The following is a 57,671-nucleotide window of genomic DNA, read 5'->3' as shown; positions in this document are numbered from 1 at the left end:
CGACCGGGCGGTCCTTGAATACGCCGCGCGTATTGCCTTCGCGCACGAATTTGGCAAGGTCGGCACCGAACAGCACGTTGAAGATCGCGTCTGGTTTGGCATCATCGATCGCCTGAACCACGGCGCCGGCATCCACTCCGCCCAGCGGCGGCGCCTGCTCGGTGACAAATTCCACGTCGGGTTGCTTGGCCTTCATCAGCTCCTTGAAGGCGGCGACAGCGGCCTGACCATATTCGAAATTCGGATAAACCAGCGCCCAGCGCTTTTTCTTGGCCGCGAGCGCGCTCGGCATCAGCATCGCGACCTGCATATAGGTCGTGGCGCGCAGGCGGAACGTGTACTTATTGCCGTTCTGCCAGGTTATCTTGTCGGTGAGCGGCTCCGCGGCGAGGAAGAACACGTGCTTTTTGCCGGCGAACTCCGTTACGGCAAGGCCGATGTTCGACAGGAACGTTCCGGCCAGGATATTGACGCCTTCACGTGTCACGAGCTCATCGGCGACGCGCACGGCGTCACCCGGATTGGATCCGTCGTCACGGGAAACCACCTCGAGCTTCTTGCCGAGAACGCCACCGCCCGCATTGATCTCCTCGATCGCCATCTCCCATCCCTTCTTGTAGGGGTCAAGGAATGCGGTCTGGGACTTGTAGCTGTTGAGTTCTCCGATCTTGATGGTTTCTTGCGCGGAAGCTGCATGGCCGATCGAAAGCGCCAGCGTGGCAGCGATGGCGATGGTACCAAGATGACGAGCCGTCATGTTCGAACTCCATTTGATGATGGCAGATTGGCTTTCAATACGAGAGTCGTTTGTGCGCTTCGACCGCGCTGGCCGCGGCACGATCCCCTGCCCGGCAGCTGGAACCGTTCGCTCTTCAAAGGGATCCGCCGAAGCGAACTTTAGCGATCACGAGACCGATCCATCAACGCCTTGTCCTGACCACCGTCGATTTCAATCATCGTCCCATTGGCCATCTGCACCAGCGGTGACGCCAGCATGACGACCAAATTGGCGACTTCCTCAACCTCCGCTATCCGGCCGAGAGGAATCGAGCTGGGCGCGAGCTTGTCGGCCGCCTCATATGAAATCTTCATGTCGCGAGACATGGCATTGACGAGGCCGGACCAGCGTTCGGTTCGGACCGGACCCGGATTGACCGCACAGAAGCTGATGTTGTGACGGCCGTACTGCCCGGCCAGTGAGACCGTGAGGTTCTGGCCAGCGGCGTTTGCAGCTCCCGGCGCAATTTCCCAATAGGACGGCTTAACGCCATCATTGCCGATCAGGTTTACGACACGCCCGCCGCCTTGCTTCACCATGATCGGCAATGCATAGCGCAGGCAACGCACATAACCCATGAACTTGAGCTGCATCGCCTGAGCCCAATCGTCTTCGGTCAGCGTTTCAATGACGCCGCCGGGTGCAGAGCCCGCATTGTTGATCATCAAATCGATGCGACCGAGAGATTTGTGAGCCTGCTCCACGAAATTCCTGGCATCGGCGTCCTTGGTCAGGTCCGCAGCAATCGCGACAACCTTCCGGCCGGTGGCAGACTTGATCTCGTCCGCGGTCTTCTGCAACGGTTCCGCCCGGCGAGCGCAGATGGCAACATCGACACCCTCCTTGGCCAGCGTCATGGCGATGCCCTTCCCGATGCCTTCGCTGCCGCCGGTTACGAGCGCCGTCTTCCCTTTGAGTTGCAGATCCATGTGGACTCCTCCTGTCAGATTTCAGTGTTCGGCATATTCAGAAACTGCGTGAAAACATGAACACGCAGTGAAGCGCGACATAGCAGCCGGGTCGTTGCGGCCACCAGGATCGCCGGCAGCCACTTTGCAACGGCGCCCTTCACATCGATTGCGATATTATCGGGCCGGGCCATCTGTTCAGATCGGCTTCTTGTGAGCGAGCCAGCGGCCGGCTTCCGCCGCCGCGAACAGCTCCGCCAGAGCAGCATTGAATATCGCAGGCTCCTCACTGGTGACGGTATGACCGGTCCGCGGGATTACCATCAAGGCCGCGGTTGGCACCGTGCGTTTCAGAAACAGGCTGCCTTCGAGACAGGGTTCGTCCTCGTCCCCGACGATCACCAGCAGCGGCGGTGTAAACCGCCTGAGCTCAGTCTCCATCTCCCACAGCGTCGGCCGCTTCAATTGAAGGCTCATCATGGTGTGGGCATGGCCCAGGGCCGAGTGCTCGGAAAGCATCTTCGCGAATTCAGCCCAGCCCCGCGGATCCTTGTTTTTCTGTGCCTGACGCATCGGTGCGTCGGCATACTTCGCCGCGGCGGACGCAATACCTTCCTCGGCAAACATCCTGCCGGTCTCGGCCGCCAGTGCTTTCATCGCTTCGGACTGTTTCGGATCGGGAAGCGAGCCCCAGCCGCATCCGGCGGCGACCACAGACAGGCAGCGCCGCGGAACGTGCATTCCGACATGCAGTGCCGTGTACGCCCCCATCGAATGGCCGACGATATGGGCCGCTTCGATCCGAAGTGCGTCGAGCACCGCTATGATGTCGTCTCGCGCGATGTTCTGGCCGTAGCTCGCCGGATCGTCGGGAATATCGGATGGCGGGTAACCGCGCTGGCTCAGCGTGACGCATCGGTGGGAGCGGGAGAAATACCGCAGTTGCGGCTCCCAGGTCCGATAATCGCCGGCGTATTCGTGAATGAACACGACCGGGCTCCCGGTCCCGACCTCTTCGTAATAGAGACGCGTCCCGTCTGGCCCGGCAATATGCGGCATCTTTCGTCCTTAATGCTCGGCGGATGAAATGCTAGTGACGTTGGACCGGCGCTGCAAGCGAATTACCTTTTTCATCATTGCTCCATTTGTCTACGAACGAGCGGCTCGGGTCGCGATGCAATGACTGTGCCTCTCTGCTCAAGTTCGTAAGCCACCCGCAGCGCTATATCTTCCCGCCACGGCGCTGCAATGATCTGCACGCCGATCGGAAGCGGAGAGAGAGGCACGGGTACTGCAACCACGGGCAGCCCAATGAATGAGATCGGCTGCGTCAGAATCCCGATGTTTGCCCTCGACACCTCAAAGCCGTCGACCAGGGCCGTGGCCTGTCCGATTTTCGGGGCGACGAATGGCGTTGCCGGCGCCAGCAGCACATCGATATTTCCGAAGATCTCTCGAAATTCGCGCTGGTACCAGCGACGGAATTTATGGGCCCGATCGACCATTGCAGCCGGGATCATGGCGCCGGCAAGCAACCGATTGCGAATGGCCGGATCGAAGTCATTGGGACGTCGGCGCAGACGATCGAGATGAAGCGATGCGCCTTCGCAGGAGGTGATGACGTAGGCCGCGGCCCGCGCCCGCGCGGTTTCGGGAATATCGACGACAAGAGACGTTCCCAACGCGCTCGCCACCCGCGCAACCGCCTCGCCTGCTTCGCGAGTAATGTTTTCCCGAAAATAACCGCCCGCAATCACGATCCTTAAGCCGTCAATGCCTTCGGCAAGCGTTGCGTTGACCGGATCTGCCGGACGTCTCGTGCACGCAGGGTCGTCATCATCGCTTCCTTGCATAGCATCGTAGGCCAAGGCCAGATCCCGGACATTGCGCGCCAATGGCCCAACATGATCCAGACTTGCAACGAAAGGGAACGACCGGGCGCGCGAGAGGCGGCCATAGGTCGGTTTCAGACCAAAGACGCCGCAAAACGAGGCTGGCACCCGGATCGAACCATTGGTGTCGGAACCTAGCGCAAGCGGCACCAGACCGCCTCCGACGGCGGCGGCTGACCCTCCCGATGATCCCCCGGTGATGCGCGTTGTATCGTGCGGATTCCGTGACGGCCCTTCGTGAATATTCTCGCCAGTAAAATCACAGGCGTATTCGCCCATATTGAGCGCCCCGACCAGAATTCCGCCTGCTGCTTCGAGCCGCTCGATCATGGCCGCGTCACGCCGCGACGGCTCGAGATCGCAGTTGATGCTGGAGCCCGCACGCGTGCTGATGCCCTTTACGTCGAACAGATTTTTTACAGCAAACGGAACGCCCGCCAGCGGACCGACATTGCTGCCGGCGGCGATCGCGGCGTCGATTGCCTGTGCCTGCTTGTGCGCGCGAGCGACGAGGACATCGGTAAAGGCGTTCAGATCCGTGTCATATCTGGCGATGCGATCCAGCGCCAATTCAACCACGCCTCGCGCAGACGTTTCTCCACGGGAGACCGCTTGAGCGATCTTGGACGCAGATTGCCAGGCGCCCTCCATGTTCATCGGATCACGCCGCAAACATGGCGGCGGCCACCGCCTCGTCGGGAAGCGGGAAGCCGTCGACCAGGGCAGCGAACTTGAACACTGCCTCAAGGGCCGCGCGGACTTCCGCGGCATCTTCCAGCTTCAGGTTCAGCATCTTTGAGGCTGCCTCGACATAGTCTTCGAGCGGATCAGGCATTGTACTCCCAACCTTTCAGCCAGCGTGAAGGAGGCGTGCACGGCCAATGACTGCAAACATCAGGCCACCTCCTGTCCTGGGTCTTTTGCTTTGCTGTCGCGAGACAGAAGCGCGCGGATCTGCTGCGGAAGCACCGGAAGACGCGTAATCGTACCGGGCCGCCGCAGCGCATCGTCGATGGCGGCTGCAATAGCGGCGCCCACCGCGTTAGTCCCGCCTTCACCCGCGCCTTTCAGTCCCATCGGATTGAGTGGACTGGGTGCATCTTCCGTCACCAGGGTATCGACATGAGGGATCTCTCGTGCGGTCGGCATCAGATAGTCCGCAAACGTCACGGACAGGGGCTCGCCGCGATCGTCATAAAGAAAGTCCTCGTACAGCGCGCCGCCGATTCCCTGCGCGACTCCGCCGACGATCTGCCCTTCCACCAGGGTTGGGTTGACGGCCTTGCCGACGTCGTAGGCGACGAGGTAACGCTCCACGTTAATCGCCCCCGTATCGGGTGAAATGCCGACCACGGCGATATGAACACCATACGGATAGGTCATGTGGTCGGAATGAAATACGCCCTCCGCTGTGAGGCCCGGCTCTCGGTCGTCAGAAAATGGCCCGCCGGGAGCCAGCGCGGTCGCGATGTCCGAAAGCTTGATGCAAGGACCATCCCTTCGCTCGGCGTCAACGATCACGCCGTCAATGATGTCGAGGGTCGCCACAGACGTCTGCATCAGCTCCGCCGCCATCGCCAACGTCTTCTCGCGCAGCTTGGTGGAAGCCAGCCGCGTCGCTTCGCCGGTCATGACGGTGACCCGCGACGCGAATGCGCCCATCCCGCGTTCGATCCGGTTGGTCTGGCCATGAATCACGCGGATGTCCTCGTACTCGACGCCGAGGGTGTCTGCACATATCTGCGCCACCACCGTCTCGACGCCTTGTCCGACAGACGCGGCTCCGGTCACGACCTCGACTCCGCCTTCGGCATCGATGGCGATGCGAACCGTGTCGGACGGGCCGAGACCGCTTTTTTCGACGAACATGGCGAGTCCGGCGCCCACCAGTTCGCCGGCCTGTCGGCGCTTCCTGATTTGCTCCTGCAGCGCATCCCAGTTCGCCGCCGCAAGCGCCTTGTCCAGCAGGCCCGCATAGTCGCCGGAATCAAGAATGACTTCGGTCCCTAGCGTGTCGAGCTTTCGCGCGAAGGGCATTTCATCCCTTCCGATCAAATTTCTCCGCCGAATCTCGACCGAATCGACGCCGACTTTCGCTGCGACCGCCTCGATCAGGCGTTCACGCACGAACGTGCTTTCGTAACGTCCGGGAGCGCGGTAGGTGCCGCCGGGGGTCTTGTTGGTGAGCCGAATGTGTCCGCGCGCCCGATAGGCTGGAATGCGGTAGGGGCCCGGCAGCATCGCAGCCGTGAGATCAGGGACGGTTGCTCCGTGGGTGCGCATATACCCGCCCTGGTCGTGGAAATATTCGTCATCGATCGCGAGGATGACACCGTCACGCGCGACGGCCGCTCGAATATGATGGGTCTGCTGCCGGGAATGGTTTGCTGCGATCAGATGCTCGCGCCTGTCTTCGATCCATTTGACCGGCCGGCCAAGGCGCATCGCGGCCAGACAGACCAGAACATCCTCCGGATAAAGCTCGCCGCGTATGCCGAAACCGCCGCCGACATGGCCCTCAAAAAGATGCACGGAAGCTGACGGCCGGCCGAGCATGAGAGCGATCTGGTCGCGATTCCAGTGTGGCACTTTGGCGGCGCCGTGCATTTCAAGGATATCGTGAACCGGATCGTAGCGTCCGATCGCTCCCCTCGTCTCGATCGGAACGCCGGAATGCCGCCCGATAGAAAGAGTCAGGTCGACCGTCGCATAGGCGTCGCGGAACGCAGCTTCGACGTCGCCATACTCCTTGTGGATGACGGCCGGCTCGGTCGGCAAACCAGGTGAGAACTCGCCCAGAGCTCCGTCCGCGTGCATGACAACCGGCAATTCCTCGATGTCGCTAATGACAGCTTCCGCGCCATCTTCCGCGAGATAGGGATCGTCGGCAAATACCACGGCAATGGGATCGCCCACGTAGCGAACCCGATCCTTTGCCAGAATGGTCTGCCGATAGGCCGAAAGTCCCGTGAGCTTCGTCATACGGAAGTCGATCGGCGGAATCTCGGCCACATCGGCGAACGTCCACGCCGCGCGCACACCCGGAATTGCCAGCGCTGCGCTGGTATCAACCGAAAGCAGCTTGCCATGCGCCAGCGGCGAACGCACGACACGCATGTGCAACTGGTTTGAAAAATTGATATCAGCCGCGAACACGGCGCGACCTCTCAGCAACGGTCTGTCTTCCTTGCGAAGAACCGAGCGACCAACGTTTTTTGTTCTGATCGCAGTCATGCAACAACAAGGCTCACAACATGAACACAGTCAACGATCGCTTGAACGGCCGCTTCAGAGGGCCCGCATGTCCTTTGCGGCCGCCCGGACCGCCTTGATGATGTTCTGGTAGCCCGTGCAGCGGCACAAATTCGAGGACAGGACATCAACCAGGTCTTCGTCGCTGATATCCGGTTCGCGCTCCAGCACGCCGACCGCCAGCATCAGAAAGCCCGGCGTGCAAAATCCGCACTGCAGACCATGGTGTTCCATGAACGCACGCTGCATCGGATGCATCTCGTCGCCATCGGCAAGGCCTTCGATCGTGCGTATGTTCTTGCCTGCGGCCTGCACCGCAAACATCAGGCACGAGCGCACCGGTTCGTTGCCGACGATCACGGTGCAGGCGCCGCAGACACCGTGCTCACAGCCGATGTGGGTGCCGGTCTGGCCGCACTCCTCCCTGATCGCGTCCGCTAGGGTGCGGCGCGCCTCAACGCAAATGCAATGATCCCGCCCGTTGATGTTCAGCGTGATTTCTGTCTTGCTCATGTCATCATCCCGCTGCTGCGCAAGGCCGCGCGTATGCGTTGCGGCGTTGCCGGCATTTCGTTGATGGAAACCTTGAACGGCGACAGCGCGTCATTGACGGCATTTATGACGGCCGCCGGAGCCCCGATCGCGCCGCCCTCTCCGAGCCCCTTTGCTTTGGTGAGCGTCCTGCCGGTAAGGGTTTGCAGATGATACAACTCGATCACCGGAATCTCGCGCGCCGTCGGCGGCAGGAAGTCGGCCAACGTGCCGGTCAGGATATTTCCGGTGTCGTCGTAGATGATCTCTTCCAGGAGTGCGTTGCCGATGCCCTGCGCGATCCCGCCAACGACCTGACCATCGGCGATCATTGGGTTGATGATCAGGCCGGCGTCTTCGGCGACCAGGAATTTTTCAATTTCGACGTGCCCCGTTTCGACATCGACCTTCACGATCGCCACATGGCAGGCGTTGGAGAATGTGCCCGGAGGATCATAGGTGCCGCTCTCCGTGAGCCCGGGCTCGACCTCACCTTTGAAACGATACGTTTCGTGATACGCCGCGCGAGCCAGGCTTGCGATTGTGACGGAGCGGTCAGTCCCGATCACATGCGCGGAGCCGGATTTCAAAACGATATCGTCCGGCGCAGCCTCCAGCATGTGGGTCGCCAGCTTGATGAGCTTGGCGCGCACCTTGCCCGCGGCGAGCAGGCTTGCGCCGCCCGAAATCACCATCGATCGGCTGGCGAACGTCCCCCAACCATAGGGAGATAGATCCGTATCGCTGTGCACGACATTGATGAATTCAGGGTCGATGCCGATTTCGTCGGCGATGATTTGGGCAAGCGTGGTCCGAAGTCCCTGGCCATGCGGCGAGGCGCCGATCCGGGCTTCAACGAATCCGGATGGATCCACGGTCAGGTGCACCGTCTCCCAGCCGGGCGTTATTTCCATGCCACGGGCTGCAAACGCCGGACTTCCATAGCCGGTCCGCTCCGAGAACGTGGAAAATCCGATGCCGAGAAATTTTCCCTTTGAACGTGCTGCCTTTTGTCGCTTGCGGAATCCGGGCAAATCGATTTTCTCGATCGCCAGTTCCATCGTCTCTTTGTACGTTCCTTCGTCGTAGACGAGTCCCGTCGCGCCGGTATAGGGGAATTTGTCAATTAGATTCCGGCGACGAATTTCAGTCGGTTCGATCCCGAATGCCAAGGCCGCTTGATCCATCAGCCGTTCGAGCACCAGCGTGATCGTCGGCCTCGACACGCCGCGATAGGGAGCCATCGGACAAGTATGGGTGGTGACGCCGCGCGAGACGCAGTTGTAAGAGCGGACGTCATACGGCCCCGGCAACTCCGCCATCGACATCAGCGGCTCGACACCGCAGGTGGTCGGGAAGCATGAATAGGCACCGATGTTCGCGATGTTCTCCGCTGAGATCGCAATCAACTTGGCATTTTCATCGAAGGCGCCTTCGACGGAGATGTGCTGGTCGCGGCTGTGAAAGCTCGCGATCAGATTTTCGCGCCGGTCCTCGGTCCAGGCGACCGAGCTGCGCACGCGAAATGCCAGCCACACAAGCAGAACATATTCCGGGGCGAGTGACATCTTTTGCCCGAAGCCGCCGCCGACATCAGGGGCGATGACGCGAAGTTTCGATTCGGGAAATCCGATGATGTCGGCGATGGCGGTGCGCGTCAAATGCGGCATCTGGGTCGTGCAGGTCAGCGTGACCCGTCCTGTCGCCGCATCGTACGACGCATGGCCCGCGCGGGCTTCCATCGGCATCGCGTTTTGGCGGTGCGAGCGGGCATCGACACGTATTAGTTTATGCGCAAGGTCCCAGGTTTGATCGAACTCTGGCGTCTTGATCCGACCCTCGACGATGACGTTGCTGCTCGTTTCAGCATGTACCCGGACGGCGCCTTCGGCGAGCGCCACGGTCGCATCGATCAGTGCTTCCGTCGCGGAAATCTCGACCTCCACCTGATCGGCGAGATCCTCCGCCTCATCCTTGCTCGGGGCAAACACCGCTGCGACAGCTTCTCCGGTAAATTTAACAACGCCGTCGGCGAGGATCGGCTGCCCGATCGGGACATAGTTGAATTTATGCAGCATCGGGCGGATGGGCTTTAAAGCCTTGAGGTCGGCTGCAACGATCATGTTCGCACCCAGCGGCGCGCTGATCCGCACGATGCGTCCAGCGGCTACCGGGCTTCTGACGAAACGCACCCAGTAAGCCGCGGGCAGATCCGCGGTAAAGCGTCCATGTCCCGTAACAAGCGCCGGATCTTCCACCCGGCGAATCGAGCGGCCAACCCATGCTGTTCCAGAACCGGCCGTCGGACTCGTCATTGCGCCGCTCGCTCCAGCGCGCGCCGGGTTACGGCCCGCACCAGGTCTCGACGATATTCACCGGTGGTCTGGATATCTTCCAGTGGCTCGATGGCATTTGCAGCGGCGTCTGCGGCGGCACGAAAAACCGCAGCGCCTGGACTTTTGCCGCTTAGTTCATTCTCCGCTTCGGGGATGCGGCGGGCCCGCTCCTCCGCGCCGCCGATGCCGAGATGAACGTCAGTCATGACGCCGTCGATCAGCCGGTACGTCGCAAGCGCCGCGGCCATGGCGAAATCACCTGCGCGCCGACTGAATTCATAGAAGCCGTATGTCGACCCGTCCGGCAGAAGCGGCAATCGGACTTCCGCCAGCAACTCGTTCTCCGCAAGGGCCGTCGACATGATCCCTTGAAGAAACTCGTCGGCGGCAATTGTTCTTTCGCCCGCCACGCTCTTTGCAACGAGCGTGGCGTCGAGGGTCGCCGCCGTCAGGCACCATTCAGAAGAAGGATCCGCATGCGCCAGACTGCCGCAAAACGTGCCGCGCATACGGATCGGATAATGCGCGATGTGGCGAGAGACGAACGACAGAAGCCTGCCTGTTACGCCGCCGAATGCGGGCTTGTGAAACGCCGCGTGGCGCACGCAAGCTCCGATCGACAGGATGTTCCCCTCCACCTCAAGCCGATCGAGGCCCTCGACACCGTTGATGTCGATCAGGTGCAATGGCCGCGCCATCCGGAATGCCATGATCGGAACGAGGCTCTGTCCGCCGGCGAGGATACGTCCGTCAAGCGGCGCGAATTCGTCCAGAGCGTCCACCACCTCCTGGACTGTTCGTGGCGCGTGTCTGGCAAAGGACGCGGGTTTCATCGGAACAGAAGTCCTAAACTGAAGGAAGCTGAAGTTCGCTTGTATACTAACGATCGCTCAGAACTAAAGTCAATCTGGGTAAGGAGCCTCCGCATGAACTAAGGATGCCCATTCACCTGCCTGATTTTGTTGCTGTCAAGCGTGCTCAAGCGTTCCTCACCGGCCTTGGATGTCCGAGAAATCTGTCTTCGGTCGTGGCGCCGACGGAGCATTTGAAATGATGGATCGCCTCGTTCAGCATGGCATCCGTTTGCTCGCCGATACGCAGCTGTTCATCGACGACCTGCATCTCGCTTTCCGGCACAAACAGGCTTTGCACAATGTGCCGCGCGCCCATGGATTGGAGGACCGGTCGCAGACTGTAATCGAGCGCAAGCAGATGGGCTACGGAGCCACCGGTGGCGACCGGCAAGACGGCTTTTCCCGCAAGCGCGAATTGCGGCAGCAAATCGAGAAAGATCTTCAGCAGACCCGAATAAGATGCCTTGAAAATGGGCGTTGTGATCACGACGCCATCAGCCTGCTCGATCGCCGTCACGGTTCGCGCGACGCTGACATGCGACGACTTGGCGGAAATCAGCGCCTCCGGGTCCATGTCCCGGAGGCGAATGTGGCGAGTCATCAGGGTCGGCTCGCTTATGCGCTGCAACACGTAATCCGCCACCCTCGCCGTCTTGGACGTGGGCGAGGGACTGCTCGATATCGCAAGGACGAGTTGTTTTGACATTTAAGCCTTGAACGACGTTTGCGGAAAAGTCCGCGTTGATCGCAGGTTCAGGAGGCGACCGCCTGGCCTATGGCGTCTGTGGCCATGCCGGCGGTCGGATGGGACGGCCGCGGCAGCCCGAGATGGTCGCGCAAGGTGTGTCCGGTATATTCGGTGCGGAATAGCCCGCGCTTCTGCAGGATCGGGACGACCTGGTCGACAAAGTCGTTGAAAGCGCCGGGGAACCAGGGTGGCATGATGTTGAAACCATCGGCAGCGCCGGCGACGAACCATTCCTCCAGTCCGTCGGCGATCTGTTCCGGTGTACCGAGCAGCAAGCGATGACCCATTGCACTTGCGGCATAGTCGCGCAGCTCGCGCAAGGTCATGTTATGTTTTTTCGCGAGCGCCGAGAGCGTCACCGCGTGGCCTTGCATGACCGTGGATTGAGGAAGCGTCGGAACGGGCCCGTCGAGGGGATATGGCGACAGATCCTGGCCAAGGCGCTCTGAAAGTACCTTCAGTGCGGAGACCGGATCTGAAAATTCGCCCAACGCCGCCAGCTTGGCTTTCGCGTCGGCCTCGGACGAGCCGATAATAGGACAGACCCCAGGCATGATCTTCATGGAGGCGGGATCGCGACCTGCCTTTGCAGCTCGAGCCCGCAAATCATCGGCGAATGCCTTTGCCACTCCGACGTCCTGCTGAACCGCGAAGATGACTTCTCCAATCGAGGACGCGAGGTCACGGCCGGCTTCGGATGCGCCCGCCTGGATGATTACGGGATAGCCTTGCGGCGGCCGTGAAATATTGAGGGGACCCTTGACCGAAAAGTATTCTCCCTTGTGGTTGAGCTCGTGCATTTTGGAGAGATCCGCGAACTGTCCAGTGGCCTTGTTCATCACAATGGCCCCGTCCTCCCAACTGTCCCAAAGGCCCTTGACCACTTTGACGAACTCGGTCGCTATCGCATAGCGAAGGTCGTGCGGCGGATGGTTGGCGTGGCCGAAATTTCCGGCAGCTTCCGGAAATGCCCCTGTCACGACATTCCAGGCCGCGCGCCCGCCGCTGAGGTGGTCAATCGATGCGAACATACGCGCCAGATTGTAAGGATCGCTGTAGGTCGATGAAGCGGTTGCGGCGAGCCCAATATGCGATGTCCGCATCGCGAGTGCGGCGAGAAGTGTCAGGGGTTCCAACCGAACCATTACGGAGGGATGAACTTTCGGTCCTGTGTTGAGCGCGTCCGCAAAAAAGATGAGATCAAATTTGCCGCGCTCCGCGGTCTGCGCGATCTGCTCGATCAACTGGAAATTTTCCGCGCCGGCTTGCGCTTCTTTCAATCTCCAGCCGGCAACGTGGTGACCGGTACCGAGCGTGAAGACACCGAGATGCATCTGTGATGTTTTGGCCATCTGAAATCCTCAAGACAGGTTTGTCGGACTGAAGGTCTCGTGAGCTGCCTGCGCCGATAGCAGCGATCTCATGCGGTTGACCGCACTGTCCGGCGTGGTCAGAACGCGTTTTCGGGTGGCACGACCAATAGCCGGCGACGCGCGGGCGAGACTGAATTGCGCAAGCGCGATCACGTCGCAGCCATTCAATTCAGCAGCCGCCGCGACTGCCAAGGCATCATGTTGCTCGACATCGCCGGCGTTCATCGCTTCCAACGCCCCTTCCGCAAGCTTTGGGACAACTTTGATGGAAGGCCGAACGGCAACGAACTCGTCGGGCATCGAGGCGAGTGTGGGAGCAAAGGTTGCGAGGAGGCCGATCCGAGAACCGGACGCGATTGCGTCGTCGATCATCGCTTCATTCGGCTTCAAGACAGGCAACGGCGAGAGGGCTGCCTTGCAGGCATCAATGCAAGGCCCAAAAGCCGAGCACGTAAACAGAATTCCGTCTGCGCCGCTCTGCACCGCGTACCGCGCCAGGACGAGAAAACGATACGTCATCGCCGGCGTCAAAGCCCCCGCGCGCGCCAGGTCGGCGGAAAGACTGTCATCCAGGATGTTCTGAACGGTTGCCGTGGGCCACAAGCGGTGAAACGCTTCCTCAGCGGGTTCGACCGAATGGCGTAGGGCATGGATCAAAGCGATACGCATCCTTTACCCCTTGATTTGGCTCGGCTAGGGAGCCTGTTTTGAGTATTACTACATATATTTTGAATGTAGTCAAATTTTGCGGCGTTCGGCGCCTCTCGCAGCCTGCTCCGGTTCGCTCGCCAAAGTGTCAGCCGCCCGAATGGCGCGAATAGTCGGGCGGGAGCAAAACTAGCCCGACAGCGAGTGCGAACGCTCTGCCTCCACGGCTTTGGCGAAGGTCGCGAAGAACTGGTCCGCCAGTTTCTTCGCGCTGCCGCTGATGAGCCGTTGTCCAAGTTGTGCGAGCTTGCCGCCGATCTGCACTTCCACATCATAAGCAAGCGAGGTGCCGCCATCCTTATCGGCCAGCTTCACCGAAGCTCCGCCCTTGGCAAAGCCGGCGATTCCGCCCTCACCCTCGCCGGTGATCCGATAGCCATTCGGCGGATCCAAATCGCTCAAGGCGACGCGACCGCTGAAGCGGGCAGAAATGGGACCGACCTTCACTTTCGCCACAGCCCGAAATCCATTGTCTTCCGTCGCCTCCAACTCTTCACATCCGGGAATGCAGGCTTTCAGGACTTCCGGATCATTGAGCTTGGCCCACACCACGTCTCGCGGCGCGTTAAGCTGGATCTCTCCGTTCATGGTCATTGCCATATCTTGGTTCCCGTTTGGTCTCGCAGCGGCGAAGTGAATGCTCGCGCGGCTCGCCGCGCCTTCCGTTCAGCTTTACGATCGCGGAAATAAAAGTATTTGCTCGCTCTTCCAGGTGGCGTTGACCGCGGAACCGGGCTGCATCGCGCCCATCTGTTCGTCGTTCGGTTCGATGGCGATCAAATCGACTCCCGACTGGAGCTCGATGACGTAGCGCGACGTATTGCCGTGATAGGTCACCTGCTTCACATTGCCCTTGACCGACGGGCTCTCCGACGTTTCGTCAATCGATACCGCGACCTTTTCCGGACGTACTGCCAACGTCACGTTTTCACCGGCGTTGAATTTCTGTTTTGATTCGACAGAAAAGAATGCGCCGAACACTTCAATACGCGACAGAGCTCCGCGGACATCGACGACCTTTGCCGGGAGGAAATTGGTAATTCCCATGAAATCGGCCACGAATTTGGTTCGCGGCGCACGATATATCTGATCGGGGGTTCCGAACTGCTCGACAATACCCCTGTTCATCACGGCAACGACATCGCTCAATGTCATTGCTTCCTCCTGGTCATGGGTGACGAACAGCGAGGTCATGCGGAGTTCACGGGTCAGCGCATGCAATTCCATTTGCATCGCCTCGCGCAATTTGCGGTCCAGCGCGCCGAAGGGCTCGTCAAGAATCAAGATGCCTGGCTTGATGGCCATCGCCCTGGCAAGCGCAACGCGCTGCTGCTGGCCGCCGGACATCTGCGCGGGGTAGCGATGCGCGAGATGATCCAGCCGCACGATCTCCAGGATCCGCTTGACCTGTTTGGCGCTTTCTTCGGCAGGCACTCTCTTCATCTTGAGGCCGAACGCCACGTTCTCCGCCACCGTCATGTGCGGGAACAGCGCCAGACTTTGAAATACCATGCCGATATTGCGCTTGGCCGCCGCCAGGTTCGTCACATCGCGCCCGTCGAACTCGACCTGGCCAGAACTGGGCTTCAGCAATCCTGCGACGATCCTCAACGTGCTGCTCTTGCCGCAGCCGCTCGGTCCGAGAAGTGTCACGAACTGGCCGGACTCGATCGTAAGATTGACGTTGTCGACCGCCAGAAAATCCCCATAACGGCCGACGATGTTTTTCAGATCTACTCGAGCCATTTCATTGTCCCGTAAACAGGCGTTTGAGGCCGAACCATCGCTCCAATACGATTGTCAGGCCGAATATCAGCCCGATCAGCATTGAAGAAATCGCCGCGACGGAGGGGTCGAAACTGTATTGCAGGTAGGCCATGATGGAGATGGGCAGCGTCGTCGTGCGCGTATCGACCAGAAACAGCGACACGTTGACGTCATCGAACGACAGGATGAAACCAAAGAGCATTCCGGCGACGACGCCCGGCCGGATCAAGGGCAAAATGATATGAAAGAACGCTTCCCGCGAAGTAGCGCCCAGCGTCTCTGCGGCCTCCTGCAATGAATCGTCGATCTGCGAAAGGCTAGCGATCGTCGTGCGCATCACATATGGCAGCACGATCAGCGAGTGGCCGATGAGCAGCCGTACCGGGGCCTGGCGTACGTCAATTGCGGCAAGCGCAACAAGCAGCGAGACGCCTGTTACGAGACCCGGTACGATAATCGGAGTAACGAACAAGGCTTCAAGCGCGGCTTTGCCGCGCAGCCGGCTCTTCCACAACCCTACTGCGCCCATCACGGCGATGGGTGTTGCCACCATGGTGGCGACTGCGGCCAGTATGGCGCTCACCAGCATACTGTTGACGAAACCGGAATTGCCGAGCGCAGCCGCATACCAGCGAAAAGACCATGCGGTCGGCGGAAAACTTTGCACCGCCTCGTTATTGAACGAGACGATGACGATGCAGACGAGCGGAGCCAGCAAAAATATGTACAGCGCCCACGTCAGACCGCGAAACGAATAGCGTTGAAGCGCGTCGATCATCGCCGGCCCATCCATTGCCGCGTCCGGCGGCCGAATTCCAGCAGGACGAGTCCCACGATTGCAAACGAAGTGGCCAGCAGCATCGCCACCAGCACCGAGCCGAACTGCCAGTTAAATGTCACGACGAACTGTTGATAGATCAACGTCGTGATCATTCCGGACCGGGTTCCACCCATCAGCGCGGGCGTGATGTAGGACGACATCGAGAGGCTGAACACGATGGTTATGCCGGCGACAATTCCGGGACTGACCATCGGTAGAAGGATCCGAAGCACGATCGTCAATCTTCCTGCGCCCAGCGTACCCGCGGCCTGCGGCACGGCCGGATCAATTCGCTCCAGAGCCGTGAGAATCGGGAGAACCATCAACGGTAGAAAAACATGCACCAGGCCCACGACGACCGCGCCGTCGTTGAACATCAGGTGCAACGGTTGCCGGATGAGTCCCGCGCTGAGCAGTGCCGAATTGATCAAGCCGGTGTCGCCGAGGACGAGCATCCAGCCGAATGTACGTGTGACGATGCTGACCAGAAGGGGAGAAAGCACGATGATAATAATGACGCCCCGGCGCGTTGCGGGGGCCTGCCAGATCGACAGAGCCAGTACCATTCCAAGGATCACGCACAGGACCGTCGTGATGCCGGCGATGTAGACGGTTTTGCCCAGCACCCACCAATAGAAGGGAGACGTCACAAAGCGGGTGAAATTCACAAGCGTCAGGTGGCTGCTCAATTCCACAACGCCTGGCCGCGATGGGTTGAATCCCATAGCCAGGACGTAACCGAGGGGAACGATCAAGCAGGCACAGACGGCGATGCACGCCGGCGCCAGCAGCAATGCCGAGGAGTTGAAACGTCCTTGCCTCAAAGGCAGCGAAATAGCCTGCTCAGTCATGTCCACGGATATGATTTCAACTCGTTGGTCGGCGTGCAAGTTGCGTGCCCCGGACGCGCGGCATCAGTGCTATCCGACCAAATCCGGATCAGATCTTCGGAAGGACGCACCAGGCCGAAATAGAGCCCGAGCGTTTCCAGAGTTGCGTCGTGCAGGTCCCGCAAATGATCCTTCACTGCAACGCAGTCGCCGGCCACCACGAGATAGAAATCCCGCATCACCGCTTCCCGGGCCGTACTCTCAACGCAGCAATTGGTGGTCACGCCCGCAAGGATGAGGCTTCTTATGCCGCGTGCGCGGAGCAACAGGTCGAGTCCGGTATCTGCGAAAGCACTAAAGCGGTGCTTGGCCACGACGGCTTCGCCCGGCAAAGGCTCGATCCCCTCGACGAACGCTGCGCCCCAACTCCCGTGCGCACAGATTTCGGTATCACCAGCGGGAAAGCGCTTGCTGGCGGACAGATCGGCGGCAGACGCAGTCCAAACCGCAGGCTCCCGACCTCCCGCGGCGGGAAACCGGTAGGGAGATCCGACATGCCGGTAAAGCTCTCCATATTCGGCGCGAACGTGGACGACGAATAAACCGGCCTTCCTTGCCGCGTCCAACAGAAGCTTGGTCCGGTTGACCGCCGCTCCGATCATTTTCATGGATTGGCCGGTACGGCCGGTCGCCCCTTCCGGCGCACAAAAATCATTTTGCACGTCGATCAGCACCAGCGCGGCCGCGCCCGGGGCGATTCGATCGGAAAGCGAAGACAAAAGCTCCGGGCGTTCGATGGCGCGATTGTCAGAGAGCGCCGCGAGCTCCTCATCGTTCGCACGCATCAATCCATAGCCGCGCGCACGCGTGAATTCAGTCACGCTTTTAATAAAGTCCGCAGGCGCGTCGCCGGCAATGACGATGTTACTTACCGAGTTGGATCGCAGAACAATGTCGATATTCGCGACCAGGAACAGTCCGGCCGGATCGGACCGCACGCAAACAGTGCGCCCTCGCCCGCCGGGCCACAGCGCGCAGCCGGTGTTGCTGCCGACCACATCGGTTGAAGTCCAGGGATTCTCCTGATGTTCCAGGAGTTCCACTTCAACGACAAGTCTCCCGGCGGTCTGCGCAGCGATCGCGGCCTGCGCGACGCCTTCCGTGGAAGGGCCGACAACGATGATCGCGGTGTCGTGCCCGCCATTTGAATGAACACTCGACGGCAACCGGATCTCCATCTCGGCTTAGGTCCCCGCCATCGTCGCGGCCGGATATGGCCCGGAACGAAGGCGGTGACGTGTGAAATTCAGAGACATGCTCGATGATTCCACTTCACTCGATCATCTAGAACGCAACTTCCTGATTCCAGCGATCCGCGAGATCCGACATCTGCGGAATGATCTTGGCCCAGTTGAAAAGCTTGAGATGTCCGTGATCCGGAACACGCTGACGCGTACGCTCATTGATCACGGCCGTGACATTGGTCGGGGCGGCAACCACGCCGTTACAGAAGTTTTCCTGGATCGGCCTGCTCAAAGCGAAGTTGATAAACTTCCAGCACAAGGCCGCGTTCTTCGCATTCTTGGCAACGTGATATGACGCGGCGCCAACCATTGCACCTTCCGACGGAAAGATGAATTTGACCGGCTTTCCGGCGTCGATAAGACCATAGGCGGGAATGTTGGTGGTCATTCCGCAGACCCAGGCTTCGCCGCTTCCGAGAAGATTCGAGATGTCGCCGCCGCCCTTGAAAAACTGGCGGACGTGAGGCTTGAGCTCTTTCAATGCCTTGAATGCCGGATCCAGATTGTCCTCGCTGCCGCCGTTCAGCAGCGCGGAAATGACAATTAATTCCCAGGATCCCCATTGTCCGATGTCGGGAACGGTTACCTTGCCCTTGTAGGCCGGATTCCACAGGTCCTTCCATGACGTCGGCGGCGTCGGCACGAGATCTTCACGATAGGCAATGCCGTACCCTACGTAGTCCAGCGCCACTGCCTGCTTGTTGTACTGATCGAACCAGACAGGATCGACATCCCTGAGATTGGGGATGTCAGCAACACTGAGCGGCATGCCAATGTCCTCCAAAACGGCCTTCATGCTGTCGGGGTAAGGCAGCATCAGAAGATCGATTTCGGGAGAGCTGCGATTGACCAAAGCATTGGTCAGCCATTCGCTGGTCGAGCCGAGCTTTGCGAGAACCTTGGCGCCTGTCTCTTTTTCGAAAGGCTCTATGACGTTTTTTCGATACTCTCGCTCATAGGCGCCTCCGAAGACTGTCGTTGCGAGGCCTCCCTGCTGGGCTAGCGCGGGGACTCCGAGACCAAGCGTAATTGCGAGACCACCCGTCGCCTTGATGAGCTTGCGGCGGTTGATGCCCTCGATTGCCGGAACGTCTTTCATGTGTAGCCTCCTCAAAATTGGATCTCGCTAAGGCGCCGCGTGAAGGGACATTGCATTTTTGTGTCGTTGAGCCTGCGTAACTTAATTTTGAATAATACTCAATATCCGAAATGCCGCAGCGAGGGAAAATGCTTCAACGGGTCGCTTGGATGAAATCCTCGCCGAGCAACGCGAATAGGAAAACTTGCAAAAAAGCCGCTCAAAGAGAGCGGCTTTAGTGCAGCGAGCAAGACGATGTCCGGCTGTATACTTTTTAATCACACTCAAGAGATGACGCTGCGCGTGTCCCTGCCGCTGATCCGTCAGCGGCCGTCCGGTCCGCCCATGGTGTGGCTCGACGCAAAATGCCGCGGCCCCAGCACTGCTTTCGCAACATCGCCGACCGCTTCGGTCGCCTCGTCCATTCCCTGGAAACAAACAATCCGGCACGGGCAGGCCTCAAGCCCTTCGTAACGCCAGGGGAAGGCGCCAATGACAGCCCGCTTGTTGAGCATCAATTCGATGTCGCCGCCGACATTTTCGGCATGGATGAGGCCTTCCTGAAACGCGTAGCTGTGGAACGGAAAGACGTTTTCCTCGATGTGTCGGCCGGATTTCTTGTGAACGTAATTATAGTCGCCGAAGAATTCCGCGCAGCTCTTGCCGACTTTGGCTTCGAAACGCTTGGCCAGATCGGGTCGCATGTCCCGGATCGACGTATTCATGGAATGATCGCCCGAACCGCAGTCGATACCGAACCACTTGATCTTCTTTTTGAGCATCCACTCCAGTAATTCGATTTTGCCGCCGGGATGCATGCAGAAATAGCGCACCAGATCCTGCTGCGGCTGCCCTTCCCAGTAGCGGTGCCAACCGGTGTGAATAATAAGGATGTCGCCTTCCTTCACCTCGACGGGCGCGCTCTCGATCATTTCCGGTGTGATCACGGCCCAATCGTCCATGTGCTTGGATACATCGACGACGGCTCCGGGGCCGACCAGAAAATCGAGCGGATAGGATGCCATGTCGCCCATGCCGTCAGTACCGTGCATGGCGCCGTCGATATGCGTGCCGACATGAAGCGCGGTGTCGATCCGTTGCGCCACAATCATCTTAGTCTGCAGGTTTTGCGCGTAGTACATCTTGTTGCCGGCATAACCGACCCACCCCGGCGTATGCACATTCATGAGATGCGATAGATCGACGATTTTCATTGTTTGATCCTTTTCGTCAGTTGCGGTGCGGGAAGGACGGCGGCAGATTGCCGGACGATCATGCTTGTCGACGAACCCCTGCCACGTTCGGCGGAACGAGCACTGTTTTGATCTCAGGGTGCTGTTGCGAGCGAAATGGCTCAGCTCACTTTGCTTAAGTCACTGGGGCGCCACCGCGTCCTTTGGTATGGCGCCTACGGCCTTAAGCATCGGAACATCGGCAGGACTCGGACCACCGACACTGACAATGCCAACGCCCCGGTCGGCGGCAACGGCGTGCTTGACCCCAATGGGTACGTGAACGACGCAGCCGGAGTGGAAGGGCAGCTTGATGTCGTTGGTATAGTCGTAGATCGTGCCCTCGCCCTCGAGGATGAAGATCGTGTCTTCTGACAGCGTGTGAATATGGGGAACGTTGGCCTCGCCAGGTTCGAGCCGGACGTAGTTCATGTTTGCGCGCCACGCGCCGACGCCGGGCCATACGACAAAACGGGCGTCCTTGGATATGAGCGGCAAACACAGAGAGGGTTTGTCACGATGAAAAACGCGGATAGCCATGGACCGTGCAACCTTGTTTGAGAGCGGGAAGACTTCCGTTGAAGTTGAAACGACCGATCCTTGAGGAAGCCGCGGCGAGACTTGAAAATCAGATATCTGGATAGAGACTGAAGTCGGCTGGACACGGCCCGCCCAGAAGCTTGAGGCCGCTGTCGCTTGCCGCCACGAACTGATAGGTGTCGCCGGCATCGATGTGGATCATCGACCCCTCTTCGAGGGGACTTTGTTCGCCGGAGACGAGGTCGGCGACGGTCCCGGACCCCCGAATAACGTAATAAACGCTGTCGCCGGCGTGGCTTAACGAAACGGTCCTTGCCCCGCTCTCCAGGTTCAACAGGTGGAGCGTCCGGTAGGTGCCTCCGTTGCCCGGCCACAACACCGCCTTGGCGTTGCCGGCTCCCTCTACTAACGGTATATCCGGGCACCCTGCAGCGCTGTCGATGACACGCACCGTTGGCGAGTCGGCAAAAGTCATTGGCCACCTTTTTACCTGCATCTAATTTTTTTTACTTATATCAAAAAAACAGTCGTAGCAAGGCGTCCAGTTGGATAAAATGCTCTGACCGAACGAGCTCCTCAATGAGGGATGAGAATACCGAAATGGAAGAAGCAGACGCAGCCCTGGCCGCAACAACGGATCAGTCCGGCGAGATAACGGATGCGACGGCGTCAGCTATCGCCGCGATCGGCGTGCGAATCAGAGGAGCACGCCAGGCACGATCCATGACGTTGCAGGCGTTGGCGGACGCGACGGGGCTTAGCCCATCGATGCTCAGTCTGGTGGAACGCGGACGCGCTTCACCTTCAATCGGTTCACTCATCGTCATTTCCGCCGCGCTGGGCGTCACGATGTCCGAGATCATTGTCGACGAACCGGTGGAGGATGAAAAACTGGTGGTGCGATCGCACGAGCAGCAGATCGTTGAAACAGCCCAGCACGTCATCCGGCGATTGATCCGCGATGATAGAACCAGAGGGGTCTCGATCGCTCTGAATCAATACGAACCACACACCGGTAGTGCTGATCGCCCCCTTATGCATACGGGTTACGAATATGGTTACGTGCTTGAAGGCACCCTGACCGTCGAGGTTAACGGCGTTTCACATGAGATCCGGAGCGGGGATCTCATCGCGTATGATTCACACAAACCTCACCGCATGTGGAATCATGGTGAGGGACTCGTACGCACGCTCTGGTTCAATATCAATCATGACTAGTCTGCGCTCGCGGTGTCACCAATGCGAAGCTCGGTCGCTGACCATCCGGCTTCCATGTCGCTTATGGGCGGCGTCACCGCATTCGACGCCCGCGAGCCCGGCTTTGCGTTCAGCCTACATGACGTCGCCATGGTTGCAGTTCGCCAATGACAAAGATGGCCTAGGCTAACAGCCCCGGCGCGATGCAGACGGCACAAGTGGGCCCACTGCAACGATCGCTGATTTGCGCTGTAGGCAGCTCGTGCACCAGGGTCTGGCAGCGCGAGGAATGAGTCAGCCGCTCGGGGTCGCTACCGCTTGTTATCCGGCCAGCCTCGCCGCCTTTTTGACGTTCTTGGGACATACCCCTTCCGAGGATATCGGTTAGAAAAAGGGACAGCATTTGTTCAACATAATTGGCGTGGCCCTGTTGCGACGAGGAGCCGCTGCGGCATGGAACTAGTGTCGAAACCTGTGTCGTTACAGAAACTGTGGCGCCGTCTGGTCGCTATTAGTGCGATCTGCGTGTCGATCGGTGGTGCGCATGCTCAGAATCTCGATCAGGGAAAATCCGGCGCCAGGCTCTTTGCGGATGGCTGCACGACATGTCATCACAGTGCACGAGGCCTCAGTAAGGCCCGTTTCAGACTCACGCTCTTCTTGTTCTTGCAGGACCACTACGCTACCAATTCGAGCTCGGCCTGGGCGCTTACCTCCTATCTAGAGTCCGTTGATGGAGCGCAGCACAGCCGATCGCGAGACGCCGCGGCGAAGCCGTCGGCTCCTGCGACCCGCACATTGCGGCCCTCAATCCGACCACCCGCATCGGTGCCGGAACATTAGGTCCGCGCGGTGTTCCATCGCGGTCCCTCACTTATGTCAATGGAAGGCAGTTCAGGCAGGGAATGCCGGGGCTCTAGCTTCATCGCGCTGCAAAACTGGCGGGGGAAACCGGCCGATCGCCTTGCGGCGGGTTCCGCGGCGTAAACGCTTCGCCGCCAAGTTCTTACATATATTTCGCTTCATTCAGGATCGATCGCAGACGCTGCGCCAATTCTGCGCGACGGAAAGGTTTGTCGATGATTGGAAATTCATCCACCGCTTGATGTCGCTCCAACACGTCTCCCGCGTAGCCGGAGGTGAGCAAGACCTTGATGCCCTTGTTCAGCCGCCTCGCTTCGCGGGCGAGCTCAACGCCGCTCACTCCGTTTGGCATCACTATGTCGCTAAACAGCAGTTCGAATTCTTCGCCACTCCTGAGCAGCTGGATAGCCTCTGCACCGTTCGCAGCGGACCGAACCCGATAGCCGAATTCCGATAGCATGGTCGACGTGACATCGAGGATATCCTCATTGTCCTCGACCAAGAGGATCCGCTCCGAGCCTGCCGGTATGGCCTGTGATTGAATTGCTTCCACTTCAGCGTCAGGTTTTTGCGTGGCTTTAGGAAGGTACAGAACAATCGTGGTCCCCGCCCCGGAAGCGCTTTCGACAGCAACATGCCCCCCGGATTGCCGGACAAAGCCGTACACCATGCTGAGACCGAGTCCGGTACCCTTGCCGACCTCTTTGGTCGTGAAGAAGGGTTCAAAAATCTGATCCCTCACTTCGGGGGACATTCCGCATCCAGTATCTGTGACGGATAGCCTGACATACGATCCGGGCGCGGCACCGGTCATGCTCCCCCCATCCAGCACGACGTTGCGCGTCTCGATTTCGAGTACGCCGCCATTGGGCATGGCATCGCGCGCGTTTAGGGCCAGGTTGAGGAGAGCGGTCTCGAGCAGCGGCGGATCGACATGGCACTGCCACAATCGCTCATCGGTCCGGAGCCTGACTTCGCATTCCCCGCCGATCGCCTGGCGGATGAGCCCCAGGAACTCAGAAATGAGCTGATTTGCGCAGACCAGTTTTGGGTTCAGTTTCTGCTGACGCGAAAAGGCGAGAAGTTGCGCCGTCAGCTTTGCTCCGCGGCTGACGGCGCGCAAGCCGGCAGCCGCCCACTCCCGGACGCTGCCATTATCTGCCGCGTCGTGGATAAGCTCGAAATTTCCGGAAACCACTGTGAGCAGGTTGTTGAAGTCGTGCGCGACGCCGCCGGTGAGCTGGCCGACGGACTCCATCTTCTGACTCTGGTGAAGCTGTTCCTCTGCCAGTCGGCGGGCCTCCACGGCGTGCTTGTGTTCGGTGATGTCTCGCAAGTAGACAACGAGCCCTTCGCTGGAGGGGAACACGTTGATCGTGTACCAAGCGCCGGCACGGGTACAGTGCGTTTCGAACGAGGCCGGGCGCTGGTCAGACACGACCCCTTGAAGCTGGCTATAAATTTCCGCGTCGACGCCCTCGAAAAACGTCTCCGACAGTTTCGTGCCGATCGCAGCCCGCCCGTCTACGTGCTCCAAGGCTCGCCCGTTCAGGAAGCTGATGCGCCACTCTCGATCGACGATCACCACACCGTCGGTCGTGCTCTCAAAGATCATCGTGATTCGAGCCGCGGATTCCTCGGCTTTCTGCTTTGCCTCGGACAATTCGCGCTCGCGGTGTTCAAGCGCATCGGCCATGGTGTTGAACGCGTCGGCGACCCGCGCTATTTCAGACCTGCCGCGGATGTCTACACGCTTGGAAAATTCGCCGAACTGCCATTGGTGCGCGGCTTGAACCAGTTGAGCAAGCGGGCGCTGGATGAACCGCCGAGCCCCCAACGATGTCAGGACCAGTACGATCAGCGCGCTTAGGGTAATGAGAAAGATGCCGCGCTGCGTGCGATGCTGGATCTCGGTGAAGGCCAGAGCCTTGTCGAGGCCGAAGCTGACATGAAGCCCTCCGGAAGCATCCCCAAGGGCTGAGAAGCCGACGATACGCTCGACGCCGTCGAGGTCTATCACATCTTCCGCAGTCTCTTGGTCGAATTTCCAGGTTTTTCCAGCGGGCGGCTTCCTGCCGACGAACTGGCTGTTGTCAGGATAGCGTGCGAGATATGTGCCATTGCGATCCGTGATCGCCAGTGCGGCTCCCGCTGGAACACTCTTTTGAGCAATGTGGTCAGCAAGCCAATCCAAGCCGAGGGGTGCGATAATGACGCCGCCCATGTGACCATCGTCGTCGTAGAAGGGTAACGCAAACTGAATGACCTTTCGCGGAACTGACCGACCTATCGAGAATTCCCCGACAGTAAACGCGCCGGTCTTCAGCACGTTAGCAAAGTAGGCTCGCGTGGCGACATTGACCGGTCTACGGTCGCTGTTCGATTCGCAAAACGGCTCGCCATCCAAGTCGGTGACGAGGATGGTAAGGAAAGCCGGAAACCGCTGCTTCATCCCCGCCAGGTATGCATTGCACGCCTTGACGTCCTTCGCCCTTATCGCGGGCAGTTCGGATAGCGCGATCAGGACCTGACGAATTCCCTGAACGATCTGCTCTTGTTCCGCCGCGGCAAGCTTAGCCAGGCTAAGCGCCTGCTCCTGCACTTCGACTTGGCGCGTGCGGCGCAAGTCGAACTCATTATAGGCTTGGATCGCGATCGCTGGCAGCAGCGATACAGCAACCAGCACGAATAGATGCGATAAAAGAGTAGCATTTCGTGCACGCATTCGAACCAAACCACTTCCTACGCACAAGCCATCCACATCGGGTCGCTCATGCGTCCTCACACTACAGTCTTCGCCGAACGGATCCGCTGGGCGCCCTTCCGTAGAGCCTATTTTCGACGATGCCGGCGGGTTTTCGATCGGCTGGCGCCGTCGCCACAGCGGTCATGCGCTGTTCGGCGGTCCCGCAACGAAGAGGCGTACCGCACGGCCAGCCCCTCGATCGTGTTGCGAGGAGGGCCGGCTACGTCGTGGAGAATCTGTCCGCCCCCCGCCGGCGTGAAGACGACCAGCGTGCGACGACCGCGGCGTTCGATACGGTGATGCACCGAAATCCCGTGTGAACAGCAATTTTTGCTGAATGTTTGATAGGCAATCACGAAGGCGTGCGCTCCCATTGCCATTCAGCCCTATGGCGCTCGTGTTGCCATAGGGTTTCAACTTCGAAGATTGAAGTTACGATTGTAGCTTAGTGGCTATCGGGACGGTTTCGGCGGCGAATGAGCGACAAACAATCGGCAGTATCCGTTCAAATGCTGCACCGTCATCATCAGGCGGGAAAAAGCTGTGTCCTGCCTGAATTTCGTCAAGTGTTTGTTCTCTTGCCTACAATCGCAACCGTTTTCCTGAGACTGAAATAGCGCGGTAGCGTTGCCCATCCAGTTTGGCTGCGGCATTTCAGCAAAAGGAAAACAGCCAAATGAAAATCACTCCAGTAGGTGCTTTGATGCACCAGGCGCTAACCCATCCAAAAAGCACGGCGTTCATTTTTCACGAGGAGGTTTGGACTTATGAGCGGCTTGCCGCCGAAGCCCAGCGCCTTGCGCACGGGTTGGCGGCGCGCGCGGTTGGACCGGGTGATCGCGTCGTTCTTCATATGATGAACAGGCCCGAAATGATCGTTGCCTATTATGCCTGCTTTCTATTGGGAGCCATCGCGGCGCCCTTACGGACCGCCTTCAAATTCGCAGAACTCGCACCGCTTCTGCAGCGGTTGAAGCCCGCTCTCTACATTGGTGAAATTGGTCTGTACGACAATGTCGCGCCGGTAGATGTCTCGATCCTTGCACCGAACAAGCGCTTTGTCATCGGCGGAACCTTCGAAGACCACGGCGTCCAACCCTGGGAAGCACTGTTCGAAGGGGGGACCAACGAGGCTTTGCCGACCGAGCCGGCCTCGTACAAACCCGCCATACTGATCAACACATCCGGAACGACCGGTCGGCCCAAATTCGTCATCCATACGCCGGCAACCCTCTCCGAATCGCTGGACTTGATGCTCAGGTATTGGGGGCTCTGGGAAGACGACATCATGGTCGAGCCGCTTCCGTTGGCGCACATGAGCGGGCTCGTGACCCTTCTGTCCTATATCCAGTTCGGCACTCCCTTCGTGTTGCTCGAGAGCTTTGACGCCGACATCGTGCTCGACACCATTGAGCGCTATCATTGCACCTGGTGTCTCGGCTTTCCGGCACAGTATGCCGCACTGCTCGAGCGTCAGCGAATCCGGCCGCGGAATCTGACTTCCTTGCGGGTTTGCCTCACCGGGGCGGATGCCTGCCCGGTCGATCTGCAGAAGCAAGTTACGTCTATCTTTGGCGCGCCGCTCTACAACCTCTGGGGCGCAACGGAAGTCGTGGGGTCGTTGACCTTCGGCCTGCAACACGGGCCGGTCGTGCGGATCGTCAAGGAAGCGCGAATCCGGTTGGTCGATGACAATGGCGCTGAAGTCGCGGATGGCGAGGTCGGAGAACTCTTGATCCGTGGTAAAAACGTCTTCGCCGGCTACTGGAATGATCCTGACGCGACGGAGGAGAGTCTCAAGGCTGGCTGGTACCATACCGGTGACCTGATGCGGCGCGGCGAAGGAGATGAACTCTGGTTCGTGTCCCGCAAGAAAGACATCATCATTCGCGGCGGCACCAACATCTCACCTGTCGAAGTGGAAGAGGCGCTGGTCGCCGCCCATCCCGCAGTCGAGGAAGCGGCGGTTGTGGGCATACCCGATACGGTACTCGGTCAACGCGTGTTCGGGTTCGTCAAGCTTGCAGAGGGAACGATGCACACGGTCGTCTCCGAAATCCTCCGCAGGGTCGCGACGCGGCTTGCATCGTACAAAGTCCCCGAGGGTCTCGGAGTGGTCGACGAACTGCCCCGCAACGCGCTGAGTAAAGTCGATCGCAACAAGCTGTTGACCATGGCGCCCGCCGCTGAAACGGCCGGCGCTTTGCAGATCGCAGCCGCTGCTCAGCGGCCGCAACAGCCTAGCGAGCGGCCTGCCCGGCGGGTCGCCCGGAATAGATAACTCTTTCTCCACAACCGTTGCATGTGAACGGAAAACGGCGGGCAAAACCCGCCGTTTTGCGATCTGCGTGTTGGAGCCACGCCGACATAGCCGATAGCCCCGAGGTCTTCGCGGCCCCGCCGGCTCGGACATATCGCCCCGACGGACTCAAGCAACAAAAATCCCATGTTACGTTTGTAGGCGTGTCGTGTGGATCTGACATCCGATCGTAATCTGATCTTAGCACCGTCCGGCCCCGGCAACACCGTGGAGAGACAGCACGTAACATCGGAGCCATGCATCACCGAAATGGCATGAAAGTTGAGACATTTCAGGCCGCCGAGGCGTCATCGTACACTGCAGCCTCAACGTACCGCCAGCCAGTGTACAAGGCACTTTTCGTACTAACGCATTTTAGATCACAATTTATCACGTCCCCGAGATTTACGGATCGGGGCCATAGCAAGGCCTGGCCGGAGGTATCACCTTTACCCCCCAATGCGGCGCATCTGAAACGGAGACGAAGATGCCTCAGAAGGACTGTACATCCAGGGTGTCTCTGCTGCTGAATTTTGAGGTGTGGGACGGTCTTTCCAGCCAAAATCTCCGCCCCATCGAGTTGGCCGCCGAAACGAATATCTCGGGTGGCCAGAAGACAAAGAACATCTAGTTAGAGCTAGCACCACAACTTAGCGAGGGAGAAAGTTGAGAGGTCAATCTATGCCTGCGGATGTCGGCCATATCATTGTCGTTGATGATGACCCGTCGTTGCGGCAGATGGTGACTAGGTATTTGGAGGATAACAATGTACCGACGAAGTCCGCTTCGAACAGATCCGAGTTGAATCGCCATATTGCAGGGATTCCTCCCAGCCTGATAATTCTGGATCTGCGGCTCGGCCAGGATGATGGGTTGGACCTTTTAAGGGAAATACGTTCTCATTCGGACGTTCCGATCATCATCACAACCGGCCATCGCCCTGACGAAATCGATCGTATCGTCGGTCTGGAACTTGGTGCGGATGATTACATCATAAAGCCTTTTAGCCTGCGGGAATTGCTCGCCCGCGTCCGAGCGGTGTTGCGGCGACAGGAAATGGGACGAGCTGCACGAGCAAGCGAACCCGAGCGCGGCGGCTATAGGTTTAATGGCTGGGTGCTTGAACGTCGTGGCCGAAAGCTGGTCGACCCCAACGCGGCCCCGGTTTCGCTGAGCAAAGGCGAGTACGCCTTGCTGCTTGCCTTTCTAGAAGCACCTCAGCGGCCCCTCACGCGGGAGCATTTGTTACAAGCCACCCGACTGCATGAGGATATTTTCGATCGCAGCATCGATGTCCAGGTCTTGCGATTGCGGCGCAAACTGGAGGTCGATCCGAGTGCACCACGCGCCATCCAGACCGAGCGTGGCGTCGGCTACGTCTTCACACCGTCGGTCGAGCCTTTTTGAGACATGAAGCTTTTTGAGACATGCCGCAGCGGGGTGTGGTCGTGACCACAATTATGGCCGCGCGAAGTTGCAGGCGTAACGATATTCTTCGCCGCGGAGACAATACCGTAACAGGCCGCCGCCAGATTAGTCCCGCAAACAGCTTGCGGGAGTTTCACATGATGGCGAATCATTTTTCTGGAACGGCAAACGATTTTCTCAGGCGACACTATTTCCCTGACGAAGCCGGAGGAACTGCCGACAAAAAATCGATGCGGACCGCCCGGGTTGACTTGGCAGGCGTGAAATCTCCAACCGTAATCATTGCAGTGCCGGATAAATTCCCGGCGGTGATCGTTGCGCGGACGGACACGAATCAGCGCAAGGCCACGTTCTGGTCGTCGGTACTGGACTATCTCATCGAAAGCTTTGCGTTATATGGCGCAGCCACGCATCCGGCAGCGCTCTTTGCTCTTGAGCCCACTCGCGACGAAGGACAAATCCCGCAGCCGAGAGATATCGATCCCAGCGAACGGCGAGGGTTTACAAGCCCGATTTCACCGGCTGCAACCCGGTACGCGGCATCATCCGAGCTTGACCGCCAGTCCAATCATGTGACACCCGCCGGATATGTGATCGCTTTCTCAGACGATAGTTCGCGCGAACGGGAACGAAAGATCAAAACAACCATCGCGGCGCTGGCCGAACTCGATGACCGGACCTTGCTCGACATGGGCATTCCCCACCGCTCGCAGATCGAGCAGGTCGTGAGATACTGTCATGATTGCTGATATGGTCTCCTTCGCAATCGCCGGAATCGGCTTCTGCCATGCGGCCGGCAGCATGATTCTCTACAGGGGATTCGTAGCCGGCAAGAACACCGTTATGACGCAAAATTGGACTAGATGGCGGGGCTGACACCGAGGGAGAAATATTTTCGCTTGAGCAAAGATCGCTGAATTGCTGCCCCAAAGAGATTTGCGGCAGTTGCCGAGGTCAAGTAAAGCTGAAATCTCGCGAACCGCTCTTCGTGGGCGGCGCGCCATCGGCGTCTGTGTGCTGATTCTTGGCAGCTTGCAGCTTTCCCCAGCGCCGTCGCAATCTTCTGATCAAATGCTTGATGCCAACAGCACCACGGCCAAAGAACCGATCACCCCGATTCCCGAGCCCGCCACAATCGATCCGTTGAAGGTTAAGCTCGGGGAGCGTCTGTTCGGCGACCCTCGGCTGTCTCACGACAATTCGCGCAGTTGCGCGTCGTGTCACGATCTCCGCACCAATGGCGCAAGTAGAAATAGTCACGACGTCGCCCTCGACGGCTCCGGCCTCCCTCTCAACACCCTTACGGTATTCAACGCCTCGCTCAGCTTTCGCTTCGGTTGGGAGGGAAAATTCCGGACCCTTGAGTCAGATATCAAAGCCTCATTGGAAAGCCCCTGGATTATGGGTACCAACCCTTCCGAAATTGCCGAAAGACTTAACGCAGACGCCGGTGTGCGTCAGGAATTCGCCGCCGCCTTTGGACGCGGTCCGGACGCTTTAAACGTCGTGGACGCAATCGCGAGCTTTGAGCGAACTCTCGTAACACCAGGCAGCCGGTTCGATCACTGGCTCGCGGGCGATCCGGCCGCGCTGTCGGCCGACGAATTGAATGGATATCGGCTATTCAAATCCTTGGGATGCGCCTCCTGTCACCAGGGCGTAAATATCGGCGGCAATCTTTTCGAACGGCACGGAATTTTCCATCCGCTCGCATCGCCACAGCCCGAGATTCTACGCGTGCCAAGTCTACGCAATGTCGCGACAACGCCGCCGTATTTTCATGACGGCAGTGCGCCAACGCTCGATGACGCCGTTCGGAAAATGGGCCTCGCACAGCTCAATTCGACGCTGACAAACCAGCAGGTAAACGAGATCGTCGCATATCTGCAGAGCTTGACCGGATACTATCGCGGGGTGCCCGTGGGGGCGTCACCATGAGCACCCTGAAGGCAACCCCAGTCGCAGTCATCGTATTGTTCTTTCTTTTGCTGCTAACCTGGCTGCTACTGAGCGGATTGAACCTGAATTCCGTTCGTTATGATCGAGAGCTACGGGCACTTGACGATTTCTCCCGATTTGAGCGCGCACTGAACCGTGAGGTGTTGACTGCGCGCGTCGGCTTGTCGCGAAATTACGATGCCTTGGCGCGGATCGCAGACGCGTACGACAACTCGCTCGATCGATTGCGTGAAGCTGCGGGCCCAAAGTCCGAGGAAAGCGCTGCAATCGAAGTTCTGGCCACCGTTGCCCACCGGCAGCAGGATCTGGTCGAACGGTTCAAGAGCAGGAACGCATTGCTGCAGAACTCGCTTACCTATTTTGGAATATTCAGCGCCCGTCTTGCGGCATCGAACGATAAGCCGGTGGTTGCGGCCACGAGCGCCCTGGCCGCCGCCATGCTGCATCTCACACTCGATACGTCACAGGTCGCCGTCGACGAGGTTCAGCAACGCTTGAACGAACTCGCGGCGCTGCAAAGCCCTCGCGACGATGCCGAGTCGATTCAAGCAGCGGTCGCGCACGGAGGGATATTGCGCGACCTTCTGCCAGCGACCGACGCCGTGCTGAAGGCTCTCATTGCCACAGCAAGCAACCCGGAACAGACCGCCGTTCGTTCATTGATCGTGAAGCGCCAGCTTGCCGCGCGCGCCTCGGCGCGCCGATACCGTCTGTTCCTTTATGTGACGTCCGTGATGCTGCTTGGAGCGCTGGCATATCTTGGGTTGCAACTGCGCGCGCGAGCGATTGCCTTGCGGCGTCGTGCTGGCTTTGAACACGTGATCGCCCGGATCTCGACGCGATTCATCAATTCCCAACAGCACGAGATTGCCACGGACGTTAAGTGGGCACTGCAAGAATTAGCGGAGTGCCTCGGCGCCGACCGAGCTTATTTCATAGTGGCAGCAGAGCCAATCAAGGTCTATCGGTGGTTTCGCGGCAGAGCGGAATTCCCGCAAGGGTGGCCCGAACGTGCGCTGAATATTGCGTCTCGCCTTGAGCACGGGGATGACAACATCGTTCACATCCCGGTGGTAAGGCCCTCGCACTCCTATGACACGATAAACCTGCTGGCGGACGCCGGCCTTCAAGGCTGGCTGTGCATCCTGAGCCCAGGCGGGCAGAGGACGCGCGCGATCCTTGGTTTCGATGCGCTGCGCGCGGGAACGCTTGCTCAATGGGCTGAATTCTCTCTCTTTCGCATGGCGTTCGACGCCATTGCAAATGCCGTTGGCAGAGTCGCTCTTGAGCAGGAGAAGGAGCGTCTCGAGGTGAACTTGCAACAGGCCCGCCGGTTGGAGACGCTCGGTGCCTTTGCAAGCGGAATAGCGCATAACTTCAATAATATCGTCGGCGCAATCCTTGGCTACGCGGAGATGGCTGATACGCAGGTCAGCGCCGGAAGCCGGTCGGCCAGCAATCTCGCTGAGATTCGTCACGCCGGCGAACGGGCACGCGAGCTGGTCGATCAGATCCTTACATTCGGCAACCGCGGCGATGCCAGGCGGGAGCGGATTTGCATCAACGCATTGGTCGCGGAAACAAGGTCGCTGCTCACTGCATCGTTGCCTTCCCATGTCGAACTGATGGTCCGCGAGACACCCGAGCGAGCGATTGTGTCGGCGGAGCCGGCGCAGTTGCAGCAGGTCATTCTGAATGTCTGCAACAACGCCGCCCAGGCGATGGACCAGCCCGGTATTGTCGAGATCCGGATCGAGGTGCGGGAAATGGCTCATACGCTGAAGGTCGGCGGTGACGACGTCGGCCCCGGCCGCTTCGCGGTCGTTTCGATATCTGATTCCGGACGCGGCATGGACAAAGCGACCCTGAAGCGAATTTTTGACCCGTTTTTTACGACGCGCATCGAGGGCAATGGTCTGGGACTAGCGACGGCACGTGAAATTGTCCACGAGCATGACGGAGCGATCGGCGTGCAGAGCGCAGTTGGCGCGGGAACGCGTTTCGACATTTGGCTTCCATGTGCTCCGCCCAATGAATTGGAATCAACTCGACATGCGTCCGGCATGGTCGGCCGCGGCATTGGCGAGACGGTGCTGGTGTTCGAAACCGATCCCGTGCGTCTGCTGCGCCATGAGGAAGTCCTGGCAGCCCTTGGCTATGAGCCCGTCGGCTTCACGAAGCTGGCTGACGCAATGGCGGCGTGCCGTGCCATACCATTGCGATTCGATGCTGCGCTCGTATGCCACCAGCCCGGCAACGCTTCTGCCCTCGATTTCGCGGCAGCGCTGCATGATGCCCTGCCGGCGCTGCCAATTATCCTGGCGACGCCCTCGGCGCGAGACCTGGGCGCCCCATTACTGGTAGGTTCGGGGATTTCCGAAGTTGTCCATCACCCCCTGATGTCCGCGGAGTTAGTCGGCGCATTGTCGCGTTGCCTGGCGGATTCTGCCGCTCTGCAAGGCGCCAAAGCAGCACAAACGGCCGACCAAGGCTGCTGATTCATTGCTACCAAATATGCTGCCGGGACACGCCGCCGGCGGCGGGCATTACACCGCCTGGCCTTTGCGAGACTGTCCCCCTAGGCCCTCCAGAGATTCCATCCCGGGGCGCATAGTGTGCGGGTGGAGGTGCCTGTCCAGGGTGTGATGGAATTACCCACAGTTCAGGCGAACGAACACACCTCAACCAACCCGTCCGCTTCAAACAGCGTCTTTAGCAACCTTCAGGGGTGATGCCTTGACCGACTTGCTGGCCGGCTTGGCCGCGAACTCCATGGGCTCTTTCGTGAAAGGATTTACACCGCTGCGGGCTTCCGTAGCAGGCTTATTCACGACCGACATTTTGACGAAGCCAGGAATGACGAACTCGCCGGATTCATTCAGTTCCTTATAGCCTACAGTCGCCATCTGCTCGATGACGGCCTTTACGTCTCCTTTGGAGACCTGCGTTCCTTCTGCAATTGCATCAATCAACTGATTCTTGGTCATCTTGGCCATGATGGATTCCTTTGTGGAGAGGCTCAGAACAGTTCAAAGCGCATGAGCGACCGGGGGTGGTCACTCTGTTTAAAACGCAGCAAAGCCACGCAGTTCGCTTCTCGTTCATACCTGTGGTGATGAAGTCACCGGGCTTAAAACCCATCGAGGCCCAAAACGCAAGGAGCAACTCGGCGTGTGTTCCTTACCTGGTTACTATGTGCCAGAAGCGGCTGTAAGCAGGGACTGGCCCCGATGGTCGCAATTTTCGCCTCGCTGGATGGATTGCAGAGCGGCACACCAAGGGACCCGGCTTCTCTCGGACGGGTTTATTCTTGAGTGTCAAGAAGCCACCAGACCGGAGGCAAGCCATGGAGCATCTCCACTATCCGAACGAAAGCACCGCGTATCGTGCCGCCAGAAACGCACTTCTGAACGACGAGATTGCACTTCGTGCTCAGATAGAAACTGTTGCAGCCAAACGCCGCGCCCTCCCGCCAGGCGGCAAGGTTTCGGAAGACTATGTATTCGAGCGGATTGGCAAGAATGCAACGCCAGAGAGGGTAAAGATGTCCGAGTTGTTCGGTTCGCACGACACGCTCATTCTGTACAGCTTCATGTATGGACCCGAGCGCGAACTACAGTGTCCGGGCTGCACGCACTTGCTCGATGGGATCGACGGCGCGGCAAGGCACATGGGCCGGAGAGCGGCACTTCACATTGTAGCCAAGTCCCCAATCGCACGTCTGGCCGCGTGGGCACACGAACGCGGCTGGGACCAGCTCTCGCTCGTGTCTACGGCGGGTAACAAATACGACTCAGATTATTTTGGTGACACTTCAAGATTTTCCAAGGGAATGCGTGCACAGCGTCGCGTCCCGGACGGCGAGAACTGGGACGAAACAATATTTAACGTGTTCAAGAAGTCTGACGGGGAGATCCGTCACTTTTGGGGCTCGGAGATGAGTTTCGCGCCAACCGCCCCCAATCAACATCATCGCGCCGGGGATCTGGTCGACCCTTTGTGGGGTCTGCTTGATATGACACCCGAAGGGCGTGGCGACTTTTTTCCGAAGGTGAACTACGACTAAGCACAGCCAAGGTGGTCGGCAACCCCGTAATTGCTCGCGCTCGCTCCGCGGTATTTGGTTCGCAAGAGCCGATAAGCGTTGCGCCACTGGCGAGTCCGCGCTTTTATCACCAACCACGCATTTCTTGGCACATCTCACCTAAAAGGAGTCTGAGCTTGAGCGTTGCCTTCACCAAGGAAGACAGTGCCGAAACTGCGTCGGAGACGCTGCTGCCCGACCGCCCGGTTTCACCTCATCCGAACCTCGTTACGGAAGCGGGATTAAAGGCTTTGGAATTTCAACTCCACCAGGCCCGCGAGGCGTACGAGACGGCGCAGAAGATCGAAGACGTGAATGAACGACGGCGTCAAGCGGCATCCCCCTTGCGTGATGTACGCTACTTTGCGACGAGAGTTCGAACGGCTCAGGTCATTGGAAAGCCTGCGTCAACAGACAATATTGCCTTTGGGAGCACGGTAACCTTCAGGCGCGACGATGGGCGCGTACAGAAATACTGTATCGTGGGAGAGGACGAAGCGGACCCTAAGGCTGGTTCTATTTCCTTCGTATCCCCAGTGGCAAGGAGTCTGATGGGTAAAGCTGTTGGGGATGTCGTCGGTACATCCGGTCAAGAGCTTGAGATCATTGCAATCTCGTAGCACGCCGCTCGAACCCAGGCCACCAGTCCAGTTTTGTTCAAGGGTAGCTCGAGCGCCTTCGTTTACGATGGATGACTTCTTGCGCCAGAAGCGGCCATAAGTGTGCTTATAGCCGTGTATTTCGCTACTCGCGCTATAACTCTCGTTATGAATCCATGAAGCATCTTACCGATCTGAAAGTGATGCCGGCCAGCCAAATTGTGCGAGTGATGTTTGCTTCTCAGAGCCAGAGCGTCATCACGACGGCGGCTGTGCCGCGCGTTCTGCTCAATTCTCGAACCCGAACAGCTTCGCTGGATTGGTTACCAGTATCTTCTGCAGCTCCGCCTCGTCCGGCGCGTAGCGATACAACAGCTCCAGCAAATCCGCGTCGTTGGGCGGCTGCACCACCGAGACCGGATGCGGCCAGTCGCTCGCCCATACGCAGCGATCCGGCGCCGCCTCGATATAGCTCCGTGCGATCGGAATCACGTCGTCCCAGGGCGGCCCGACCTTCGAGGTCTTCTCGCCCAACGACAGCATCACCCAGAAATTTCCTTCGGCCAAAAGCTCCAGCATGGTACGCAAATTCGGGTCGTTGTTGCCGCGCGTGGGGTCCGGGCGCGCCATATGATCGATCAGCACCGGCACGTCGAGCGATCGATATTTGTCGACACTGCTGACGATGCCATCCTTCTCCGGCTGGATCTTGGCGTACCAGCCGAGTTCGCGAATCCTCGCAATCGCGCGGGCGAAATCCTTTTCCGACAGCACTGCACCCAATTCCTGGCGGAAGCTGAAGCGAGCGCCACGCACGCCGGCATCGTGCAGCCTGGCGAGATAGGCATCATCGGCCTCCGCGAACACCAGCGCGTTGGCACAGCCGCGGTAGTTCGGGCCCATGGCGGCGAGAGCGTCGAGCACCACCGCATGATCGGCGCCGTAGGTCGTGGTCTGCACGATGATGCCGCGCTCGATCCCGAGCGCCCTATGCACGCGCAGCGCCGCCTCCCATGTCGCCGTCGGCATCTGGTAGGCGGCGCCCGCCCTCACCGGATATTTGTCCAGCGGTCCCAGCACGTGAAACTGGCTGTCGACGCTTTTAGGCGGCGGCAGTTTTGACGGGCGGCGCGGATTCGGATCGAACGCAAGATAATTCGGCACGTGTTATTCCTTTTCTATCGATCACATTTCAGTCGATGACGGCGGTGAAGTCGCACTGCACCAGTGCGCCGCCGTCCATATCCATCTGCAGCGCATGGCGGGCAGGACGCGAATGTTCGTCCGGAAACATCTTCAGCCATTCGGTATTGACCGGCGCGCGCTGGTTGCGGTCCTGTAGCCACACCGTCATCTTGATGATGTCATCCGTGGTGCCGCCGCCAGCTTCCACGGTGGCCTTCATATGCGCGAACATGTTGGCGCACTGGTCTTCGATCGTTTTCGGCATCTCGCCGGTCTTGGGGTCGCGGCCGAGGATGACGCCGGACATCAAGAGGTTGCCGATGCGGCTGGCATTCGGAATCGGATTGGCGTGCTTGAAGCCGCCGATATGAATACTTTTGCGTCGCGCGTGAGCTGTCATGGCTGCTTTCCTTATTTGATGTCAGACGAACTGGCAGGACACCGAGCCGAACGGGCCGTAATCGGCCTGGAAGGTGTCGCTCTTCCTGATATCGACCGGGCGCGTGAACGAGCCCGCCAGCACAACTTCGCCCGCAGCGAGGTGCTCGCCGTGCGGGGTCAGGCGATTGGCAAGCCACGCCACCCCGTGGGCGGGATGGTTGAGAACGCCGGCGGCGATGCCGGTCTCCTCGATCTGGCCGTTGCGGAACAACAACGCACCGATCCAGCGCAGATCCACATCCAGCGGCCGGAATGGCCGGCCGCCGATCACCAGCGCCGCATTCGCCGCGTTGTCGGAAATCGTGTCCATCACCTTGCGGGCGGCCTTGGTCTCCGGATCGATGCGATGCATGCGGGTTTCGAGAATTTCCAGCGCTGGCGTGACGTAATCGGTGGCGTTGAGCACGTCGAACAGCGTGCAGTCCGGGCCCTTCAGCGCGGTCTTCAGCACGAACGCCAGTTCGACCTCGATGCGGGGCGCATGGAAGCGGTCGAACGGGATCGGGCTGGCGTCCGGATAAAACATGTCCCGGAACAGCACGCCGTAGTCCGGCTCTGAAATGCCCACGGCGCTTTGCATCGCCTTCGACGTCAGTCCGATCTTGTGTCCCTTGATGACGCGCCCGTTTGCGAGCTGCAGCCTGGTCCAGGCGCGCTGGATCGCATAGGCGTCCTCGATGGTCAGGCCTGGATACTCAAGTGTAAATGCGCGAATGAGGGATTTGGTGCGTTCGGCCTCGTTGAGGCGTTGCGCAAGACGGTCGATGGTGGGCTGGTCGAGCATGATGGTTACTTCTCGGCGACGACGGTGTTGCGAAGGATACCGATCTTGGAGGACTCCACTTCGACCACATCGCCTGGCTTCAGCCAGCGCGGCGGATCGAACCGAGCGCCGGCGCCGGTGGGCGTGCCGGTCACGATTACATCGCCGGGTTTCAGGGTGGCAAAGGTGGAGAGGTAGGCGATCAGAAAATCAAACGGGAACATCAGCCGCTCGGTGGAATCCTGTTGGCGCAATTCGCCGTTGACGCGGGTCAGGATGTCGTGCGGCGCGCGCGGATTGCATTCGTCCGCGGTGACGATCCACGGACCGACACTGCCCGAGCGGTCGAAATTCTTGCCCTGCGTCACGTTGAACTTGCCGTGGTGCAGCCAGTCGCGCACGCTGCCTTCATTGCACAGCGTCATGCCGAAGATGTGGTCCCACGCCTGCTCGCGCGGAATATGGCGGCCCTCCTTGCCGATGACGATGACGAGTTCGCCTTCGTAGTCGAATTGCTCGGAGACCTTGGGCTTTTCGATCGGCTGTCCCGACCCGACCACCGAGGAGGCGTTGCGAACGAACAGGCTGGGATATTTCGGCAGCTCCGAATTGTCCTTGTACTCGGCGTTGCGGTCGTTGTAGTTGACGCCGATACACCAGAGCTTTTCCGGTGCCGGGACCGGCGGAACCAGCACGAGGCCGTCAAGCGCATGGTCGGGCTTTTGCCCGGCGATGGCAGCGCGCGCGACGTCAAGTCCGTCGCCGGCGATGAGCCTACGCAAATCGGGGAACGTCGATCCTATCCGCCTCGTCAGATCGACCACGCCGCCACCGGCGACCACGCCGTAGCACGGCGTTCCGTTCACGAGATAACTCAAAAGGCGCATCAGACAAATCTCCGGATCATCGCCGCGTCAGACGGCATGCTGGTGAGGTAAAGGTTTTGCGTCAGTCGCTGTGCGCCTGCGGGTTTCTGGCAGCGACAGCGTCATGGCCAGGAACAACACGATGGCGGGCGCCACCACCATCATGCCCATGGCGAGTTCACCGCCGAACGCGGCCGCCGCGATCGGCACCACCACCGGTGCAAAGCTGCCGATGCCGCGGCCGGCCATGTAGACGACCGACACCGCGGTGGCGCGCACCTCGATCGGATAGATCTCCGACAGCCAGGTGCCGACGACGCCGAGCGCCGAGTTGCCGATCACGAACGCGATGTAGGTCCAGAACATCGGGAAGCCGACGATGCTGCCCTGATATTTATCATGCGCGAAGAGATAGAGACCGCAGGCCATGGCGCCCCAGGCGAGGCCCGGCACCAGCGCGCCGTATCTGCGGCCTAACGCGTCGTTGAGCGCGCCCATGCTGAGATACGAGAGCCCGCCGACCACCGAGGCGATAATGGAAATATTGCGGACGATTTCCGGCGGCGTGTCGAGTGAGCGCTGCATCAGCGTCGGCATGAACACCACGACGCCGTAGTAGCAGAACATGTAAGCCATCATCCAGACCAGGCACACGATCGATACCGCGAACAGCCGGCCCCGGAACATCGCCACCAGCGTGTTAGTGGTTTTGGCCGCGGCCGGAACCAGCCCGCTCACGCGCTGACGGTCGAACTGCAGCCAGGCTTTCGATTCCGGCATGAACAGGCGGATGAAGATCATCAGCAGAATCGGCGTGCCGCCGGTGAGCAGCGCGATCCGCCAGCCCCATTCGAGGCTGAACGACGTGGTGGCCCAGACGCCGACGATCGACGCACTGGCGCTCGCGATCACCGCGCTGCCCTGAATGAACGCGCTGCCGAGCCCGCGCCGCTCCTTGTTCCAGGCCTCATTGAACAGCACCATGCCGGCGCCCCACTCGCCGCCGAGGCCGATGCCGGTGATGAAGCGAAGCACCGCAAGGCTCCAGTGATCCCACGCGAACGCCGAGGCGATCGAGCCGGCGGCGAATACACCCAAGGTCAATTGCAGCGCCTGCTTGCGGCCCATGCGATCGCCAAGCCAGCCGAACAGCGCGCCGCCGATCACCGAGCCGATCAGGGTCAGGCTCGTGACGCTCGCTACCTGCGCCAGCGATATCTGAAGCGACTTCTGGATCGAGCCCATGAGGAACGGCATGATCAGCACGTCGTAAAGATCGAGCGCGAAGCCGAGCATACAGGAGAAAATGATGGCGGCGCGTTCGCCGCGCGTATAACCGGATGCGTCGGGCGATATCATCGTCATGGTCGGTCGGGTCATGGGCGCATCGTTTCCCTGGAGATTTTTCAGGACGGTGATTTTGACGTCTGGAACACGGATTTCAGGGTGACGATTTCGCCGAGCCGCGCATAACGGGGTCCGCCGATGCGGGCGATCGGATCGAGCGCTTCGGTCTCGATCTTGCCGTTGTTCACGAGACCGTCGCGGATATGGAACACCAGCACCTCGCCGACGATCAGCCGGCTGCGGGTATCGCCGAATTCGAGGCATTGCCGGAAGCGACACTCCATCGCGATCGGAGCCGCGGCCAGTCGCGGCACGGCGATGCGCTCGCTCGGCAGCGTTTTGAGCTTCAGTTCCTCGACCTCGCTGATTTCGGGTGGATGTTCGACAGAACTTTCGTGCACCGCCGTCATCAGCGTGTTGTCGGCGATGTGAACAACGTACTCTTCGTTGTTGAGAATGTTGTGCGCGGTATCCTTGTAGATCCCAGCCTTGCGGCCAACGCTGATCGCCAGCATCGGCGGCTTCGGTGACACGAAGGTAAAGGCGCTGAACGGCGCAAGATTGACGACGCCGCTGCCGGAGACGCTGGTTACCCAAGCGATGGGACGCGGCACCACGATGCCGGTGATCAGCCGGTAGGCATGTTCGGCGCTGAGATCTGACGGATCGATCCGCATTCAAAGTCCTCGCAGCTTCTTGAGCTCTCGTTGCCGGGCAACGGCTGGCATCGCGCCCTACGTCATGGCCGGACTTGTTCCAGTAATCCGCGCCTTTACTTGCGGTAATGCCGTCAGGACCTGGATACCCCGCATAAAGCCGAGCACCAGCGGCGCCATCGAGATCGACGTGATGGGGACGAAGTCCCGCTTCAAGCTGTAGGGGTCGTGCCTGGCGATTTCAGGGGCGAACAGCAGCGGTCCGTTGGCACCGACAAATAATGTGTGAGGCTTGTTGGCGATGATGCGCGGCGGCCACCGCTGGGCCGCCGCCTGCGTGGTGACCAGCGCCGTGACCGCAGCCCACGCGATCGCGAAAAATCTCATCGCATCCTCCCGGAACCGGGTGGCTGGAGCCTTTTTCTCCGCCACTTATTTTTTGGTGCGAGCCGCAGCCCACCTGTAAGGCGAACCTTTGCTCCCGACCCTTCTTGTGTCGACGGAATTATGGTGTTTATGTCCACAATGTGGACAGCCCAAAGGCAACACAATGACGGGTGATGGCAGGCAGGAACCGCGGCAAGGTGCGCAGGCGATCCGGCGGGCGCTGTCTGTGTTGCGTATTCTTGCCGCGGGCCGTGAAGAAGGCGTGCGGCTTTCGGAGGTTGTGCAATCCACGGCCCTCACCCGCCCCACCGTGCATCGCATCGTGCATGTGCTGATCGAGGAAGGCATCGTGGAACGCAACGACAAGAGCGGGCGCTACGCCATCGGCCGACAGGTCCCCGAATTGGCGCTGGCCCGGCAATCGCGCACGCCGCTGCTGGTCGCGGCCGAGCCCCATCTGCTGAAGGTGTCGCAGCAGCTCGGCGATACCTTGTTTCTAACGGTGCGTACCGGGTTGGACACACTGTGCGTGGCGCGCCGCATCGGCGCCTATCCGATCCAGGTGCTGTCGATCGAAGTCGGCGCGCGGCGTCCATTGGGCGTGAGCAGCGCCGGCGTCGCCATTCTTGCCGCGGTGCCGGCGCCGGACGCGCGCAAGATCGTCGCCGCCAATCAGGTGAGGTTCGAAGCCTATCGTACCACCATGCCGATAGTGCTCGAACAGATTCAGGCGGCGCGGCGCCGGGGTTATGGCTTGCGCGACATCGGCCTGGTGCAGGGTACGAAATCGCTCTCAGCCTGGATCAGGGGGCCAGATGGCCAGCCCGCTGCAGCGATCACGCTCTCGACCATCCGCAACCGGCTCAATCCCCGACGCGAGAGCGAAGTGGCCGAAGCCCTGATCGGCGCCGCGCACGCGGTCGAAGGGGCCATTTCTCTAGCGAAGTGACATCGTGCTTACGTCGTGAGTACCTTGCCATTGGGACACACGCCTGGCCCCGCAACGCTTCGATCGTGGATCCGCGGTTCTCGTCGCATACGAAGGTTGCACTACGCTGCTACACATGGAGAGCCAACGCGGTCTGTCTCTCGTCGGAGCTGATCCAGTTCGCGGACCGTTAGTTCGAGGGCGCTGCGGATGCCGGCATCGCGGATGTGGTGAAGCCATTGTCCCAAAGGCTCCCAGGTTCATTCCAACCGCGTCGAGTGATGCCAGTGCAGGACGGCGCGCTCCAGCACGAGAAAGATGCGGTTGAGAACATAGCCCGCAGCCGCCAGGCAGATCACCGCGGCATACATGGAATCTGCGCGCATGGCATACTGCATCGACATCAGATAATTGCCGACGCCGCTGGCGCCGGAAATCATCTCGCCGATGACCGCCATGATCAGCGCCAATGACAGCGCGATCCGCATGCCGGCGGTCATCGCCGGCAGCGTGGCTGGCAACACGATCTTGCGCAGGGTGTCGAGCCGGCTGAGGCCGAAGGTCCTGGCCGTCAGCAGCAGGGTCTCGTCGAGGCCGCGCACGCCGCCATAGGTGTTGACGAACACCGGCGGAAACACCGCCAGCATGATGATGAAGATCTTCAGCGTATCGTCGACGCCCAGAAACAGGATCAGCGGCGGGATGATCGCCGGCGACGGCAGCGTGCGCTGGATCTCGATCAGCGGTCGGATCGTCCAGTCCAGAATGCGGTTGCTGCCAAGGAGCAGACCGAACAGCACGCCGAGAATGCAGCCGACGGCGTAGCCGGCCAGCATCCGGTACAACGTCGCGCCGAGAATTTCTGCGAGTTCGCCCGATAGCAGGCCGCGATACGCCGCGACCAGCACCGCGCTGAAGCGCGGCCAGTTGTCGCTAACGATCCAGCCGCGGGCGGCGGACACTTCCCAGAGCAGCAGCAACAACGCGATCAGAATGGCGCCGCTCAGCCTGGTGCGCGCGAGATCGCCGAACAGCTTGCGCCGCACCGGTGCTTTCGCCGTCAGTTCGCCAGGCGTGAGCGACGCCGTGATGCTCATTTCAGCGCATCCGGATCGGTCATGGCGGCGAGATCGATATCGCCGGTGATCATCCCGTTATCCTTCATCAGCTTGACGGTGGTTGCCACCGAACCGAGATTGACCACCTCGGGCAGCCGCTGCAGATCCAGTTTCGCCACCAGTTCGGGCTGCATCTTGGTGAAGCCCGAGATGATACGCACCAGATCAGGATCCCTAAGATTGGCGTTGTACCACTGCACCCCCTTGCGAAAGGCGCGACCATACTTGGCCAGCGTCTCCTTGTTCTTGGCGAAGTAGTCCTGGGTAGAAATGTAATGTCCGACCTCGACGTCCGGCTGCACCTCGCGATAGGGCGCGGCGACGAGCTGGAAATCCTTGGCGTCGGTCACCGCCGCGTTGAAGAACGGGTTGACCATGAAGGCGGCGTCGATCTGCTTGCCGCGCAACGCGTCGAGCATCTGCGGGAACGGCACTTCCTTGAAGGTCACCTTGCTGGGGTCGCCGCCGCTCTTGGCGATCCAGGCGCGCGCGAACAGCCAGATGATGCCGTTGCGGGTATTGACCGCGACGGTCTTGCCTTCAAGATCCTTGCCGGTCTTGATCGAATCGCCCTGCCGAGCCACCAGACCGTTGGTATTGACCGGATTATCGAACTGCTTGGTGCCGGCGGCGATGACCTCCAGTTTGAAACCCTGCTGCTGCGCCAGCATGGTGGAGACTACATTGCCGTACATCACATCGAACGCGCCGGCCATCAGGCCTGGCACGCCGGCGGCACCCCCGGTCGACGGCGTCGGCACGATGGTCAGGCCCTCGGCCGCGAAGTAACCCTTGTCGATGGCGACGAACAAAGGCGTCACGTCAGTGATCGGGATGTAGTTGACGCGGACGGTCTGCGCGGATGCAGCCGTCGCGAGGGCCGCGAAGGCGGCAGTCAGCACGACGCGGCTGAAATGTTTCATTGAAAACATGCAAACCCTCCTTTGAGATATCGATCACTGCGCGAAAACGTCATGCGCTCATTTCGCGCGCCACGGCACGGCGCGGTCTTCCACCATTTCGAACAGCACATTCAGCAGCAGGCCGACGACCGCCAGGATCGCGATCCAGGCATACATCGGCCGCACCTGGAACGAGCGCTGCAGGTCCAGAATCAGGAAGCCGATGCCGCTTTCGGCGGCCAGCATCTCGGCGAGGATCACCAGCACGAGGCCCATGCTGAGGCTGACGCGCATGCCTGTGAGAATCATCGGCAACGACGCCGGCAGAATGATCTTGCGGATAGTTTCTAAGCGCGAGCAACCGAGCGTGCGCGCGGTCGCGAGCAGCACCGGATCGACGCCGCGGACGCCCTGCAGCGTGTTGATCAACACCGGAAACAACGCCGCCACCGCCACCATGGTGATCTTCATACCGGCGCCGATACCGAGGAACACCACCATCGCTGGAATCAGCGCCGGTTTCGGGATCGGCCGGATTACCTCGACCAGCGGCTCAAGCAGGCCGTAGAGATAGTCGCTGCAGCCCATCAGCAGGCCGAGCGCGACGCCGGCCACGCAGGCGATGGTGTAGCCGATCAGCAGCATGCCCAGGGTCTGGCCGAGCGGCACCAGGAAGCTGCCTGACGCGAGGATCTTCCACAGAGCCGGCGCGATCTGCGACGGCGGCGGCAGCAGCGACAGGTTGACCAGCCCGGCGCGGCAGATCAGCTCCCACAGCAGCAGCATGCCGAGGATCGACAGCAGCCCGAATCCCTTGCGGCCGAGTTCAGGCATCGACGCGCCCCGCATTCTGGCGTTGCAGCAGATGCGTGACCAGCTCGTGGCGCAGCTGCAGGAAGCGCGGCAGTTCGCGCGTGCCCATGGCGTCACGCGGCCGCGGCAGCTCGGTATCCACCACCATCTCCACGGTGGACGGGCGCGACGACAGCACGGCGATGCGGTCGGCCATGAACACGGCCTCGTCGACGTCGTGGGTGATCAGCAGAATGGTCAGGCCCTGGCGCGCCCACAGGTCGAGCACCAGCGATTGCAATTCGATCCGGGTCAACGCATCGACCGCGCTGAACGGTTCGTCGAGCAGCAGCACGCGCGGCTGCGCGGCGAGCGCGCGGGCAATGGCGACGCGCTGCTGCATGCCGCCGGAAAGCTGCCACGGATAGTGTTTTCGGAAGCTGGCCAGTCCGACCATGCCGAGATATTCGCCGCAGCGCGCGGCGATGTCGCGCTTCTTCATGCCCTTCGATTCGAACACCAGCGCGACGTTCTGCTCCACCGTGCGCCAGGGCAGCAGCGACTTGCTGTATTGCTGGAACAGATAGACCATTTCAGGCGGCGGAGCCGTCACCGGGCTGCCGTTCAGCACCACCTCGCCGGCGGTGCCGTCGATCAGGCCGGCGACGATCTGCAGCAAGGTCGACTTGCCGCAACCGGACGGGCCGAGGATGGCGAGAAATTCGCCCTGCTTCACCTCGAGCGAGATACTCTTCAGTGCCGTGGTGGTCTCGCCGTGCTGTCCGCCATAGACCTTGTTTACGTCGCGAATACTGAGATAGCCTGCCGTTGCCGTCATCGTGCGGCCTCCAGCGTCATTGACGGCAACCGCTTGAACCACGGGCGCGCGCGCTCCAGCTGGCCGGCGAGTTGAAACAGTGTCGCCTCTTCGGCGAAGCGGCCCCAGAACTGCACGCCGACCGGCATGTTGGCGGCGTCCCAGAATAGCGGCACCGACATCGCCGGCTGTCCGGTCATGTTGGCGAGCGCGGTGAAGGCGGACGCCCGGCGCCGCAAAGTACCGGCAATGTCATCTGCGTATTCGGGGCCCATGGTGCCGACCATGAACGGACCCAACGCAGTGGTCGGCGACAGAATCATATCGTAGGTCGTCATGAACTGCGCGACCTGCTGGTGCAGCGCGAACATCGCCTCGCGCGCACGCATCACATCCTCGCCGGTGACCGTCAGGCCGTAGCGATAGGCTTCCCAGGTGGCCTGCTCGAAATCCTTATCGGTGGCCTTGCGGCCGAGGCCGCGCTCGGCGGCGTGAATGCCGGTGGCGGCGGCGGCGCCCTTCATCACCTGGCGCGTCCGCAGATAAAGCTCGGCATCAACATCAGGAGCGGCTTCTTCCACGATATGGCCGAGCGAGGCGCACAAGGCTGCGGCATCGGCGACGGCGGTGAGACAATCCGGCGCCACCTCGTCGCCGAACAGCGACTGCGGCATCACCGCGATGCGCAGACGCTTCGGCTGCTGCTGCACCTCGTCGAGAAATGGCCGGCTTTGCACCGGGCTGGCATAGGATGCGCCAGGTTCAGGACCGGCCACTGCATCGAGCAACGCGGCGCTGTCGCGCACCGAGCGGGTCAGCGCATGAACCGTGGCAATGCCACCGCCGCCATCGAAGCGCGCCGGGCCGAGCGGAGCGCGACCGCGGGTCGGCTTCAGGCCGAACAGGCCGCAGGTGGCGGCGGGCGAACGGATCGAACCGCCGGCGTCGCTGCCATTGGCCGCCGGCAGAATACCCGCGGCAATGGCGGCGGACGATCCGCCGCTGGAGCCGCCGGCGCTGTAGCCCAGATTCCATGGATTGCGCGTGACGCCGTAGAGCTGACTCTCGGTGGTCGGCGAACCGCCGAACTCACAGCTGTGTGTCTTGCCGAAGATCACCAGCCCGGCATTCCTGTAGCGCTCCGCGACGGTGCTATCGCGCTTCGCCATCGTGTCTTTCAGGAACACCGCGCCACTCGTCGTGGTCGTTCCGGCAAGATCGATGAACAGGTCCTTCAGCAGGAACGGCACACCGGTGAACGGACCATCCGGCAATCCCTGCGCGATCTGAGCGCGCGCTGTGTCGGCGAAAACGTCAACCACAGCGTTGATCGCCGAATTGACGGTGTCGATGCGGTCGAGCGCGATGTCGAGCAACTCGTCGGCTGATGTCTCGCCGCTGCGTACCAGGCCGGCCAGACCGAGTGCGTCGTGCGAAACATAGTCGGCGAAGCGCAGTCCGGACAATATGGACAACAATGATCTAGTCACTCACGTGCTCCTGTCGGGCGGTCACATACTTCTGAAGTTTCTCGTCAGAGCGAGGTGCCGCTGTTTGTTATGCAGATCACATGCCAGAGCAGAACTTTCGACGTCGCCGGGTCGCCCGATGACTGCACTAAAGATTGAAGGCGCGTCAGAACATTTCGAAGTATTCGCGCTGCTCCCAGTCGGAGACTTCCGCCTGGAAACGCTCGATCTCGGCGAGTTTGATGTGGGTGTAATAGTCGACCATGGTCGAGCCCATGGCGTCGCGGAAGAAAGGATCTTCCTTCAGCGCGAACACCGCCTCGCGCAGCGATTTTGGCAACAGCGGGGCGTTGCTCTCGTAAGGCGTATCCGCCGACGGGCCAGGATCCAGCGCCCGATCGACGCCATCGAGGCCGGCAAGAATCTGCGATGACATGTAGAGGTAGGGATTGGCGGCGGGCTCGCCGACGCGGTTTTCAAGGCGCGTCGCGGAATCGCCGGGACCGCCGAGCAGGCGGATCATCGCGCCGCGGTTGTCACGGCCCCAGATCGCGCGATCCGGCGCCAGCGAATAGGAGCGATAGCGTTTGTAGCCATTGATGGTCGGCGTGGTGAATACGGTGGCGGCGCGGGCGTGCGCAAGGAGGCCCGCAAGATAGAAGCGGCCGAACGGCGACAGCATCTCGTTTTTATCTTCCGACATGAAGGCGTTCTTGCCGGTGGCGCGCGACACGATCGACTGGTGCAGATGCCAGCCCGACGACACCACGTTGGGAATCTTCGGCCGGCACATGAAGGTGGCGTGATAGCCGCGGCGATGGCAGATTTGCTTCACGGCGCTGCGAAACAGCACCATGCTATCCGCCGGCATCAGGCCGACGGTGGGCTGGAAGGTGAATTCGCACTGGCTCGGACCGTATTCCACCTCGACGGAGCGCAGCGGTAGGCCAAGCGCCAGCACGTCGCGGCGGATGAATTCGAGCACCGGCTCCATTTGGTCGTAGCGCTGCTCGGTGAGGTACTGGTAGCCGTGCGACAACAGGCTGACCTCTGGCGGACGGCCAGGCTGGCCGGCGTCTTCCGGCGCCATCCGCGTTTCTTCGAGCTTGAAGATGTGGCACTCGACTTCGAGGCCCGCGACGAAATCATAACCGCGCTTGCCGAGATCGGCGAGCACGCCCTTGTAGAGATTGCGGGTGGCGAACGGCACCGGGCGACCATCGGCGAAATGCACATCGCATAACAACCAGCCGGTGCCCGGCACCCAGGGCAATACGCGGAACGTGCTGGGATCGGGGATCATCAGGACGTCGGCGGCACCCTGCATCTCCGGAATGCCGAAACCGCCGCCGGCGGTGAACACTGGAAACACCGTCTTGTGCGAGGTATCCTTGGCGAACATCGTGGTGGTGATGGTGCATCCGCTTTCGAGGCAGCGCAGCGCCTCGCTGGCGATCAACGTCTTGCCGCGCAGGATGCCGTGCTGATCCGGAAACGACAGCCGGATCACTTCAAGCTTCTGCTCCTCGACGAGGCGTCGAAGCCTGACGGCGGCGTCCTTCTGTTCTGCGGACCACAGGCCGTGGCGTTCGACGAAACTCAACGCACTCTCCCCGAAAGATTTTGACGAAGAACGATCACTCGGCGGCCGACAGGTGCGTCACGGTGGCGGAGGTTTCGTTCGACGCCGGCGCGGCCCAGGGCGCGCCACGGCGGCGCGCGACGTCGACTTCCATCCAGTAGGTTTCCCAGCCCCGCGTCGGGCCAATGCCGTCCATGGTGCCGGGGCCCTGGATGCTGCGCGCATTGTCGGCATCGAGGAACATCATCGGCTTCTGGCCGCCGGCCACCTTCTCGATCTCCTGCCGCAGCAGTTTTCGGTAGGCTATGATGGCCTTGTCGGAGGAGCCAAGATGTTCGCGGGTACGGTCCTGGATCTTGCCCATGGATTCCACCGCCCACTGGTCGTGCACGTTGATGTCGGCGCCCATGCCGGTATAGGTCTCGCGCGCCTGCTCGTGCGGATCGAAGCCGTAGTCGTTGCTGCGGTTCTTGCGCGAGGTGTAGTGCGGCAACTCGTAGAGTTCGAGCCGCTGCGCCAGCATCTTCTCCTTGTCCACCGGCTTGGTGTAGCTGGTGAAGATCGCATACCAGTAGCAGTTTTCGTCATCGACCGGCACGTGCCACTGGGTGATGGTCATTTCCGTGCTCATGGGAATCACGAAACCATGCGGGAACAGCTGATTGGTTACGCGCACATGGGTGCGCTCGTCATCGAGCTGGCGCAGCGCGATCAGTCGCAGGCCGTATTCGGTGCTCTCGACATTGATGATCGGGCGATCATATTCGCGCAAAATCTTCGTCATCGGCATTTCACTGCCCGCGGAAGCGCCGCGGAACTGCTTGCCATAGGCCGCGGACGTATCCTCGTCCTCGAAGAAGCGATGCAGGAACGAGGCGTGAGCGGGATCGATGCCGACCTCCATCGCCTGCAGCCAGTTGCACTCGAACAGACCCTTGAAGGCGAAGGTGTAGGCGGCGGGCGCGGCGAAGCAATCCAGTTCCGGGAACGCCGGCGGCTCGCCTTCACCCAGATACGCCCACAGCATGCCGCCCCTTTGCATTACCGGATAAGCGCGCTGCTTGATGCCGGCGCAAAGTTTTGAAGATGCCGGTTCGGCAGGGGTCTCCAGGCACTTGCCGTTGACGTCGAACAGCCAGCCATGGAAAGCGCAGCGCACGCCGCCGCCTTCGAGGCGGCCGAAGGCGAGATCGGCACCGCGATGCGGGCAGTCGCGGTCGAGCAGGCCGTAGCGGCCTTCCTCGTCGCGGAACAGGACAAAATCTTCGCCGAGCAGCTTGACCGGCTTGATCGGCCGGTCGCCGGCGAGTTCATCGACCAGCCCCGCGGGCTGCCAGTACATCCGCATCAACTTGCCGGCGGGCGCCTTCGGTCCGACCCGGGTGATCAGCTCATTTTGCTCTTGGCTCATCATGGGCAAGGACCTCTTCAAAGGAGCTGATGCGACGAAGCCTGGGCCCGCGAGGGCGAAGCAATTTGTTCGTCTATTGAACTTATGGTCGATTTTAGTACTGGATTAATTCTAAGCAAGGAGATTTTTACAGCAGCGTATGCTGCGATTGTGGGCAAAGTTCACGTCGCCAAATGTTATTCCGCCCAAAGCATCGACTTGCAGTTATCGAACACATGTTCGATATACGGCATATCTAGGAGCGTACGATGCCCCTGACCTTCCATTTTTCCGCCAGCGCTAGCGAAAGCCCACGACGATGAGCGGCCTTGTGATCATCGGCGCCTCCTACGCGGGGGTACAGGCCGGCATCAGCGCGCGCGAAAAGGGCTATCAGGCGCCAATCCGTATCGTCGCCGACGAGACCCACTTGCCCTATCAACGGCCGCCGCTGTCGAAGGGTTTCCTGTCGGGCAGCGTCGCCCACAGCAACCTGATCCTGCGCGGCGACGACTACTTCAAGGCGCGGGGCATCGAACTGGTGCTCGGCCATCGCGCTGTCAGCCTCGACCGCGACGCCGGCCGCGTCGAACTGCAGGGCGGCGACCCGTTCGCTTTCGATCAACTGCTGATCGCCACCGGCTCGCGGGCGCGGCAGCTCACCGTGCCCGGCCATGCGCGCGACGGCATCGTCTATCTGCGCACGCTCGATGACGCGGTTAACCTGAAGCCGCGACTGGAAGCAGCGAACGAGATCGTCATCATCGGCGGCGGATTTATCGGCCTGGAAGTCGCGGCCACCGCGGCCAAGGCCGGCAAGAAGGTGGTGCTGATCGAAGCCGCCTCGCGGCTGCTGGAGCGCGCGGTGTCGCCATTGATCTCTCAATTCCTGCTCAATATCCACCTCGCTCATGGCGTCGATATCCGCTTCAACCAGAGCGTGGTCGGGATTGAAGGTACGAGCGCCGTCCATGACGTGATCTGTTCGGACGCAGCGCGCGTGCGCGGTGACCTGGTCGTCGCCGGGATCGGCGGCATCGCCAATGACGAACTGGCCTCCGCCGCCGGCATCGGCTGCGCCAACGGCGTCGACGTCGATGAGTTCGGTCGGACCGGCGTGCCCAACATCTTTGCCGCCGGCGATTGCAGCAACCACCACAGCATCTTTGCCGGCCGCAGGGTACGGCTGGAATCGGTGCAGAACGCCACCGACCAAGGCAACGCGGCTGGCGCGGCGATTGCCGGCAAGCCCGAACCTTATGTGAGCGTGCCGCGCTTCTGGTCGGACCAGTATGACGTCAAGCTGCAGATCGTCGGCCTCTCCGCGCCGAATGATACGGCGGTCATTCGCGGCGCCATCGACGATGGCCGGTTCTCTGTCTTCTACTACCGCGGCCCGAAACTGATGGCGGTGGACAGCATCAACCGGCCCGGCGACCAGATGATTGCGCGCCGCCTAATTGCGGCGTCGCTGTCGCCGACGCCGGAGCAGGCTGCCGACGGGTCGTTCGATTTGAAGAAAATGGAAGCGGTCGGTTGAACCGTGCAAGGGGCTGATCATGCCGAAGCTGAAACGCGTTGACGGCGAAGAGCGCGGCGGCACCGACTTCATCGAAAGCCTCGACCGGGGCCTGCGGGTGTTCGAGCTGTTCGGCGCCGATGCGCGGCCGATGACGCTGAGCGACCTCGCCAAGGCCGCCGACCTGCCGCGCGCCACCGCGCGCCGCATCTTGTTCACGCTGGAGCGGGCCGGCTATGTCGCCAGCGACGGCAAGCTGTTCACATTGACGCCGCGCGTGCTGGCGCTGGCGGGGTCGTATCTGTCGTCCAACCAGGTCGTGACGATCCTGCAGCCCGTGCTCGACCGGTTGTCGAGCGCTGCCAGGGAGATCAGCTCGCTGGCGATCCTCGATGGCGACGAGGTCATCTTCATCGCCCGCAGCAGTCCGGCCCGGGTGTTCTCGTCCGGCATCGACCTCGGCTATCGGCTGCCGGCGTTTTGCAGCTCAGTCGGCCGCGTCATGCTCGGCAAGTTCTCGAACGTCGAGCTTGAAGCGGCCATCCATGCCGCCAATCTGACGCCGATGACGCCGTACACCGTCACCGACAAGGTGCTGCTGCTCGCGACCATCATCACCGATCGCGAGAAAGGCTATTCCCTGGTGGACCGCGAAGCCGAACCCGGCTTCCGTTCAATCGCCGTGCCTATCCGACGTTACGACGGCACCATCGCCGCCGCCATCAACATGGGTGCCCATGTCGACCGTGTCTCGACCGGCGAAATGATCGACCGCTTTCTGCCGCTTCTGAGAGAGGCGGCCGATTCCGTAAAGTCGCAGCTGCTGTGACCGCAACTCAGATTGCATAGCAACGACGAGCAACGCCATGCCGCATCTGGTGATCGAATATTCTGCCGACGGACATGAGCGCTTCGATGTGACGGAGGTTATGCGGGCCTTGCACGCCGCGGCAGCGTCGACCGGCGTGGTGCAGGCGCCGGACATCAAAATCAGAGCGATCTCATACGACGATTATTTGGTTGCTGGAATTCGAGATGGCTTCTGCCATGTCTCCGTCTTTCTACTGGAGGGACGTACGCCAGAGCAAAAGCTGAAATTGAGCGAGAGCTTGCGCACGAGTTTGTCGAAGATGCTGCCTCGAACAAAAAGCCTGAGCGTCGATATTCGCGACATGGACTCCTCCGCGTATAAGAAGCGATTGCTTCCCGATTAGGTGTTTTCACCGGCGAGAGACGCGCGCCTGCACGACCTCGACCGGCGAGACCCTTGCGGGTGCGGATCGGTTGGGCCGGCTTGGTTGCGTCGGAATGGATTATGTCGGAGACAATCGCATAATCACCCGGCGGTAACCCATGGCCCCGAACCCGGACGCAGTGAAAAACAGCGTCTTCCCGAACTCCGTCATGTTCGCGAGCAGCGGCACGCCGGAAACACACATCGCGAACTCCTGGAACATCTCGCGCGAACGATACCGCTACACTCCGGCGACATCTCATGATGGGCAGCCATCTCTATTTGGCAATCTCTTCGAACAATTTGGCAAATGCCGGCTTCGCTTTCCCGGGCTGCGAAACGGCCTGAGCTTTCGCCAGATTGGATGCCGGATCACCCACGACAATTAGAGCAACCATCCCCATCCCATAGTGCGGCTGGCATTCAACGCCATAGACACCCGGTTTCGAAAACGTAACCGTGAGATCTTTGTTCATTTCGCCCTTGAAGGGCTCCGCCCCGTCGGGAATCATGCCGGGTATCGACACGACGTCATGTCCTTTATCCTTGGCGATGAAGTGAACGGCGTCGCCCGGCTGGATCCGAAGCAGATTTGGCTCGAACTGGAACATCCCATGCGCGTTCATGTTCAACGTATTCATTTCGAACTCGGCAGCATGGCTTGCGGCACCAGTTAGGGCGAGCGCCGCCAAAACAGCAGCCCCCAATTTCGATACAACCATCTAAAGAATCCTTCTTTTCCTGAGTTCGGCATGATCGCAACGCGGTGCCTTGCGTGACCGACTTGAGTAATAGCCTCGCTGAATTTCTGATCGTTGCGCCAGATCAAACTCGAAGCCGACGCTTTGCAGGAACGATTGCTGGTTTCCACCAGGGTGGCGAAATACGACCGGGCATTCCGGAGCCCAGGCCTAGTACACGTCGCGGAGATAACGCGCTTCGCGGCGCAGATTATCCAGCCACGCCTGTGCGCCGGCGTCGTCGAGCTTGCCCTGGTCGATGGCGATTTTCAGCAACATGCCATTGACGTCGGGTGCCATCCCATGAGCATTGCCGCAAACGTAGATCGCAGCCCCCTCTTGCACCCATGCGTAGAGATCGCGGCGAGCCTCCCACATTCGGTCCTGAACGTAGATTTTCTGAGGCTGGTCTCGCGAGAAGGCGACGTCGAGCCGGCTTAGTACCCCGCGCCTTTGCAGGGCCGTCCATTCCGATTCGTAAAGGAAGTCATCAGCGCGATGCTGGTTGCCGAAAAACAGCCAATTCTTGCCTCTGGCTCCGGTCGCGTCCCGCTCCTGCATGAAGGCGCGGAACGGCGCGACGCCGGTTCCCGGTCCGATCATAATGATGCTGCGCGACGGATCCGACGGTAAGCGAAAGTAAGGATTGGAGTGGAGATAGATACGCAATCGATCGCCGACACGGCAACGTTCAGCGACGTCCATCGAAGCGACACCTTTGCGCCTGCGGCCATACGCCTGGTAATCCACGGCCGCGATCAGCAAATCCACCTGTCCGGGTGTTGCCTTGCTGCTGGATGCGATCGAGTAAAGCCTCGGCTGCAAACGGCGGAGAAGGCCAGTAAATTGCTCTGAATTCAATTTGCGCGGGGCGGCCGTCAGGAGGTCGATTAACTGCCGACCTCCGGACAGGAATTCGGCGGCCCGCTCCTCATCGGCAGCAAGTGTTGCCAGCGCCTGGTCTCCGCTTAGCCTGGCGTATGCCTCAATTTGAGGAACTGTCAGCGCGGTGATATCGTAGTATGTCCGCATTGCCTCGCGTAAGGCTGGATTCGCGGAAATACCCACGACATTCAACATCTCCTCGATGAGTTCTGGATCATTCCTTGGAAGGATGCCTATCGAGTCGCCGGGTTCATAGAGAATGCCGGACTCGTCCAGCGCCAGCGTAATCTGGTACGTGCAGACGGTGGAATGGCTGCCGTTGAGGTTAACCTTCTCCCTGATCTCGGCTTCGAACGGATAAGCGCGACCGACCGGCTTGGAATCCGCAAGATAGGGCGCGACCTCTACCTGAACGTCAGAGGACGTCAGCTCTGCCAGCCGCGAACGGATCCAGCTTCCCGCCTGTACCTCATAATCGGCGTCACAATCGCTTCGGTCGGCCAGCCGCATGCCGCCCAATTCGGCCAGACGCGCGTCCAAGGACCGACCTGTTCGACAGAAATTGTCGAGGCTGGCATAGGCACGGTCGCCAAGCGCCAGCACGGCATATCGGACACCGTCAAATCGCGGCGCCGTGGGTGCCATCAGCGAATCGTAGAAGTCTGTCGCTCGCTGCGGCGGTTCACCCTCTCCCCACGTGCTCGCAATCACCAGTAGATGTTTCGTCTTTGCCGCTTCGGCGACCTTGATGTTCGCCATGTCCACCACGTGCGGCTCAAGGCCCAGCCGCGCTGCAGCTTTACCAGCAGCAATGGCCAGCCCTCTGGCGTTGCCGCTTTCGCTGGCATAGAGAATCGTAAGCGGAACTCTTTGGGATTGCGAAGCCGACTGCGGCAACCGCGCTCCAATAATTATTTTGGCTGACGCGACACGCGCATCACCGACGAAGGCGGCGAGAGCAACTCCTCCTCCGATCAGGAGGGCGAGCACCAGCGCCTCGCTTCCGCACAACAGCAAAAATGTCGCGAAATCAGATTCGGCCGGCCCCGGTATCGTTATCGAAAGACCTACGAAGCTTGAAACCCACCACTTCATGGTCAGCCACACGGAAGCATTACTGCATTTCGCGCGGGCGAGCCTGGCCGAACAGTATCAGGAAGCAGCATCGAGCACCTCTCTGCGACCATCCGGCAATACGAAATACGCGTTCAGCGCCAATTCACGCACGATCGGTTTGACGGATTCGATCGGCATCAAAGAAAACGCCGTTGACAACGCATCCGCCGTCGTCGCCGTGGCAGCCACGACAGACACACTCCGATAGCGCCAACTCGTTCCTCCTGAACCCGGGTCAAAGATGTGATTAAAACGGCCCGCCGGATCCAGCACGGTGCCATACCCCCCGGATGTCGAAACAGCCTGGTTATCGAGAGAGATCTGCTCTGCCACCTGACCCAAAGACGAGGGATCCTCGAGTCCGACACGCCAAGCGCCGCCGAAAGGCCGATTTCCGATCGCGCGAATTTCCCCCATATCCACGAGCGAATGCTCGACACCATTGCGATGCAGGAGATCGACGACCCGATCGGTCAAGTAGCCCTGCGCGATCCCGTTAAGCGTGACGGCCATGCCACGACGGCTGTAACGGATGGCATCCTCATCGATCATAATCGATTGACACCCAACGCGCTCAATTGTCCTCTTGATCGCCTCGGGAGAAGGTCCGGCCGGATCAGCATCAGGATTTGAAAAATGCGCAGCGTACAGCTGCCAAAGCGGTTGAACGGTGACGTCGAACGATCCGCCCGTCATCCGGCTGAAGTTCGCGCTAAGCCCGAGCAATTCAACCAATTCCAGCGGCGGACTATCGAGTTCTCCGGAACGATTGAGCCTGCTCAGCGATGAATTTACGTCATACAAACTGAAGATGCGCTCCAGCCGTGCAGCTTCCGCCAAGGACAGTGCGATCAGGCGCTTCGCTACGGCTGCATCGGGATGATGCAGTTGGATCTCGGCGTCAGCACCTAACGCCACGCCCCTCCAAATATGGATGTTTCTGTCAAGATCTGCGGCCGCTTCCGATCCGGCACGCAATGTCTGCGGAAGAAACGCAATTCCCGATGCGGCGGCTACGATCTGAATAAACCTTCGACGGTTCGGCATCCATTTATTCATTCTGGCCTCCCGTCCGGTCACGAGAACTCGGTACATCCGACGATTGGTCGGGCAAAATGTATCTCATCGGCATATTGTCGAACCGCACCATGCGGCCCCCATTGTGTGCGACGAAAGCTTGCGCATCCGATTCTGCCCCGAACGGCACGGCTTCGGTTTCATTCATGCCGCTTCGATAATTGCTTTCGATCACGAACAAGGCTTTGTGTGCGTCAACCCATGTCCCGGGTTCGGGATGATCCCAATTGCGTACACGCCCCATATCGGTGACATAAATGGCGACGATCGGATGCTGGTTCTCCGGTATGAAAGTGAAGGCAAACATGTCGTGGACGGAGGCGAACCAGT

53 protein-coding genes and 1 pseudogene (2 of these 54 running past the window's edge) are annotated in these 57,671 nt (G+C 60.2%); 12 read left to right on the top strand and 42 right to left on the bottom strand.

Going from position 1 to position 57,671, the window contains the following annotated elements; translation table 11 throughout:
* From BLV09_RS35170 to BLV09_RS35070, 21 genes are all read right to left on the bottom strand, one after another.
* Positions 1-757: the 5' portion of an ABC transporter substrate-binding protein gene (locus BLV09_RS35170; protein WP_146690688.1), read on the bottom strand. It extends 452 nt beyond the left edge of the window; 757 of the gene's 1,209 nt are visible here — the first part of the coding sequence; its start codon is at positions 755-757; the stop codon falls past the left edge of the window.
* A 140-nt stretch (positions 758-897) separates the two neighbouring features.
* Positions 898-1,707 (bottom strand): SDR family NAD(P)-dependent oxidoreductase, encoded by an 810-nt coding sequence (locus BLV09_RS35165; RefSeq protein ID WP_146690687.1) that lies wholly within the window; start codon positions 1,705-1,707, stop codon positions 898-900.
* Positions 1,708-1,884: 177 nt separating this feature from the next.
* A complete protein-coding gene (locus tag BLV09_RS35160; protein WP_146690686.1) occupies positions 1,885-2,745 on the bottom strand; it encodes an alpha/beta fold hydrolase in 861 nt (286 codons plus the stop codon).
* Positions 2,746-2,819: 74 nt separating this feature from the next.
* Positions 2,820-4,229, bottom strand: coding sequence for an AtzE family amidohydrolase (locus BLV09_RS35155; RefSeq protein WP_146691443.1), 1,410 nt, complete (start codon positions 4,227-4,229; stop codon positions 2,820-2,822).
* 10 nt (positions 4,230-4,239) lie between these two features.
* Positions 4,240-4,413, bottom strand: a complete 174-nt coding sequence (locus BLV09_RS35150) for an AtzG-like protein (protein ID WP_100383238.1) — start codon at positions 4,411-4,413, stop codon at positions 4,240-4,242.
* 59 nt (positions 4,414-4,472) lie between these two features.
* Positions 4,473-6,752, bottom strand: coding sequence for a xanthine dehydrogenase family protein molybdopterin-binding subunit (locus tag BLV09_RS35145; RefSeq protein ID WP_244548905.1), 2,280 nt, complete (start codon positions 6,750-6,752; stop codon positions 4,473-4,475).
* A 114-nt stretch (positions 6,753-6,866) separates the two neighbouring features.
* Positions 6,867-7,343, bottom strand: coding sequence for a (2Fe-2S)-binding protein (locus tag BLV09_RS35140; RefSeq protein WP_146690684.1), 477 nt, complete (start codon positions 7,341-7,343; stop codon positions 6,867-6,869).
* Entirely contained in the window at positions 7,340-9,676 is a 2,337-nt protein-coding gene (locus tag BLV09_RS35135) for a xanthine dehydrogenase family protein molybdopterin-binding subunit (protein ID WP_146690683.1), read from the bottom strand. Before BLV09_RS35135 ends, BLV09_RS35140 begins: the two co-directional genes overlap by 4 nt.
* The gene (locus BLV09_RS35130) at positions 9,673-10,530 is read right to left on the bottom strand and encodes an FAD binding domain-containing protein (RefSeq protein ID WP_146690682.1); all 858 of its coding nucleotides are present in this window, start codon (positions 10,528-10,530) and stop codon (positions 9,673-9,675) included. Before BLV09_RS35130 ends, BLV09_RS35135 begins: the two co-directional genes overlap by 4 nt.
* A gap of 145 nt (positions 10,531-10,675) precedes the next feature.
* Positions 10,676-11,257: an NADPH-dependent FMN reductase gene (gene ssuE / locus BLV09_RS35125; protein ID WP_146690681.1), complete on the bottom strand. Its 582-nt coding sequence runs from the start codon at positions 11,255-11,257 to the stop codon at positions 10,676-10,678.
* Between the two features lie 47 nt (positions 11,258-11,304).
* Entirely contained in the window at positions 11,305-12,651 is a 1,347-nt protein-coding gene (locus BLV09_RS35120; RefSeq protein ID WP_146690680.1) for an LLM class flavin-dependent oxidoreductase, read from the bottom strand.
* 9 nt (positions 12,652-12,660) lie between these two features.
* Positions 12,661-13,341, bottom strand: a complete 681-nt coding sequence (locus BLV09_RS35115) for an aspartate/glutamate racemase family protein (protein ID WP_146690679.1) — start codon at positions 13,339-13,341, stop codon at positions 12,661-12,663.
* A 168-nt stretch (positions 13,342-13,509) separates the two neighbouring features.
* The gene (locus tag BLV09_RS35110; protein WP_100383246.1) at positions 13,510-13,980 is read right to left on the bottom strand and encodes a CoxG family protein; all 471 of its coding nucleotides are present in this window, start codon (positions 13,978-13,980) and stop codon (positions 13,510-13,512) included.
* A 72-nt stretch (positions 13,981-14,052) separates the two neighbouring features.
* Positions 14,053-15,126 (bottom strand): ABC transporter ATP-binding protein, encoded by a 1,074-nt coding sequence (locus tag BLV09_RS35105; protein WP_146690678.1) that lies wholly within the window; start codon positions 15,124-15,126, stop codon positions 14,053-14,055.
* A 1-nt stretch (position 15,127) separates the two neighbouring features.
* The gene (locus BLV09_RS35100; protein ID WP_167558996.1) at positions 15,128-15,925 is read right to left on the bottom strand and encodes an ABC transporter permease; all 798 of its coding nucleotides are present in this window, start codon (positions 15,923-15,925) and stop codon (positions 15,128-15,130) included.
* Positions 15,922-16,857, bottom strand: coding sequence for an ABC transporter permease (locus BLV09_RS35095; protein ID WP_146690676.1), 936 nt, complete (start codon positions 16,855-16,857; stop codon positions 15,922-15,924). Before BLV09_RS35095 ends, BLV09_RS35100 begins: the two co-directional genes overlap by 4 nt.
* Positions 16,815-18,023, bottom strand: coding sequence for a cysteine hydrolase family protein (locus tag BLV09_RS35090; RefSeq protein ID WP_167558995.1), 1,209 nt, complete (start codon positions 18,021-18,023; stop codon positions 16,815-16,817). The genes BLV09_RS35095 and BLV09_RS35090 overlap by 43 nt, the downstream gene beginning before the upstream one ends.
* Before the next feature lie 118 nt (positions 18,024-18,141).
* On the bottom strand, positions 18,142-19,200 hold the full coding sequence (locus BLV09_RS35085; RefSeq protein ID WP_146690674.1) for an ABC transporter substrate-binding protein: 1,059 nt from the start codon (positions 19,198-19,200) through the stop codon (positions 18,142-18,144).
* A gap of 302 nt (positions 19,201-19,502) precedes the next feature.
* Entirely contained in the window at positions 19,503-20,393 is an 891-nt protein-coding gene (locus BLV09_RS35080; protein WP_146690673.1) for a cyclase family protein, read from the bottom strand.
* Between the two features lie 159 nt (positions 20,394-20,552).
* Complete coding sequence (locus tag BLV09_RS35075) at positions 20,553-20,951, bottom strand: cupin domain-containing protein (RefSeq protein ID WP_100383253.1); 399 nt, start codon at positions 20,949-20,951, stop codon at positions 20,553-20,555.
* A gap of 88 nt (positions 20,952-21,039) precedes the next feature.
* The gene (locus BLV09_RS35070; protein WP_167558994.1) at positions 21,040-21,426 is read right to left on the bottom strand and encodes a cupin domain-containing protein; all 387 of its coding nucleotides are present in this window, start codon (positions 21,424-21,426) and stop codon (positions 21,040-21,042) included.
* A gap of 125 nt (positions 21,427-21,551) precedes the next feature.
* Between BLV09_RS35070 and BLV09_RS35065 the strand changes: the two genes are divergently transcribed.
* Positions 21,552-22,169, top strand: a complete 618-nt coding sequence (locus BLV09_RS35065; protein WP_167558993.1) for a cupin domain-containing protein — start codon at positions 21,552-21,554, stop codon at positions 22,167-22,169.
* Positions 22,170-23,154: 985 nt separating this feature from the next.
* Here BLV09_RS35065 and BLV09_RS35055 read toward each other — a convergent pair.
* Positions 23,155-25,698 carry an ATP-binding protein gene (locus BLV09_RS35055; RefSeq protein WP_244548903.1) on the bottom strand — a complete coding sequence of 848 codons (2,544 nt, stop codon included), beginning with the start codon at positions 25,696-25,698 and terminating at the stop codon, positions 23,155-23,157.
* A 736-nt stretch (positions 25,699-26,434) separates the two neighbouring features.
* Between BLV09_RS35055 and BLV09_RS35050 the strand changes: the two genes are divergently transcribed.
* The 5 genes from BLV09_RS35050 to BLV09_RS35030 all read left to right on the top strand — a co-directional run bounded on the left by BLV09_RS35050 (position 26,435) and on the right by BLV09_RS35030 (position 33,942).
* Positions 26,435-28,039 carry a class I adenylate-forming enzyme family protein gene (locus tag BLV09_RS35050; RefSeq protein ID WP_100383257.1) on the top strand — a complete coding sequence of 535 codons (1,605 nt, stop codon included), beginning with the start codon at positions 26,435-26,437 and terminating at the stop codon, positions 28,037-28,039.
* 699 nt (positions 28,040-28,738) lie between these two features.
* Entirely contained in the window at positions 28,739-29,464 is a 726-nt protein-coding gene (locus tag BLV09_RS35045; protein WP_146690670.1) for a response regulator, read from the top strand.
* A gap of 158 nt (positions 29,465-29,622) precedes the next feature.
* Entirely contained in the window at positions 29,623-30,234 is a 612-nt protein-coding gene (locus BLV09_RS35040) for a DUF1127 domain-containing protein (protein WP_167558992.1), read from the top strand.
* Positions 30,235-30,403: 169 nt separating this feature from the next.
* Entirely contained in the window at positions 30,404-31,423 is a 1,020-nt protein-coding gene (locus BLV09_RS35035; protein WP_244548902.1) for a cytochrome-c peroxidase, read from the top strand.
* Entirely contained in the window at positions 31,420-33,942 is a 2,523-nt protein-coding gene (locus tag BLV09_RS35030; RefSeq protein WP_244548901.1) for a two-component system VirA-like sensor kinase, read from the top strand. The genes BLV09_RS35035 and BLV09_RS35030 overlap by 4 nt, the downstream gene beginning before the upstream one ends.
* Before the next feature lie 201 nt (positions 33,943-34,143).
* Here the strand turns inward: BLV09_RS35030 and BLV09_RS35025 are convergent, their stop codons facing one another.
* Positions 34,144-34,440, bottom strand: coding sequence for an HU family DNA-binding protein (locus tag BLV09_RS35025; RefSeq protein ID WP_057850035.1), 297 nt, complete (start codon positions 34,438-34,440; stop codon positions 34,144-34,146).
* A 350-nt stretch (positions 34,441-34,790) separates the two neighbouring features.
* Between BLV09_RS35025 and BLV09_RS35020 the strand changes: the two genes are divergently transcribed.
* Both BLV09_RS35020 and greA read left to right on the top strand, forming a co-directional pair.
* Positions 34,791-35,510: a DUF899 family protein gene (locus BLV09_RS35020; RefSeq protein ID WP_146690668.1), complete on the top strand. Its 720-nt coding sequence runs from the start codon at positions 34,791-34,793 to the stop codon at positions 35,508-35,510.
* 155 nt (positions 35,511-35,665) lie between these two features.
* Positions 35,666-36,148 (top strand): transcription elongation factor GreA, encoded by a 483-nt coding sequence (greA, locus tag BLV09_RS35015; RefSeq protein WP_146690667.1) that lies wholly within the window; start codon positions 35,666-35,668, stop codon positions 36,146-36,148.
* A gap of 267 nt (positions 36,149-36,415) precedes the next feature.
* Here the strand turns inward: greA and BLV09_RS35010 are convergent, their stop codons facing one another.
* Genes BLV09_RS35010 through BLV09_RS34980 form a run of 7 tightly spaced genes read right to left on the bottom strand, consistent with a single transcriptional unit; the run spans position 36,416 to position 41,772 of the window.
* Entirely contained in the window at positions 36,416-37,291 is an 876-nt protein-coding gene (locus BLV09_RS35010; RefSeq protein ID WP_146690666.1) for an amidohydrolase family protein, read from the bottom strand.
* Positions 37,292-37,319: 28 nt separating this feature from the next.
* Positions 37,320-37,712: a RidA family protein gene (locus BLV09_RS35005; RefSeq protein ID WP_146690665.1), complete on the bottom strand. Its 393-nt coding sequence runs from the start codon at positions 37,710-37,712 to the stop codon at positions 37,320-37,322.
* Between the two features lie 21 nt (positions 37,713-37,733).
* Positions 37,734-38,537: a 2-oxo-hept-4-ene-1,7-dioate hydratase gene (gene hpaH, locus BLV09_RS35000; RefSeq protein ID WP_146690664.1), complete on the bottom strand. Its 804-nt coding sequence runs from the start codon at positions 38,535-38,537 to the stop codon at positions 37,734-37,736.
* A gap of 5 nt (positions 38,538-38,542) precedes the next feature.
* The gene (locus BLV09_RS34995) at positions 38,543-39,403 is read right to left on the bottom strand and encodes a fumarylacetoacetate hydrolase family protein (protein WP_146690663.1); all 861 of its coding nucleotides are present in this window, start codon (positions 39,401-39,403) and stop codon (positions 38,543-38,545) included.
* 27 nt (positions 39,404-39,430) lie between these two features.
* A complete protein-coding gene (locus BLV09_RS34990) occupies positions 39,431-40,762 on the bottom strand; it encodes an MFS transporter (RefSeq protein WP_146690662.1) in 1,332 nt (443 codons plus the stop codon).
* Positions 40,763-40,788: 26 nt separating this feature from the next.
* On the bottom strand, positions 40,789-41,406 hold the full coding sequence (locus BLV09_RS34985; protein WP_146690661.1) for a flavin reductase family protein: 618 nt from the start codon (positions 41,404-41,406) through the stop codon (positions 40,789-40,791).
* Between the two features lie 57 nt (positions 41,407-41,463).
* Positions 41,464-41,772 (bottom strand): hypothetical protein, encoded by a 309-nt coding sequence (locus BLV09_RS34980; RefSeq protein ID WP_146690660.1) that lies wholly within the window; start codon positions 41,770-41,772, stop codon positions 41,464-41,466.
* Positions 41,773-41,935: 163 nt separating this feature from the next.
* Here BLV09_RS34980 and BLV09_RS34975 point away from each other — a divergent pair, with 163 nt between their 5' ends.
* Positions 41,936-42,721, top strand: coding sequence for an IclR family transcriptional regulator (locus tag BLV09_RS34975; protein ID WP_146690659.1), 786 nt, complete (start codon positions 41,936-41,938; stop codon positions 42,719-42,721).
* A 239-nt stretch (positions 42,722-42,960) separates the two neighbouring features.
* Here BLV09_RS34975 and BLV09_RS34970 read toward each other — a convergent pair whose 3' ends face one another.
* The 7 genes from BLV09_RS34970 to BLV09_RS34940 all read right to left on the bottom strand — a co-directional run bounded on the left by BLV09_RS34970 (position 42,961) and on the right by BLV09_RS34940 (position 50,794).
* Positions 42,961-43,797 (bottom strand): ABC transporter permease, encoded by an 837-nt coding sequence (locus BLV09_RS34970; protein WP_146690658.1) that lies wholly within the window; start codon positions 43,795-43,797, stop codon positions 42,961-42,963.
* A complete protein-coding gene (locus tag BLV09_RS34965; RefSeq protein ID WP_146690657.1) occupies positions 43,794-44,750 on the bottom strand; it encodes an ABC transporter substrate-binding protein in 957 nt (318 codons plus the stop codon). Before BLV09_RS34965 ends, BLV09_RS34970 begins: the two co-directional genes overlap by 4 nt.
* Before the next feature lie 48 nt (positions 44,751-44,798).
* Positions 44,799-45,554 carry an ABC transporter permease gene (locus tag BLV09_RS34960; protein ID WP_167558991.1) on the bottom strand — a complete coding sequence of 252 codons (756 nt, stop codon included), beginning with the start codon at positions 45,552-45,554 and terminating at the stop codon, positions 44,799-44,801.
* Complete coding sequence (locus BLV09_RS34955; protein ID WP_146690655.1) at positions 45,547-46,350, bottom strand: ABC transporter ATP-binding protein; 804 nt, start codon at positions 46,348-46,350, stop codon at positions 45,547-45,549. Before BLV09_RS34955 ends, BLV09_RS34960 begins: the two co-directional genes overlap by 8 nt.
* Positions 46,347-47,819, bottom strand: coding sequence for an amidase (locus BLV09_RS34950; protein ID WP_244548900.1), 1,473 nt, complete (start codon positions 47,817-47,819; stop codon positions 46,347-46,349). The genes BLV09_RS34955 and BLV09_RS34950 overlap by 4 nt, the downstream gene beginning before the upstream one ends.
* Positions 47,820-47,964: 145 nt before the next feature.
* Positions 47,965-49,401, bottom strand: coding sequence for a glutamine synthetase family protein (locus BLV09_RS34945; RefSeq protein WP_146690654.1), 1,437 nt, complete (start codon positions 49,399-49,401; stop codon positions 47,965-47,967).
* A gap of 34 nt (positions 49,402-49,435) precedes the next feature.
* On the bottom strand, positions 49,436-50,794 hold the full coding sequence (locus BLV09_RS34940) for an aromatic ring-hydroxylating dioxygenase subunit alpha (protein ID WP_146690653.1): 1,359 nt from the start codon (positions 50,792-50,794) through the stop codon (positions 49,436-49,438).
* Between the two features lie 295 nt (positions 50,795-51,089).
* On the opposite strand from BLV09_RS34940, the gene BLV09_RS34935 reads away from it, so the two are divergent.
* Genes BLV09_RS34935 through BLV09_RS34925 form a run of 3 tightly spaced genes read left to right on the top strand, consistent with a single transcriptional unit; the run spans position 51,090 to position 53,503 of the window.
* The gene (locus BLV09_RS34935; RefSeq protein WP_146690652.1) at positions 51,090-52,310 is read left to right on the top strand and encodes an NAD(P)/FAD-dependent oxidoreductase; all 1,221 of its coding nucleotides are present in this window, start codon (positions 51,090-51,092) and stop codon (positions 52,308-52,310) included.
* A gap of 19 nt (positions 52,311-52,329) precedes the next feature.
* Positions 52,330-53,118 carry an IclR family transcriptional regulator domain-containing protein gene (locus BLV09_RS34930; RefSeq protein WP_146690651.1) on the top strand — a complete coding sequence of 263 codons (789 nt, stop codon included), beginning with the start codon at positions 52,330-52,332 and terminating at the stop codon, positions 53,116-53,118.
* A 37-nt stretch (positions 53,119-53,155) separates the two neighbouring features.
* Positions 53,156-53,503: a 5-carboxymethyl-2-hydroxymuconate Delta-isomerase gene (locus tag BLV09_RS34925; protein ID WP_146690650.1), complete on the top strand. Its 348-nt coding sequence runs from the start codon at positions 53,156-53,158 to the stop codon at positions 53,501-53,503.
* Between the two features lie 108 nt (positions 53,504-53,611).
* Here the strand turns inward: BLV09_RS34925 and BLV09_RS38365 are convergent.
* From BLV09_RS38365 to BLV09_RS34900, 5 genes and pseudogenes are all read right to left on the bottom strand, one after another.
* Positions 53,612-53,755: pseudogene (locus tag BLV09_RS38365) on the bottom strand (methylisocitrate lyase); the annotation flags it as partial.
* Between the two features lie 46 nt (positions 53,756-53,801).
* Positions 53,802-54,245: a pseudoazurin gene (locus BLV09_RS34915; RefSeq protein WP_146690649.1), complete on the bottom strand. Its 444-nt coding sequence runs from the start codon at positions 54,243-54,245 to the stop codon at positions 53,802-53,804.
* Positions 54,246-54,434: 189 nt separating this feature from the next.
* A complete protein-coding gene (locus BLV09_RS34910) occupies positions 54,435-56,243 on the bottom strand; it encodes a diflavin oxidoreductase (RefSeq protein ID WP_146690648.1) in 1,809 nt (602 codons plus the stop codon).
* Between the two features lie 57 nt (positions 56,244-56,300).
* Complete coding sequence (locus BLV09_RS34905; RefSeq protein ID WP_197685009.1) at positions 56,301-57,323, bottom strand: FAD:protein FMN transferase; 1,023 nt, start codon at positions 57,321-57,323, stop codon at positions 56,301-56,303.
* Positions 57,316-57,671: the 3' portion of a nitrous oxide reductase accessory protein NosL gene (locus tag BLV09_RS34900; RefSeq protein ID WP_146690647.1), read on the bottom strand. Its footprint extends 184 nt past the window's final position; only the last 356 of its 540 coding nucleotides appear in the window; the start codon falls outside the window, past its right edge; it ends in the stop codon at positions 57,316-57,318. The genes BLV09_RS34905 and BLV09_RS34900 overlap by 8 nt, the downstream gene beginning before the upstream one ends.

This window comes from Bradyrhizobium canariense (genome assembly GCF_900105125.1).
In the GTDB taxonomy this organism is placed as follows: Bacteria; Pseudomonadota; Alphaproteobacteria; order Rhizobiales; family Xanthobacteraceae; genus Bradyrhizobium; species Bradyrhizobium canariense_A.
The sequence above is the reverse complement of the archived record's forward strand: the minus strand, read 5'-3'. Positions and strand labels throughout refer to the sequence as shown.

Coding starts and splice junctions, on each gene's coding strand:
- BLV09_RS35165 (WP_146690687.1), bottom strand. CDS start 1,707: ATGGATCTGCAACTCAAAGGGAAGACGGCGCTCGTAACCGGCGGCAGC.
- BLV09_RS35160 (WP_146690686.1), bottom strand. CDS start 2,745: ATGCCGCATATTGCCGGGCCAGACGGGACGCGTCTCTATTACGAAGAG.
- BLV09_RS35155 (WP_146691443.1), bottom strand. CDS start 4,229: ATGGAGGGCGCCTGGCAATCTGCGTCCAAGATCGCTCAAGCGGTCTCC.
- BLV09_RS35150 (WP_100383238.1), bottom strand. CDS start 4,413: ATGCCTGATCCGCTCGAAGACTATGTCGAGGCAGCCTCAAAGATGCTG.
- BLV09_RS35140 (WP_146690684.1), bottom strand. CDS start 7,343: ATGAGCAAGACAGAAATCACGCTGAACATCAACGGGCGGGATCATTGC.
- BLV09_RS35135 (WP_146690683.1), bottom strand. CDS start 9,676: ATGACGAGTCCGACGGCCGGTTCTGGAACAGCATGGGTTGGCCGCTCG.
- BLV09_RS35130 (WP_146690682.1), bottom strand. CDS start 10,530: ATGAAACCCGCGTCCTTTGCCAGACACGCGCCACGAACAGTCCAGGAG.
- ssuE (WP_146690681.1), bottom strand. CDS start 11,257: ATGTCAAAACAACTCGTCCTTGCGATATCGAGCAGTCCCTCGCCCACG.
- BLV09_RS35120 (WP_146690680.1), bottom strand. CDS start 12,651: ATGGCCAAAACATCACAGATGCATCTCGGTGTCTTCACGCTCGGTACC.
- BLV09_RS35115 (WP_146690679.1), bottom strand. CDS start 13,341: ATGCGTATCGCTTTGATCCATGCCCTACGCCATTCGGTCGAACCCGCT.
- BLV09_RS35110 (WP_100383246.1), bottom strand. CDS start 13,980: ATGGCAATGACCATGAACGGAGAGATCCAGCTTAACGCGCCGCGAGAC.
- BLV09_RS35105 (WP_146690678.1), bottom strand. CDS start 15,126: ATGGCTCGAGTAGATCTGAAAAACATCGTCGGCCGTTATGGGGATTTT.
- BLV09_RS35100 (WP_167558996.1), bottom strand. CDS start 15,925: ATGATCGACGCGCTTCAACGCTATTCGTTTCGCGGTCTGACGTGGGCG.
- BLV09_RS35085 (WP_146690674.1), bottom strand. CDS start 19,200: ATGAAAGACGTTCCGGCAATCGAGGGCATCAACCGCCGCAAGCTCATC.
- BLV09_RS35080 (WP_146690673.1), bottom strand. CDS start 20,393: ATGAAAATCGTCGATCTATCGCATCTCATGAATGTGCATACGCCGGGG.
- BLV09_RS35075 (WP_100383253.1), bottom strand. CDS start 20,951: ATGGCTATCCGCGTTTTTCATCGTGACAAACCCTCTCTGTGTTTGCCG.
- BLV09_RS35070 (WP_167558994.1), bottom strand. CDS start 21,426: ATGACTTTTGCCGACTCGCCAACGGTGCGTGTCATCGACAGCGCTGCA.
- BLV09_RS35065 (WP_167558993.1), top strand. CDS start 21,552: ATGGAAGAAGCAGACGCAGCCCTGGCCGCAACAACGGATCAGTCCGGC.
- BLV09_RS35050 (WP_100383257.1), top strand. CDS start 26,435: ATGAAAATCACTCCAGTAGGTGCTTTGATGCACCAGGCGCTAACCCAT.
- BLV09_RS35045 (WP_146690670.1), top strand. CDS start 28,739: ATGCCTGCGGATGTCGGCCATATCATTGTCGTTGATGATGACCCGTCG.
- BLV09_RS35040 (WP_167558992.1), top strand. CDS start 29,623: ATGATGGCGAATCATTTTTCTGGAACGGCAAACGATTTTCTCAGGCGA.
- BLV09_RS35030 (WP_244548901.1), top strand. CDS start 31,420: ATGAGCACCCTGAAGGCAACCCCAGTCGCAGTCATCGTATTGTTCTTT.
- BLV09_RS35025 (WP_057850035.1), bottom strand. CDS start 34,440: ATGGCCAAGATGACCAAGAATCAGTTGATTGATGCAATTGCAGAAGGA.
- BLV09_RS35020 (WP_146690668.1), top strand. CDS start 34,791: ATGGAGCATCTCCACTATCCGAACGAAAGCACCGCGTATCGTGCCGCC.
- BLV09_RS35005 (WP_146690665.1), bottom strand. CDS start 37,712: ATGACAGCTCACGCGCGACGCAAAAGTATTCATATCGGCGGCTTCAAG.
- hpaH (WP_146690664.1), bottom strand. CDS start 38,537: ATGCTCGACCAGCCCACCATCGACCGTCTTGCGCAACGCCTCAACGAG.
- BLV09_RS34995 (WP_146690663.1), bottom strand. CDS start 39,403: ATGCGCCTTTTGAGTTATCTCGTGAACGGAACGCCGTGCTACGGCGTG.
- BLV09_RS34990 (WP_146690662.1), bottom strand. CDS start 40,762: ATGACCCGACCGACCATGACGATGATATCGCCCGACGCATCCGGTTAT.
- BLV09_RS34985 (WP_146690661.1), bottom strand. CDS start 41,406: ATGCGGATCGATCCGTCAGATCTCAGCGCCGAACATGCCTACCGGCTG.
- BLV09_RS34980 (WP_146690660.1), bottom strand. CDS start 41,772: ATGAGATTTTTCGCGATCGCGTGGGCTGCGGTCACGGCGCTGGTCACC.
- BLV09_RS34975 (WP_146690659.1), top strand. CDS start 41,936: ATGACGGGTGATGGCAGGCAGGAACCGCGGCAAGGTGCGCAGGCGATC.
- BLV09_RS34970 (WP_146690658.1), bottom strand. CDS start 43,797: ATGAGCATCACGGCGTCGCTCACGCCTGGCGAACTGACGGCGAAAGCA.
- BLV09_RS34965 (WP_146690657.1), bottom strand. CDS start 44,750: ATGTTTTCAATGAAACATTTCAGCCGCGTCGTGCTGACTGCCGCCTTC.
- BLV09_RS34960 (WP_167558991.1), bottom strand. CDS start 45,554: ATGCCTGAACTCGGCCGCAAGGGATTCGGGCTGCTGTCGATCCTCGGC.
- BLV09_RS34955 (WP_146690655.1), bottom strand. CDS start 46,350: ATGACGGCAACGGCAGGCTATCTCAGTATTCGCGACGTAAACAAGGTC.
- BLV09_RS34940 (WP_146690653.1), bottom strand. CDS start 50,794: ATGATGAGCCAAGAGCAAAATGAGCTGATCACCCGGGTCGGACCGAAG.
- BLV09_RS34935 (WP_146690652.1), top strand. CDS start 51,090: ATGAGCGGCCTTGTGATCATCGGCGCCTCCTACGCGGGGGTACAGGCC.
- BLV09_RS34930 (WP_146690651.1), top strand. CDS start 52,330: ATGCCGAAGCTGAAACGCGTTGACGGCGAAGAGCGCGGCGGCACCGAC.
- BLV09_RS34925 (WP_146690650.1), top strand. CDS start 53,156: ATGCCGCATCTGGTGATCGAATATTCTGCCGACGGACATGAGCGCTTC.
- BLV09_RS34915 (WP_146690649.1), bottom strand. CDS start 54,245: ATGGTTGTATCGAAATTGGGGGCTGCTGTTTTGGCGGCGCTCGCCCTA.
- BLV09_RS34910 (WP_146690648.1), bottom strand. CDS start 56,243: ATGAAGTGGTGGGTTTCAAGCTTCGTAGGTCTTTCGATAACGATACCG.
- BLV09_RS34905 (WP_197685009.1), bottom strand. CDS start 57,323: ATGAATAAATGGATGCCGAACCGTCGAAGGTTTATTCAGATCGTAGCC.